Raw genomic sequence first — 57,671 nt, 5'->3', positions numbered from 1 at the left:
CCACAGCTGCTTCCAGTGGCTGATGCCGACCATCGACCAGTTCCGCGATGCCTGGCCGGAGGTGGAGCTGGACCTGGCCTCGGGCTTCTCCTTCGCCCCGCTACCGGCCCTGGCCCGTGGCGACCTCGACCTGGTGGTGACCAGCGACCCGCTGGAGCTGGCCGGGATCACCTATGTGCCGCTGTTCACCTACGAGGCCATGCTCGCCGTGGCCAACCAGCACCCTCTGGCTGCCAAGCCCTACATAGTCCCCGATGACCTGGCCAGCGAGACCCTGATCACCTACCCGGTGGAGCGCGACCGCCTGGACATCTTCACCCGCTTCCTCGAACCGGCCGACGTCGAGCCGGCCCAGGTGCGCACCTCGGAACTGACGGTGATGATGATGCAACTGGTGGCCAGCGGCCGCGGCGTCTGCGGCCTGCCCAACTGGGCGCTGCACGAATACAGCTCGCGCGGCTACGTGACGGCCAAGCGCCTGGGCGACAAGGGCCTGTTCGCCACCCTCTACGCCGGGATCCGCACCGACATGCTCGATTCGCCCTTTATGCGCGACTTCCTGCTCACTGCCAAGGACACCTCCTTCGCCAATCTGGAAGGGGTCAGCGTGGCACGCTGACGTACGCCGACTGTCGCGCAGCAAGCCCGACAGCCGCAAACCGGCCAGGTGCACCGCGCCGCCGCAGCAACGTGCGCGGCCTCCTCACTGCACCTGGCACACCCTTCGCCAGGCATCCGGCCCCTCGCCCGCTGGCCCGCGCGTACCGTCGCCCCCAGGGTTCCCTCCCCACGCGCATGATCTGGATCAATAGCGCCTGGCTATCCCTGAGCTTTAATCACAACAGTAGCGTAAACGTGGCCAGGATCTGGGAGCGCGGAGCGAGTTGCAGGTACTCAATGGCTTGGGCGAGCAAGGCCGGCCAGTCGACCCGCGTGGGCATCCCCGCTGGATCCGAGAATGCCAGGTCGGCCCCGCTGACCTGTCCGGCCAGTGAATGCTCTGGATTAACAGGGCAAGACCGCGCGCAACGTGCTGCGCAAAATGCAACTGATCGGCGTGAACGACAGTTCGCTGGCGCTGTTCGCCAATTCCCTGCTGCTCGACTGACCGCTTTGAGCAGCATCCGCGAGACTTATTGAAACCGAACCGGAGCACCACCATGAATACTCGTACCTACAAGACCCTGACCGCCATCGCCCTGACCAGCGCATTGCTGACCAGCCCGGCCTTTGCCAAGGACGCAAGCCACTCCGAGATGCTGGCACACAATGAGCAGGACATGCCCATGGGCCAGGGCATGGGTATGGGTATGGGCCAGGGCCAAGGAATGGGGCAAGGCATGGGCATGATGGACTGGTCGCAGATGCAGGAGATGATGCGGCAACTGCACAACACCAATGATCCCCAGCAGCGGCAGAAGATCCGCAGCGAACACCGCCAGGCCCTGCGCTCGCAGATGGGCATGATGAACCAGCGCATGCAGCAGAGCCAATGCCCGCTGGCCAAGGATGCGCCCATGCAGCAGCAGTGCCTGCGGGACATGCATCAGAATATGCAGAACATGATGCAGATGATGGAGCAGATGCTGGAAAGCCAGTCCGTGCCGAACGGCCAATAAGCCTGGTATTGCGCCCAAGGCCGCGATGCTCTCGCGGCCTTGGGCGTTACGCTTTTCGCAGCCTGGATAAGCGCAGCGCAATCCGGGATTGCCACCCTCCCGGATTGCGCCAGGGTTTATCCAGGCTCCGGGATTGCGGACAGGCGCAGGGCGGGTGCAACCTGCCGGGCCTCGCTCTGCTCTCTGCCTTGGCGGGTTTCACTCGGCCTACAGGCAGCAGGCAAGCGTTTTCTCACAAGCTCTCACTCCAGCGGCTGGCCGGCCTTGGCGATCGCGCGCCAGGTCGTGCCGGCATCCTTTGACAGATAGACGTCACGCTTGAAGGTCGCCATCGCCCATTCCGTTGGCTGCGCCGGGTTCTGTGCAAGATAGGCGACGGCATCCTCGTCCAGCTCGGGCACGCCGAGCGCGGTGACTTCGCGAGTCCGCAGATCCAGTCTGGATAGCTTGGCCGCGTCGCCGTAACTGCCGAACCATAGGCTGCTGCCGTCGAGGCTGAAAGTGGCGCTCACAACCTGTTCGCCTTCGATGACCACCCTGAAGCGTTGACCCGCATCGCGCGACAGGTACAGGCCGGCGCCGGTCGCCACCGCGACCACCCGGCTGTCGCTCGGATGCACCGCCAGTGCGGTCGGCGCATCGCCAATACCCTGGGCGGTTGCGCGCTGCCAATTGGTGCCATCGTTGCGGCTGTAATACAAGCCTGGGGTGCTCATCCGCGAATTCGGCCGAGTGTTGTAGACATAGAGGGTGGCGCTATCGAAACCGCTAGCCATCAGGTGAAAATCCGACTCGCCCTGTAGGCTCAGTGGCTGCCACGTGCGCCCTCCATCGCTGCTCTTGATCACGCCGAACGGATTGACCAGATCGCTGCCAGGTTCCGGGTGACCACTGCTGTAGATCGCCCGACGTGTCGCGGCAAACCCCATGTAGTCGTGCTGCGGCCCAGAAGCCTTGCTCCAGCCTTTCTCGCTGTAGAGGGCCAAGCCATGGTGGCTGGGGATCATCAGGCGCTGGCCGTCTTCACTGTAGGCCAGGCCGTGCACATGCGTCAGGCTGACTGCGGGGTCGCCGCAGGCGGCGAGGCTGGCGAGGGCGGCCAGCAGCCCGAGTCTGGCTGCGCCGCGTAGTAGGGGTGTCAGGGGCATCATCGATTCTCCAAGTGAGGGGGCCATCTGTGCCAAGGCCTCTTTCAAAAAAGAGGCGCCTGATCCAGGCGCCTAGGGCCAACCTCCAAACCAAAGGAGCAACGGGAGGATGGCAGGCACAGTTACCCATGGTTTGAGTCACATCACTGACTCGATAGACCGACCCGGCGAGAGGGTGTAGCTCACCGGATCGGCCATGCTTGGCGCTATTGCTGCAACGGCTTGATCGACAGCAGCGTCGCCTGCATGACTTCGCTCTTGAACTGGAATATCACCTGCTGGCCGACCTGCACTTGAGACAGTTGCCCGGGCGTCGCCTTGAAGCCCATGGTCATCGCCGGCCACTTAAGCGCAGGCACGGGGCCATGGGCGATGGTGATACTGCCTTTCTGGCTGTCGATGGCCTTGACGGTGCCGGAAGCCTGGGCGGTTGCCGCAGCCCCCGATTGCTCCATCTGCATCTCTTTCATGGGCATCTCGTCCATGGGCATGGCAGGCATTTCGGCGGCGAAGAGCGGTTGGCCGAGGACCAGCGTCAGTGCACCTAAGAGGCTGTAGTTCATGCGAGTTTTCCTTCTGCTGGGTTGGGTATGAATTCAGAGGTCTTGCGTCGACGCATCAATCTATAGGCCGCCGGCAACACGAACAGCGACAGCAGCGGCGCGCTGAGCATGCCGCCGACCATGGGCGCGGCGATGCGGCTCATCACCTCGCTGCCGGTACCGCCACCGAGGAGGATCGGCAGCAGGCCGGCGATGATCACCGCCACGGTCATGGCCTTGGGCCGCACACGTTGTACCGCGCCTTCGCGGATCGCCTCGACCAGCGCCTGCTCGCTGCTGTCGCCGGCTGCCTCGCGTTCGGCCCAGGCGTTCTTCAGGTAGAGCAGCATGATCACGCCGAATTCCGCCGCGACCCCGGCCAGGGCGATGAAGCCGACCCCGGTGGCCACCGACAGGTGATAACCGAGCAGGTAGAGAAACCAGACCCCGCCGGTCAGGGCGAACGGCAGCGTGGCCATGATCAGCAGCGCCTCGCTGAAGCGGGCGAAGCACAGGTAGAGCAGGACGAAGATGATCAGCAGGGTGGCCGGAACCACCAGTTTGAGCCGCGCGTTGGCCCGCTCGAGGAACTCGAACTGCCCCGAATAGCTCAGGCTGATGCCCGGTTGCAGAGTGACCTGCTCGTCGATGGCGGCGCGCAGATCGGCCACCACCGAGGCCAGGTCACGGCCCCGCACATCCACATAGACCCAACCCGAAGGCCGTGCATTCTCGCTCTTGAGCATCGGCGGGCCGTCGCTGACCCTGACCCGTGCCACCGTGCCCAAGGTGATCTGGCTGCCCTGGGGGGTGTAGATCGGCAACTGTTCTAGCCTGCCCAGCGAGTCGCGCCATTCGCGCGGGTAACGCACGCTGATGGGGAAACGCGCCAGCCCCTCGATGGTCTCGCCGACATTCTCACCGCCGATGGCGCTGGACACGATCGACTGCACATCGGCGATGTTCAGGCCGTAACGCGCCGCCGCCGCCCGGTCGATGTCGACATCGATATAGCGCCCGCCGGTCAGCCGCTCGGCCAGGGCCGAACTCACCCCGGGCACGCCTTTGGCGACCTTCTCGATGGCCAGGGTGGCCGCATCGATCTGCGCCAGGTCGGTGCCGGCGACCTTGACCCCGATCGGGCTCTTGATCCCGGTAGCGAGCATGTCGATGCGATTGCGGATCGGCGGAATCCAGATATTGGTCAGTCCGGGCACCTGCACCACCCGGTCCAGTTCCTCCACCAGCTTGTCCGCGGTCATGCCGGCGCGCCACTGCTCGCGCGGCTTGAACTGGATGGTGGTCTCGAACATCTCAAGCGGCGCCGGGTCGGTGGCGGTTTCGGCGCGGCCGGCCTTGCCGAATACATGGGCGACTTCCGGTACCGTCTTGATCAGCCGGTCGGTCTGTTGCAGCAACTGCGCGGCCTTCTGCGCCGACAATCCGGGCAGGGCCGAAGGCATGTAGAGCAGATCGCCCTCGTCCAGCGGCGGCAGGAACTCGCCGCCCAGCTGCGACAGCGGCCACAGGGTGCTGAGAAACACCAGCAGCGCGACCAGCAGGGTGGCCTTGGGCCGTCGCAGCACGGCGTCAAGCGCCGGCTGGTAGATACGGATCAGCCAGCGGTTCAGCGGGTTGCGCGCCTCATCGGGAATCCGCCCGCGAATCCAGTAGCCCATCAACACCGGCACCAGGGTCACCGACAGTCCCGCGGCGGCGGCCATGGCATAGGTCTTGGTGAAGGCCAGCGGGCCGAACAGCCGGCCCTCCTGGGCCTGCAGGGTGAACACCGGAATAAACGACAGGGTGATGATCAGCAGGCAGAAGAACAGTGCCGGGCCGACTTCCACCGCCGCATCGGTAATCACCCGCCAGTGCTGGGCGCCCTTGAGTTCCTCGCCGGGATGCGCCTCGCGCCAGGCCTCGATCTTCTTGTGCGCGTTTTCGATCATCACCACCGCGGCGTCGACCATGGCGCCGATGGCGATGGCGATGCCGCCGAGCGACATGATGTTGGCGTTGATGCCCTGCTGCTGCATGACGGTAAAGGCGATCAGCACCCCGACCGGCAAGGACACGATGGCCACCAGCGAGGAGCGCAGGTGCCAGAGGAAGGCCGCGCAGACCAGCGCCACCACGATGAACTCCTCCACCAGCTTCTCGCCGAGGTTGCGCACCGCGCGGTCGATCAACTTGCTGCGGTCGTAGGTGGTGACGATCTCCACCCCCTCGGGCAGGCTGCCCTTGAGTTCCTCGAGCTTGGCCTTGACCGCGTCTATGGTGCTGCGCGCGTTCTTGCCACTGCGCAGGATCACCACGCCGCCGACCACCTCGCCCTCGCCATCGAGTTCGGCGATGCCGCGGCGCATCTCCGGCCCCACCTGGATATGCGCCACCTCGCCGAGGGTCACCGGCACGCCGCCGGCATCCAGGCGCAGCGGGATGGCGCGAAAGTCGCTGAGGGTTTTCAGATAACCCGAGGCGCGCACCATGAACTCGGTCTCCGCCAGTTCCAGCACCGCGCCACCGGTTTCCTGGTTGGCCCGGCCGATGGCCGCCGTCACCTCGGCCTGGGTGATACCCAGGCTGGCCAGCTTGATCGGGTCGAGCTGCACCTGGTACTGCTTGACCATGCCGCCGATGGTCGCCACCTCGGCGACGTTGGCCAGGGTCTTCAGCTCGAACTTGAGGAACCAGTCCTGCAGCGCGCGCAGCTGCGCCAGGTCGTGAGTGCCCGTGCGGTCGACCAGGGCGTACTGGTAGATCCAGCCGACCCCGGTGGCGTCCGGCCCCAACGACGGTTTGGCGCTGGCCGGCAAGCGACTCTGGACCTGGCTGAGGTATTCCAGCACCCGCGAACGCGCCCAGTAGAGATCGGTGTCGTCCTCGAACAGCACATAAACGAAGCTGTCGCCGAAGAACGAGTAGCCGCGCACGGTCTTCGCCCCCGGCACCGAGAGCATGGTGGTGGCCAGCGGGTAGGTCACCTGGTTCTCGACGATCTGCGGCGCCTGGCCCGGATAGGGCGTGCGGATGATCACCTGCACGTCGGACAGGTCCGGCAGCGCATCGATGGGCGTGTTCTGCAGCGACCAGACGCCCCAGGCGGTGGCGAACAGGGTCGCCAGCACCACCAGGAAACGGTTGGCCACCGACCAGCGGATCAGCGCGGCGATCATGGCTGCGCCTCCTGATGGCCATCGTGGCTGCTATTTTCCTGGGGCACGGGCGCCAGGCGCTCGATGCGCTCTATCTGCATCCCGTCGTCGTCGGCGCGCACCCCGACCCGGACCCGGTCGCCGGGTTTCAAGCCTTCCAGTAGCGCCAGATCGGCGACCGGAAACAGCATGCTCATGCCCGGCATACCCAAGGTCTTGAACGGGCCATGGGTGAGCATCACCCCACCGTCTTCGATGGCATCGATCTGCCCTTCGGCTTCGTGCAGGGCAGGCTGCAGTTTGACCTCGGCCGCAGGCGCGCCCAGTTCCTGGGCCAGGATGCCGCGCAGGCTGGCCTCGGAATCGAGCAGGAACTGCCCGGAGGCGACCACCTGCTGGCCCTCCTCCAGCCCCTCGAGGATCTGGGTATTGCCCTCGGCCTCCTGGCCCAGGCGGACTTCCACCGGGCGGTAGCGCCCCTCGCCCTCGGCGAGCATCACCAGGGCGCGGCGACCGCTGCGAATCACCGCCTCGCTCGGCACCAACAGCGCATCGTGCTCGGCCGGGCGGGCCAGGCGTACCTGGGCGGTCAACCCCGGACGCAGGCGGCCATCGGGATTATCCAGCTCGACCCGTACGCGCAGGGTGCGGCTGTCCAGGTTGGCCTGGGGCAGGATGGCCTCGATGCTGCCGCCGAGCACTTCGCCGGGAAACGCCGGCAGGCGCGCCTCTACCAGCTGGCCTTTATGCAGGCCCAGGGCTTCGGCCTCGGGCACCGCCACGTCCAGCCAGACGCTGCGCAAGCCGTTGATGGTCGCCAGGGTGTCACCCGCCATCAGGTTCATGCCTTCGCGTACCTCGAGTTTCTGCAGCACGCCGGCGATCGGACTGGTCACCGTCCACAGCGCCTGTACCTTGCCGCTGCGCTCGAACCGGGCGATCAGCGCCGCCGGCATCCCGGCCAGGCGCAGGCGTTGGCGCGCCGCGGCCAGCAGGGCGGGATCGCCGGCATCGCGCAGGGCCAGATAGTCCTCCTGGGCACTGACCCATTCGGGCACCAGCAGGTCGGCCAGGGGCGCGCCGGCCTCGAGCAGGTCCTCGGGGGCACGGGCATAGACCCGCTCGACGAAACCGCCAGTACGCGCCTGGACCACGGCGATATCGCGGCTGTTGAAGGTCAGGTTGCCGACCACTTCCAGGCTGTTGGCCAGCGCCCCGCGGGTCACCGGGGCCAGGCGCATGCCGAGGTTCTGGGTGATGCTCGCATCGATGCTGATGGCGGCGCTGTCGCCGCCCTCGTCGGCATAGCGCGGCACCAGCTGCATGTCCATAAAGGGCGACTTGCCCGGCTGATCGAATTTTTGCTGCGGCACCATCGGGTCGTACCAATACAGCACCTTGCGCTCATCTGCGGCGCCGGTTTCCTCCGCGGCCATGGCCATCTCAGGTCCCAGGTTCACCGATTGCTGGGCGAACCAGTAGCCGCCCGCCGCGCCGATGCTCAGTACCAGCGTGGCCAACAGCGTCGTTTTAACTATTCGAGCACTCATTGGCTCACCTCTTCATAAGCGAAATGCAGACGGGCACTGGTCAGCGCGCGCTGTTGGGCGAAGTCGATGTGTTTCAGACGCGTCTCGATCAGCTCTCGCCGGGCGGCGATCACGCTGGCCAGCTCGCCGTTACCTGCGCGATAGCCGGCCAGGGTCAGCGCGACCTTTTCCTCGGCCAGCGGCACCAGGCTGTCCTGGCTGCGGCGCAGTGCGCGGTCGAGGCGCTGGTACTCGGCCAGGTCGTCGGCCAACTGCTGCGCATGCTCGCGCTCGGCCGCTTCGCGCTGGGCGTGCAACTGGCTGAGCGTGGCCTGCTTGGCGGCGATCCTAGGGTTCTGCCGGGAGCCCGGGAACAGCGGCAGATCGAAGCTGAACTGCACGCTCATCATGTCGCCGAACGCGTCATCACGCTTCTGGTAGGCCAGCTGCCAGCTCCAGTCGGATTGCTTGTCCGCTTCGGCCTGGCGCACCTCGGCTTGCGCTTCATCGGTCATGGGATCGAACAGCACCAGTTCGGGATGGCGTTGCAGACTGTGCCGATAATGCTCGGCATCCACCGGCCAGTTCGGCAGGCGACCGGTCAGGGGTTCATCGGCGCGCGGGCCGACCCAGCGGCGCAGGGCCGCGCGTTGTTGCGCCCGGCTTTGCTGCAGCTGGTCCTCCTGTTCGGCGAGCAGCGCCGCTTCCTGTTTGGGGCCAACGCTGTCGGCAGGCTGGCCGCGTCCACCGGCCAGGCGCGCACGCACCGCTTTGACCAACAGATCGTTTTCGGCATAGAGGGTCTGGAACAGCGCCAGCTTCTCCTCGACGGCGAGCGCCGAGATCCAGGCCAAGGCGGTTTGCCGGCGGACCTTGAGCCGTTCGACCCGCTGTTCCAGCGTCGCGCGCTCGACCCCGGCCTCGGCCACCTCCACCCGGGCCCGACGCTTGGCGCGATTGGGCACCTCTTGCATGACCCCGACCATCTGCATGGTCATGGGCTCGCGGTCGAGGCGACCGCGGTTGTCACCCTCGATCGGCACGTTCTGCAGCCCCAGCAACAGCTTGGGATCGGGCAGCGCGCCGGCGGGGATGGCCGAATTACGCGACGCCTCGACTTGCGCGGCTTGCGCGGCCAGCGAAGGCGCCTCGCGTTCGGCCTGGCGCAAGGCCTCGTCGAGGGTCAGGGCCGCGACCGGCATGCTGAACAAGACAGCGGCCAGCGCCCCGGCCGCCAAACGGCCGGGGAAGGAAAAAGAACGGAACATGCGGGTGATTCCTGTCGATATCGCGCGCTATGGGCGCGCAACGGCCATCGAGCCGCCTGGGCTACACGATGGGGTTCGAAACGGGACGGGAATCAGGCGCGGGGGGGACGCCAGGGGGCAAGCGTGGGTCGGGACAGGGGGTCAGCTTGGCTATACAACGGGACGTCGACAGCGGCCGGCAACAGTTTGAGCTTCAGCGGGTAACCGTCGACCAATGGCAGGCAGGCGCTGGAACACTTGGTCATATCCGGGCACAACTGATCGCCGCCCTGCATCGCCGCCTCGTCACAGCAGTCGCTCGCCTTCGGTACGTCCTCGCTCATCGGGCAGGGTTCGCCGACCAGCAGCGAACCCGCCAGGCTCTGCAAGGGCAGGACCAGGGCCAGGAGCAAGACCAGACTGAGGCGACGGAAGGCGTTCATGCCGGGCAGTCTAGCCGCGCACCTGCTCAGGAGCAATTGACAAGGGTCAATTACCTGGTCGAAGGCCGTAGCCGACCTATACTTTTTTCTCCAGCAACCCAGGGCGGGCGATCGAGTCGCCCCCATAACCGCAAGAGGAGCAGACCATGACCATCCGCATTGGCGACGAAGCCCCCGACTTCAGCGCCGACACCACCGAAGGCCCCCTGCACTTCCATGAATGGATAGGAGATGGCTGGGCCATCCTGTTTTCCCATCCCAAGGACTTCACCCCGGTGTGCACCACCGAACTGGGCTACATGGCCAGGCTCAAGCCCGAATTCGACAAGCGCAACACCAAGATCGTCGGCCTCAGCGTCGACCCGGTCAGCGACCACCGGGCCTGGGTCGGCGACATCGAGGAAACCCAGGGCCATGCGGTCAACTACCCGATGATCGGCGACCCCGACCTCAAGGTGGCCAAGCTCTACGACATGATCCACCCCAATGCCAGCGGCGGCCCGCGCACCGCGGTGGACAACGCCACGGTGCGCTCGGTGTTCATCGTCGGCCCGGACAAGAAGGTCAAGGCCATGCTGGTCTACCCCATGAGTGCCGGGCGCAACTTCGACGAGGTCCTGCGCTTGCTCGATGCACTGCAACTCAACGCCAAACATACGGTGGCCACGCCGGTGAACTGGAAACCCGGCGACGACGTGATCATCCCCACCTCGGTGTCCGACGAAGAGGCCAAACGCAAGTACCCGCAGGGCTTCAAGACCCTCAAGCCCTACCTGCGCGTGGTGGCGCAACCCAAGTAGCGGCAATGGGCGAGGTGGAAAATCGGCTGGGGTTTTCCACCAGCGACGGACGCAGCCGGACACCAGGCGCAGAAGCAGCAAAGCTTCGCGGCGCCATGACTGGGTACGCTCGCGCCCCTGCTCATTCGCATGATCTGGCTACTCGTGCGCAAGCATGCATTACGGCCACAAGTGCTGCGTCGGTGCAATTTCCCGGCGGTATGGGGTGACCAGAGCTGGGGTGGCTGGATGACGCCTGGTTCAGCCACCACCTGGATTGTTCGATGGCTGCAACGTCCGCTTCACGGCCGTCGCCAAGCGTTGTTACAACTGCTTGCTTGCTCGTCGTGACCAGCAGTCATAGCATGACCGGCAGTCACAGCCAGATAAGTTCCTGCCCATGCGCCTTCAAGACCGACTCTTCCTGCAGCGCGAAAGCGCCCTCCTCGATGCCGCGCGCCTGCTGTTTCGCCAGCAGCCCTGGGATCGGGTGACCATCGCCGAGGTGGCAACCGAGGCCGGTATCGGCAAGGGCACGGTGTACAAGCACTTTCCCAGCAAGGAGGCGCTCTTTGCCCGCCTGGTGCTGGACATGAGCCGGGCGAATCTCGACGAACTGCGTGCCTTGCATGCCGCGCAGCCGCCGCACCTGGCCATGCGCCAGGTAATCCGCCGCGCCTTCGAGCAGATGCTCGCCGACCCGATCCTCACGCAACTGTGCCAGCACTGCGACCGCCCGGCCTTTCAGGAGCGCCTGGAGGCTCCCTACCGCGAGGAGTTCCTGCAGCTGGAACGTGACTACGTTGCCTTCTTCGGCCAGCTGCTGCAGAGCACCTTCGGCGAGCCTGCCCTCTGTCACGCCGATTGCCAGTACCTGTTGTGGGGCGTGGAGGCCTGTATCAACGGGGTAATGGCACGCATCGCCTCCGGCGGCTTCGAGCACTGGGCCGAGCCCATCGCCCTGAGCGACTACTTCGACCGCGTCACCGATTTCATCATCGCCGGCCTGCGTGGCCAGGCCGCCAACCTTTGCGCCCCATCCGCCAGCCGCGAGTAACCGCTCATGTTCAGTCAAGTGTCCAAACGTCCATGGTTGATCGCCGTCGCCATCAGCGTCTTGCTGCTGCTGTGGCTGCTCAGCGGCTCGCTGTTCAAGGCACAGAAAACCGCCAGCGCCGATCAGCCCGTCGTGGAGCAGGGGCTGGCGAAAGTCGAGATCCAGTGGCTGGAGGCCCAGCCGATGCAGCGCCAGCACGTGGTCCAGGGCCAGGTCGAAGCCTGGCGCCGGGTCGAATTGCGCGCGCAGATCAGCGCCAGCGTGCTGCGCCTGGACCGGGACAAGGGCCAGCCGGTCGAACAGGGCGAGTTGCTCCTCAGCCTGTCGCCGGACGACCGCACCGCCCAGGTGGCGCGCAGCGAAGCCGAAGTGCGCCAGCGCGAGACCGACGTCAGTTCGGCCAAACGCCTGCGCGAGCGCAACCTGTTTTCCGCCAACGAGCTGCTGCGCCTGGACAGCGAGCTGGCCAAGGCCCGCGCCGAACTGGCCACGGCCCGCCTGCATCTGGGCAACACCCGCATCGAGGCGCCCTTCGCCGGGGTCTACGACGCGCGCCAGGTCGAGCTGGGCGACTTCGTCCAGCCCGGGCAGAGCCTGCTGACCCTGGTCGACATCCGCCAGCTCAAGGTCAGCGCGCAGATCGCCCAGCAGGAGGTGATCCAGCTGACCCTTGGCCAGCCGGTACGCGTGCAGCTGCTCGACGGCCGCGAGCTTGCCGGTGAGCTGCATTTCATCGCCGCCGCCGCCGACCCCGACTCGCGCAGCTTCCGCATCGAGGTGCGGGTCGACAACCCCGAGCGGCAGCGCCTGGCCGGGGCCAGCGCCACCCTGCACATCCAGACCGGCGAGGCCATGGCCCACCGCGTCTCCCCGGCCCTGCTCAGCCTGGATCAGGCCGGCCGGCATGGGGTGAAGTGGGTCAACGCGCAGCAACGGGTCGAGTTCACCCCGGTCACGCTGATCAGCGTCGACAATCAGGGCGCCTGGGTCAGCGGTCTGCCGCCGCGGGTCGCGCTGATCACCCTCGGCCAGGGTTTCGTCGAACCCGGCCAGCAGGTGCTCAGCCAACTCGCCAGCGAGGACAGCTGAAATGCACGCTCTGATCGCCGCGGCGCTGGACCGCAGCCGCACTAGCCTGCTGCTGCTGGCCTTTCTGCTGATCGGCGGCCTGGCCGCCTATGTGGCCATCCCCAAGGAAGCCAACCCGGACGTCAGCATCCCGATCATCTACGTCTCGGTCAGCCTGGAAGGGATCAGCCCGGAAGACGCCGAGCGCCTGCTGGTCAGGCCGCTCGAGCAGGAGTTGCGCAGCCTCGAAGCGGTCAAGGAAATGCGCTCGATGGCCAGCGAGGGGCATGCCTCGGTGACCCTGGAATTCGATGCCGGCTTCGACGCCAAGGCGGCGCTGATCGATGTGCGCGAGAAGGTCGACAGCGCGCGCAGCAAACTGCCGGAGGAAGCCGAGGAACCGACGGTCAACGAGGTCAACGTGGCGCTGTTCCCGGTGCTGTCGATCGGCCTGTCCGGGCCCATCGCCGAAGCGCAGCTGGTGTATGTCGCCCGCCAGTTGAAGGAGAACATCGAAGGCATCGCCGAGGTGCTCTCGGTGGAGATCGGCGGCGATCGCGAGGACCTGCTGGAAATCGTCGTCGACCCACAGGTGCTCGACGGCTACGGCATCGACTACAGCGAGCTGTTCAACCTGGTCAGCCGCAACAACCGCCTGGTCGCCGCCGGCAGCCTGGACACCGGCGCGGGACGCATGAGCCTGAAGGTCCCCGGGGTGATCGAGAACCTGGAAGACGTGCTGGCCATGCCGATCAAGGTGATCGGCGGCAGCGTGGTGACCTTCGGCGACGTCGCCAGCATCCAGCGCACCTTCAAGGACCCGACCGGTTTCGCCCGGATCAACGGCCAGCCCGCCATCGTCCTGGAGGTGGCCAAGCGCAGCGGCGCCAACATCATCGCCACCATCGAGCAGATCAAGGCGCTGATGGTCCAGGCCCAGCCGCTGCTGCCCGAAGGCCTGCAGGTCAACTACATCATGGATCAGTCGCAGGAAGTCGAGAGCCTGCTCGGCGACCTGCTCAACAACGTGATGACCGCCATCGTCCTGGTGCTGATCCTGGTGGTGGCGAGCATGGGCCTGCGCTCGGCGCTGCTGGTCGGCCTGACCATTCCCGGCGCCTTCCTGACCGGCATCCTGCTGATCTGGATGCTCGGCTTCACCCTCAACATAGTCGTGCTGTTCAGCCTGATCCTGGTCGCCGGGATGCTGGTGGATGGCGCCATCGTGGTCTCCGAGCTGGCCGACCGCAACCTGCACCAGGGCCAGAACCCGCGCCAGGCGTGGGCCAACGCGGCGACGCGAATGGCCTGGCCGGTGATCGCCTCCACCGCCACCACCCTGGCGGTGTTCCTACCGCTGCTGTTCTGGCCCGGGGTGGTCGGCCAGTTCATGAAATACCTGCCGGCCACGGTGATCGTCTGCCTGCTCGCCTCCCTGGCCATGGCCCTGGTGTTCCTGCCGGTACTGGGTGCGGTAACCGGCGGTCGCCCGCAGCCGCTGCCGGGCACGCCCAGCCGTGGCGCCCGGGCCTACCGTAAACTGCTCGACAGACTGCTGCGCCGGCCGGGCCTGGCCCTGCTCGGCATTCTCGCGCTGGTTGCCCTGATCTATGCCGGCTACGGCCGCTACAACCATGGCGTGGAGTTCTTCCCCGAGGTCGAGCCGGATAATGCGCAGATCTGGCTGCGCGCCCGCGGCGATCTGTCGGTGCAGGAAAAGGACGCCCTGCTGCAACAGGTCGAACGTCGCCTGCTCGGCATGAGCGAGGTCAAGGCGCTGTACGCCCGCTCCCTGGCACAGCCGGACGGCCAGCTCGGGGTCGACGTGATCGGCACCCTGCAGTTCCAGTTCGTCGACTGGCATGAGCGGCGCCCGGCCCGGCAGATTCTCGCCGACATGCGCGAGCGCAGCGCCGACATTCCCGGGGTGGTCCTCGAGTTCCGCGGACAGGAACAAGGCCCCAGCGGGGGCAAACCGGTCAAGCTGCAGATCGGCGCCCTGGATCCGGCCAAGGCCGATCGATTCGTCGAGCGGCTGCGCGCCAGCATGCTCAGCATCGGCGGCTTCCAGGACATCGAAGACGACCGTGCCCTGCCCGGCATCGAATGGCGGATCAAGGTCGACCGCGAGGCCGCCGCGCGCTTCGGCGCCGACGTGCTGAGCGTCGGCAACGCCGTGCAGATGGTCAGCAATGGCCTGAAACTGGCGACCTACCGGCCGGAGGACGCCACCGACGAGGTGGACATCCGCGTGCGCCTGCCCGCCGACTGGCGTTCGCTCGACCAACTCGGCCGCCTGACCCTGAACACGCCCAGTGGCCAGGTGCCGCTGGGCAACTTCGTCGCCCTCGAGCCGGCGCCCAAGGTCGGCACCCTGCGCCGGGTCGATGGCAACCGCACCATCACCCTGCAGGCCGATCTGGCCGAAGGCGCGCGCCTGGACGAACGCCTGCAAGCACTGCGCGAAGCCATGGGCGAGCCGCCGACGGACGTGCAGCTGACCTTCGCCGGCGAGGATGCCGACCAGCGCGAGGCCGCGGTCTTCCTGGCCACCGCCTTCGGCGTGGCGATCTTCCTCATGGCGCTGATCCTGGTAACCCAGTTCAACAGCCTGTACCAGGCGCTGCTGGTGCTGTCCGCCATCGTCCTGTCCACCGCCGGGGTGCTGATGGGCCTGCTGGTCAACGGCCAGTCGTTCGGCATCGTCATGGTCGGCATGGGCCTGATCGCCCTGGCCGGCATCGTGGTGAACAACAACATCATCCTCATCGACACCTACAACCAGCTGCGCCGCCAGGGCCTGGAGCCGCGCGCGGCGGCGCTGGAAACCGGCAGCCTGCGCCTGCGCCCGGTGCTGCTCACGGCGGTGACCACCATTCTCGGCCTGATGCCCATGGTGCTCGGGGTCAATGTCGACCTGCTGGCCCCGAGCCTGGGTCTGGGCGCGCCCTCGACCCAGTGGTGGACCCAGCTGTCCAGCGCGATCGCCGGCGGCCTGAGCTTCGCCACCGTGCTGACCCTGCTGCTGACCCCCTGCCTGCTGGTGCTCGGCGCGCGTTTCGAACGCCGCCCGCCGCCGCTGGAAACCTACGACGACGACCTGCTCGACTTGCCGGAACACCTGCTCGCGCCGCTGCAGGGCAAAGCCCGTGTGAGCAGCAGCTAGAGTAACTACAGATACCCAGGGCACACCCACGGACTGGGGCCTACACCATCTGCAACGACTGCTTGCAGGTCGGCCCCGGGTAAGCGGCATCGATCAGCGCCAGGTCTGCGCCACTCAGTTGCACGGACGCCGCGGCGGCGTTCAACCGCAGATGCTCGGCATCGACCGCTTTGGGGATGGCAATCACCCCCGGCTGGCGCAACAGCCAGGCCAGCGCGACCTGCGCCGGGGTGACGCCATGCGTCTCGGCCACCTGGCGCAACGCCGGATGGCGCAGCAGTTGCCCGGCCTGACCCAGCGGGCAGTAGGCCATCAGTGGCATGCCCTGGCCCTGCTGCCAGGGCAGCAGGTCGAACTCGATGCCGCGCGCCTCGGGGTTGTACAGCACCTGGTTGGTGGCGCAGCCTGCGACGCCCAGATCGTGCAATTCCTGCAAATCGTCCAGGTCGAAGTTGGACACACCCCAGCGGCCGATCTTGCCCTCCTCGCGCAGACGTTCGAAAGCCTCGACGGTTTCCGCCAGCGGGTACTGACCACGCCAGTGCAACAGATAGAGGTCGATCCGCTCGGTTCCCAGCCGCTTCAGGCTGCGCGCGCAGGCCGCTGCCAGACCTTGGCGGCTGGCGTTGTGCGGATAGACCTTGCTGATCAGGAAGACCTGCTCGCGCAAGCCCGCAAGCGCCTCACCCACCACCCGTTCGGCGCCGCCTTCGCCGTACATCTCGGCCGTGTCGATCAGGCGCAGGCCCAACTCGATGCCCTCGCGTAGCGCCGCCACTTCCGCGCGCCGCTGGCTGGCCACCTCGCCCATGCGCCAGGTGCCCTGTCCGATCACCGGCACCGTCACACCGGCCAGTTCAAGCGTTCCCATCATCTCGCTCCTCGTTCAATCCGTTCGCCAGGGATCATAGCGGCCGCACGCCCCTCCCGCAGCCGGCCCGCCCAAGCGCCGCAGCGCTGACCAGCCGGCGGCTTTCGATGGGCGGTTCGCGCACGGCGGCGGTCCAGGCAGCGGCATTGGCCTGCCAACCGAGGGCACGCTGCTCACGGTGATCGCGCTGCATAAGTCACTCGACGATAAAAAAATATTGTCGTAGCCGTGCCGGCTCCCTTGTGACACCGTCTCGCCCGGCATCGCTCTGCTCGCCAACTTCGCCGTGGCATGCAGGCCCTGCTGAAATCTTTGCGACCTGGTCAAGGCCACTAGCGTCTACTTCTTCAAGCAGCGACTAAGCTGTTGTGAAGTACTACCTGGGGTCAGACCAAGCAATTATGGGTGTATTACGCAAATCCGACGCGCCAGAACAGGTGCCTCCGAGCAACACAAAACCGGCGTTCCAGCTGAAACCGGTCAGGCACTCCAGCAAGCTGCGCATCGCCATCTGGCTGATTCTGGTACTGCTGGTGGTGGCAGCTGCGCTGCTGGTCGTTTTCGAGATGCGTACCGCGTATTTCCAGGCCTACTACCTCAGCCGCTACAGCAATAGCCTGAGCTACCGCGTGCAACCAGGCCCCAGCCCGGCGATCGTCTATCCGCAGGACGGCCCCTTCGACAAACGCCTGGGTTACAGCTACCTGCCGCTGATGCTGGAGCGCCTGCAACAGCGCGACTTCGAGATCACCCAACAGGCACAGTTCTCGCCGCCGTTGCTCGACTACACGCAACGTGGCTTTTTCACCCCCTATCCGGAAAAAATCCAGGCCGGCCTGAGCATCAGCGACTGTCGCGGTACGCCCTTCTACGAGTTCCGCCACCCGCAGCAATTCTATCCGAGCTTCAGCGCCATCCCGCCGCTGGTGGCGGGCAGCCTGCTGTTCATCGAGAACCGGCACCTGCTCGACCAGGAACACCCCCAGGCCAACCCGGCAGTGGACTGGCCGCGCTTCGCCATGGCGGCCATCTCGCAGGTCGGCAAGGCGCTGGATGTGCAGGATCAATCCGCAGGCGGCAGCACCCTGGCCACCCAGCTGGAAAAATATCGCCACTCGCCAGACGGCCTGACCCACTCGGCCAAGGAAAAACTGCGGCAGATGGTCTCGGCCAGCGTGCGTGCCTACCAAAATGGGCCGCAGACCCAGGCGACGCGGGAAAACATCGTGCGTGACTACCTCAACAGCGTGCCGCTCTCCGCCGCGCCCGGGCACGGCGAGGTGCATGGCCTGGCCGATGGCTTGCGCATCTGGTTCGGTGCCGACTTCGCCCAGGTCAATCGCCTGCTCGACCCCGAACGCTCGCCCGAGGCGAGCAATGCCGAACGCGGCCTGGCCCTGCGCCAGGTGATGGCGATGATGATTGCCCAGCGGCGACCCTCCTATTACCTGGCCCAGGGCCGCAGTGAGCTGGACCAGCTGATCGACAGCCATATCCGCGTGCTTGCAGGGGGCGGCCTGATCGACCCGGCATTACGCGATGCGGCCCTGGCCCGGCAGTTGCGCTACCGCAACTGGGTGCTGGAGCCAAACCTGCAAATGGTCGACGGCAACAAGGGCATCAGCGTGGCCCGCACGCGCCTCTCCAACCTGCTCAACATGCCGCTGTATGACCTCGACCGCCTGGACCTCTCTGCCAGCACCACCCTCAACAACGAACTGCAACAAGCGGTCAGCGTCTACCTGGAGCGACTCGCCGATCCCGCCTTTGCCGAGCAGATCGGCCTGTTCGGTGAGCGCCTGCTGTCGGCCGAAAAAACCGGCGAAGTGCGCTACAGCTTCACCCTGTTCGAACGCACCGCCAATGGCAGCCGGGTGCGCGTGCAGACCGACAACACCGATCAACCCTTCGACATCAACGAAGGCAGCAAACTGGAGCTCGGCTCCACCGCCAAACTGCGGGTGATGGCCACCTACCTGGAAATCATCGCCGAATTGCACCAGCGCCATAGCGGCCAGAGCCCCAGCGAACTGCGCGCGGTGGAAGTCGCCGACCAGGACTACCTGACCCGCTGGGCCCTCGACTACCTGCGGCAAAACCCCGGAGCCGAGCTGCCGGCCATGCTCGACGCCGCCCTGGAGCGCAAGTATTCCGCCAGTCCCTACGAGCGCTTCTTCACCGGCGGCGGCCTGCACACCTTCGGCAACTTCCGCCGCGAAGACAACGGTCGCAACCCGACCCTGCGCGATGCGCTACGCGAGTCGATCAACCTGCCTTTCATCCGTCTGATGCGCGACCTGGTGCGCTATAGCACCTACCAGGCGCCGGGCAACAGCGCCGAGCTGCTGAAGAACGACAAGAATCCGCGCCGCCAGGCCTACCTCAGCCGCTTCGCCGACAGCGAAGGCAAGACCTTCCTCCTGCGCTTCTGGCGCAAATACCAGGGCCAGCCGGCGCAGCAACGCCTCGAGACCTTCCTCAGCGGCCTGCGCCACACCTCGGTACGCCTGGCCGCTGTGCACCGTTATCTGATGCCGGAAGTCGACGAGACGACCTTCGCCGCCTTCCTGCGTGCCCATGTGCCCAACGAGAAACTCAGCGACAAGCGCATCCGCGAGCTGTACCTGAACTACGGCCCCGGCGCCTACAGCCTGCCTGACCAGGGCTATATCGCCCGCGTCCACCCGCTGGAACTGTGGCTGCTCGGCTACCTGCTGGAACAACCCGAGGCCAGCTTCAGCGACGCGGTGGTCGCCAGCCGCGACCAGCGCCAGGAAGTCTACGGCTGGTTGTTCCGCAGCCGCCACAAGAGCGCCCGCGACAGCCGTATCCGCATCATGCTGGAGGTCGAGGCCTTCCTCGATATCCACCACCGCTGGCAGAAACACGGCTACCCCTTCGAATACCTGGTGCCGTCGCTGGCCACCGCCATTGGCAGTTCCGGCGACCGTCCGGCGGCACTGGCGGAATTGATGGGTATTATCCAGAACGATGGTATCCGCCAACCCACGGTGCGCATCGACAGCCTGCATTTCGCCGCCGACACGCCCTACGACACCCAGGTCAAGCGCAACGCCCTGAACGGCAAACGGGTGATGCCCAGCGAAGTGGCCGCAGCCCTGCGCGGTGCACTCTCGCAAGTGGTCGAAGGCGGTACCGCACGGCGCCTGCAGGGCAGCTTCAGCCTGGCAGACGGCCGTCTGCTGACCCTCGGCGGCAAGACCGGCACCGGCGACAACCGGGTCGAAACCGTTGGCCGCGGCGGACGCGTACTCAGTTCACGGGCGATGAACCGCACCGCCACCTTCGTCTTCTTCATCGGCGCGCGCCATTACGGCACCCTCACCGCCTTTGTGCCCGGGCGCGCCGCGGAGAAATTCACCTTCACCTCGGCGCTGCCGGTGCAGGTGCTCAAAGGCATGGCGCCGATCCTCGCGCCCTACCTGGAGCCGGGCAGCTACAGCCAATGCGTCCCCCCACTGACACCGGTGCAGGCCAGCTGGAAGTAACTATCAGGCGTGGACTCGGGGCGAATGCGGCTTACCCGGTTCCTGGAGGGTGGATAAGCCCAAGTGCAATCCGGGACGCGCTGGTCAGGCCTTTTTCTGCAGGCGGATATACAGCGTCTCGACCTTCTCCCGCGCCCAGGGGGTTTTGCGCAGGAAAGTCAGGCTGGACTTGATGCTCGGGTCGCTCTTGAAGCAGCGGATATCGATACGCGCCGCCAGGCCATCCCAGCCCAATTTCGCCACCAGCTCGTTGAGGATGGCTTCCAGGGTGACACCATGCAGCGGGTCTTTCGGCGTTTGAGTCATGCGAAACCTGTGTCGACAGCGTGGCGAGGCGCACCGGCTGACAGACTTGTGGCACGCGTAGGGGGATATTCTGACCTGACTCAGCAGCCAGCTCCAGCGCAAAAGCGCCGCCCCTGGCTCAGCGGCCCGGGCCAGCCTCAACGAGCGTCGATGATGAACGGCAGTTCGCGGTTGTGCGCCGGGTCGAACTGGCGGCGCGCGGTATGGTTGAGGTGACGGCCGTAGACATGGAACGACAGGCTGGTGTGCGGCGTTTCATTGATCACGCTATGGATGCTGCCACTGGGCATCGCCAGCACCTGCCCGGGTGCAATGCACTGCTCGTCCAGGCGTTGCAGCTCGGCATAACCGGGGCGCGTGGCATCGTCCAGGCGTTGCCAGAAAATATTGCGCTCACAGCCCTCGACGCCCACCACCACCGCCCAGGTGTCGTGGTCATGGGGGGGCACGCCGCGTCCGGGCAGCCAGCTGTCGACCACCACGAACAGTGACTGATCGGCCTCGACGTGCAGCAGACTGGTGCCAAAGCCCAGCTGCGGATCGGCGCTGTACATGTCCGCCCGCAGCCAGCCGCGTTCGGCGACGACCCGCCTGGCCAGCGGTGCGACTTGTGCCAGCAGGCTGGCCTCATCGGCGGCGGTCGCGACGATGCGCCGCAAATCGCCGATAAAGCGCTCAAGGGTGTAACTATCGATGCTCATCCACAATCTCCAGCCCAGTCGCAACCTGGGCAGCCGTAATGAAAAAGGCCCGCCTCCGAGAAGGAGGCAGGCCCTTGTTTCACACCACGCGCAAGGCTCAGCTGGCCGCGGCGCGCGAGTCGTCAACGCTGGTGAATTGCAGGCTGGCTGCAGGTTCGCTCAGCAGGGCGCGATGCAGGGCCATGGCCATCAGCACCAGGATTACCGCAATCGGCAAGGCGGCGCAGATACTCGCGGTCTGTACGCTCTTGAGTCCGCCCGACCAGAGCAGGGCCGCGGCGATGGCACCGACCATCAGCCCCCAGGCCACGCGACTCCAGGTCGGCGGATGAATGTTGCCGCGGGCGGCCAGGGTACTCACCACCAGGGTCCCGGAGTCGGCCGAGGTGACGAAGTAGGTCACGATCAGCAGCGAAGCCAGCGCCCCGAGCAGCGTGCCAAAGCTGACACCGGCGCTCTGCTCGATCTTGTCGAACAGGGTGAACAGCGAGGCGGTGGCATCGGCCTTGGTCGCCAGCAGGATGGCGCCGCCGTCGAACTCGGCGGCGTCACCGCTCAGCGTCTGACTCGCCACCTGTTCCTGATGAGCCAGGCGATCGGCCTTCTCGTAAAACAGCGCGGCGCCGCCGAAGGTACCGATCCAGACGAAGCTGAACAGCACCGGAATGATCAGCGACCCCATTACCAGCTGGCGAATGGTGCGGCCACGGGAAATCCGCGCGATGAAGGTGCCGACGAAGGGCGCCCAGGTCAGCCACCAGGCCCAGTAGAAGGCAGTCCACCAGTTCTGCCAGCCGGCATCTTTCTGGGTGTCGCTCCACAGGCTCATGCCGATCACGCTCTGGGCGTAACCGGAGGTGCCTTCGAGAATGGTGTTGAGGATGTAGCGGGTCGGCCCGAACGCCATCACCGCGGCCAGGATGACCAGCGACAACAGCATGTTCCACAGTGACAGCAGTTTGATGCCGCGGTCGACGCCGGACACCACCGACATGATCGCAATCAGGGAAATCGCCAGGATCAGGCCCATCTTCAGGCCGATGCCCAGCTCGAAGCCGCTCAGGGTCTTGATCCCGGTCGCCAGCTGCTCGACGCCGAGGCCGAAGGAGGTGGCGATACCGAACGCGGTGACGACCACGATCAGGATGTCGAACATGCTACCCAGCCAGCCGTTCATCCGCGCCTCGCCGAACAGCGGGGTCAGGGTCGAGCGGATCGACAGCGGCTTGCCCTTGCGGAAGGAGAAGTAGGCCAGGCACAGCGCCGGCAGCAGGTAAAGCGCCCAGGCATGCATGCCCCAATGGAAGAAGGTCACGCGCATCGCCGACTCGGCCGACTCGGCACTCAGGGTGGTGACGCTGAAGGGGTTGCCGGCGTAATGCCACATGGGTTCGGCCACCGACCAGAACAGCAGGCCAATGCCCATGCCGGCACTGAACAACATGGACAACCAGGAAATCGTACTGAACTCGGGCTTTTCGCCGTCCTTGCCGAGGGTGACATTGCCGTAACGGCTGGTCATCAGATACAACAGGTAAACCAGCACGGCCGAGGCCATGGCCAGATAGAACCACTTGAAGTTCTGCAGGATAGTCGTGGAAAGCTCGCCGAACAGTGCCCCGGCTTGCTCACCCATGACGGCGCAAAAGCCGACGAAGGCCGCAATTATCAGGATCGAGATCAAGGTTATCCCGGCATCGACGCCGCGAAAAACCCCGCTGGAATTACTCATAGCATGTGCTCCATTATTATTGTCTGTACGCCTCTGTGCACGCTGGACCCAGGGCGAGCTGATGAATCTGTGCGGTTACCTCCAGGCTGTTTTATCAGCCCCCAACAACTCGATAAAAAACCAACTTCTGACACATGGTTCTCATACCAACAATCAATGAGCTTCAATCATTAATCGACTCACAACAGCGTTTGTCTTCTCCTGCCTAAACAGCACTCGAGCTTGCACACGGAACCCACCCCGAGCGGGGCAACATCACTATCCATAAGTTTGCCAAGTGCATCCGCACGCCACGCCAAAACTTGGCGAACGGATGATTATTTGGCGGCTGACTATAGGGTCACGGGGCAACCCAAAAGTATTCTATCCACGTCCTCCGCCGATCCATTCGCGCCAAACTCGGCACAAGTAGTTCGGCCAACGACAGAGGCAGGCGATGTGCCTGCCTCGTCGGCGAGGCCGTAGGTCAGCCGCGCGGCTCCTGGCTCAGCGCCTTGAGAAAGCCGATCATCAGGAACAGCATCAGCACCATGAACGGCAGGCCCATGGCCACGGCCCCGGCCTGAATGCCTTTGAGCGCCGTATCGCCGCCAATCACGAACAAGGTGATGGTCACCAGGGCAATCATCACCAGCCAGAGCACGCGCTGCACCGGCGAGGTACCCGGGTCGCCGCCCGCCGCCAGATTGTCGACCACCAGGGCACCGGAGTCCATGGAGGTGACCATGAAGATGACCAGCAGGACCACCACCAGCACCGAGGTGACGGCCGCCAGAGGCAGCATTTCGAGGAACTGGAAGATCGCCATGTTGACGTCCGTCAGACCGGCCGCCAGCGCCCCACTGCCGTCAATGACCTGGGCTATCGCGCCGCCACCGAAGGCGCTGAACCAGAAGATCGCCACGATGGTCGGCACCACCATTACCACGCCGACCATCTGCCGCAGCGTGCGGCCCCGGGAGACGCGGGCGACGAACACCCCGACCAGCGGACCCCAGGTGCACCACCAGGCCCAATAGAACACGGTCCAGCCCTGGAACCAGTCCTGATCCGGACGATCGACCCAGTTGGCCAACGGCAGGAAGAACTCGGCAAAGTCGACAGTCGTGTCCAGCACGCCCGAGAAGAAGCTCAGCACGCCAATGCCCGCGACCACCAGCAGGAACAGGCCCAGCGCCAGCAGCATGTTGATGTTACTCAGCAGTTTGACCCCGGCATCCATGCCGCGCCACAGCGAGAATCCGGCCACGCCAGTCACCACCAGGATGAACAGCAGCTGCAGGCCGAAGGAGTTGGGAATACCCAGCACATGCGAGATCCCGGCGGTCGCCTGCATGGCGCCGAGGCCCAGGGAGGTGGCCAGACCGAACACCGTCAGCACTACGGTAAAGGTATCCACCAGTTGCCCGGGCAGGCCCTTGTGCGCCTTGCCGATCAGCGGCTGAAGGCCGGAGCTGAGAGAAAACGGCAGGCCCTTGTTATAGGCAAAGAAACCCACCACCAGTGCGCTGGTCAGGTAGATCGCCCAGGGATGAAAACCCCAGTGGAAAATGGTCGAGCCCATGGCCGCGTGCAATGCTTCCGGGGTCTGTTTGGGGACGTTGAGCGGGGTCTTCCACCACTCGGTGTATTGCGCCACTGGCTCCGCCACGCCCCAATACAACAGGCCGACGCCCATCCCGGCGGCGAACAGCATGGAAAACCAGGACAGGGTGCTGAATTCAGGCTGAGCGTGCTTACCGCCCAGGCGGATCTTGCCGAATGGCGATAGCGCCAGGCCGGCGCAGAATAGAACAGCCAGATTGCCCATGATCATGATGAACCAGTCGCAGTTCTTCAGGATCCAGCCCTTGACCCCTTCCAGGGCCAGACCGAAGGCCGCGGGGTCATTCAGGGCCAGCAGAACCAAGGCCAGAACAATAGAGAATGAGGCGGGGAAAATAACCCTGTGGAAGTTCAAACCCAGTATTTGGATATTGAAATTCCGGGGTACTGAAGCATCGGCGGCAATGTCTTTCACGCAAGGATCCTCACTGTATTATTTTTGTAGTCATGCCAATACCGAACAGCGTTTTAATGGCGTTGAGCACCACTAAAAACAGACCCGTCGAATTGAACAGATGAGTGATGGTCGGGTAGCTAAGCTACTCGCCACAAATCATTTTATCTGCGCCATTAATGACTTTTGATCATCCATGCGCGCAACTAACAACAGCATTAACAACAAGCGCTGGTGCAGTTCAGACCTGCCGCCATTAACGCCTCGTTCCAGCTGTTGTTTATCGACTCATGGGCCCTCTCAGAGCGAGTACCTGGTACGAGCCTTTCATAACCAGTCGTCCTGCCAAGGGTAGTGCGACAGCGCCTGGCAGCCTTCGCGGGTGATCAGCACCTGCTGCTCGAGCTTGATGCCTTCCTTGCCGCCACGCTCGCCGATATAACTCTCGACGCAGAGCACCATGTTTTCCTCAAACACCCCGTCGTAACCGCTGCTGTCCCAGTCCGCGCCCTTGTGCGCCAGGGCCGGGTACTCGTCGGCCAGGCCGACGCCGTGTACCACGCAGCAATAGCGGTTGTGCAGATAGGGTTGGGGGATATCCCAGGCGCGCTGGACGAACTCGCGATGACTAAGCCCCGGGCGCAGCAGGTCCATGTTGTGCTGGATCTGCTCATGGGCCAGGCGATACAGCTTGCGCTGCTCGGCCGTCGGCGGCACATGGCCGACCGTCCAGGCCCGGGAAATATCCGCGCAGTAGCCGTAGGGGCCGATCAGGTCGGTGTCGAAGCAGACGATCTCGCCCTGCTGCATGATCCGCTCGCTGGACTCCTGCATCCACGGGTTGGTGCGCGGCCCGGAGGCCAGCAGGCGGGTCTCGATCCATTCGCCACCGTGGCGGATGTTCTCGTAGTGCAGCCAGGCCCACAGCTGGTTTTCGCTCATGCCCGGGCGCAGCTCGTCGTGCATGCGCTGGATGCCTTTCTCGCACACGGCGATGGTCCAGCGCATCAACTCCAGTTCGGCGGCGGATTTAATCTTGCGTGCCTGCTCCATCAGGCTGTGGCCCTCGACCAGGGTCAGGCCGCGCTGTTGCAGCAGCTCCAGCCCCTCGAAATCCGCCTTGTCCACCGCCAGCCGAGCCTTGGTGCCGGCATGCTGGCGCAGCACCGCGAGGATGTCATCGGCCCAGACCACGGCCTTCTCGGAAATCCGCGAACCGGCGCCGAAATAGCTCCAGTTGATCGCCGGGCGGATTTCGTCGAGCAATTCGTTGCCCTCGTGCAGGTGTTCGCAGTTGTGGAACTCGAACAGCACCACCGGCCCGCTGGCGAACACCAGGGCGTAGCGGGCGAAGTTGTGCAGGGTCCACACCTGCATGTTCGAGGTGTCGGTGGCGTAGCGGATGTTCACCGGGTCGTAGAGCAGGATCGCCGCGCAATCGGCGGCCAGCAGTTGCTGGCGCACCCGCTGCAGGCGGTAGCCGCGCGCGGCCTGGTGGTTCTCGACGCTGACCGGGTTGCGCAGCGGCTGGCCGGCGGCCTCGTCGGCCAGGTATTTGTTCTTGTTGTCGAACATCAAGGGGTTCCTCTGGAAAAACACCGGCCGGCGGCCGGCATGCGTTCAGATTCTCGGTGGCACGGGCAGCGTGGATTCGGCGGCCGAAACCGGAGCGGATTGCCCGGCGCCGCCCTCGGCCGGCTCCACCGCCGCCGCCAGGGTCGAGCTGGCCAGGCCGATGGGCGTGGCCTGGTGATGCAGCGGCGCATCGGCCTGCAGGTGCTCGCCGGTGACCCGGCCCTGGCCCACCGCCACGGCTAAGAGCCCGGCGCTGGCAGCGAAGAAGTAATACAGGCTGGGCGCACCGAACCACTCCATCAGCGCGCCGGCCAGCAACGGGCCGATACAGGCGCCGATGCCATAGGTCACCAGCAACAGGCCGGCCAGCGACACGCGCAGTTCGGCTTCGATATTGTCGTTGGCCAGGGCCACGCCCAGCGGATACAGGCAGAACTGGAGAAACCCGATGCAGGCACCGACCAGCAGCAGGACGCCAAAGGACGGTTGCTGATAGAACCCCAGCGGCAGGCAGGCGAGGATCAACAGCACCGCCACGGCGCGGATCAGGCTGGCCCGCGGCAAGCGATCGGACAGCCAGCCCAGGGGCAGTTGCGCGACCAACCCAGCGCCGATGACCAGCGCCATGAACTGGCCGACCTGGGCCGTATCCAGCCCCTGCCGACTGGCATAGATGGCCGCCAGGCCATAGAAGCCGCCATTGATCACCCCTGACATCAGGATGGTGATCAACGATTGCGGCACACGCTGGACAAACAGTCTGATATCGACCGGCACCGGCTGCAGCGCGGCCGGGTGCATGCTGCGGGTCAGGGCCACCGGCACCAGGCACAGGGCGAAGGCCATGGCCACGCCGAGCAACGCGCGGATTCCCAGGTCGCCATTCAGGCTCAGGGCCAGCTGACCGAGCACCATGCCGACGTACACCGCGACCATGTAGATGCCCAGCACCTTGCCGCGCTGGTCGCTCTGGGCGCGGTCGTTGAGCCAGCTTTCCAGCACCATCAGCTGGCACATCATCGCCAGACCGACCAAGGCGCGCAGCACCAACCAGAACGGCAAGGCACTGCTGAACTCGTGGGCCAGTACGGCGGCGGAAATCACCCCGGCGCAGGCGACGTAGGTGCGGATATGCCCGACCCGCTCGATCAGCACGCGCCCGACCCTGCCGCCGGCCACCATGCCCAGGGCGTTGGCGGCCATCAGCGCGCCGCCCCAGAACTCGGCCACGCCGTCGGCACTCAGGCGCAGCGCCAGGTAGGTCATCAGCAGGGTCGAGCCCAGCTGCATCAACAGGCTGGCCAGGTACAGGGCGCCAAAGGTCCGGGTCAGGCCGAACATGGGTGCGCCTCCCGGGGCCACCGGCCCATGGCGCGCACCAGCCCTACTGCGAAATGCCTACCCATACCGCGCTCCCCTTGGCTCAGGCCAGGCCGTGACGTTGTTTCCAATCACCCGGATGGACCACGTAGCCGAACAGCGCATGACCGCCATAGACCAGCTCGGTGCCTTCCGGTATCCACAGCAGCTGGCCCGGCTTGACCCGGTACAGCTCACCGTTGGCCTGCAGTTCGAAGCAGCCTTCGATGACGAAGACCACCTCGTCATACAGCAGGGTCCAGTTGACCTCGGCGCCCTCCCAGCGGGCGAAGCCGATACCGATATTCGGCGACACTTCATTGCTGATGGCGCGGGCGACAAAAGCGGCGCCGGGTGGCCCGCCGCGCGGAATGAACTCCAGGTCATGGTGATCGACCAGCAGCACCGGGCCTTTTCCGGAAACGACCCGAGTCATAGCTCGCTCCGACTGTTCCACGCCGCCAGGCGAATGCGCGAACGCACGCCGAGGCCAAGGAAAGGTTCCGGCGGGTTCAGCGACGGCATGCCGGTGACCGCCTGGATATCGCGTAACTGCGCCGAATCGGCGCCCACCGCCAGATCGGCCAGCAGGGTGCCGGAGATGGTGCCCCAGGCCGCGCCGACGCCGTTGTCGCAGGCCGAGGCATAGACGCCCTGCTCCAGCTCGCCGAAGAAGTTGGTGAAGTTGCGCGAGATGGCGTAGACGCCGCCCCAGGTGTGGCTGAAGGGTACGTTGACCAGCTGCGGGAAGCGCGCCAGGAAGGCCTTGCGGTGATCCTCGCGCACGCTGGCGCGCATCGCATCGCTGGTGCTCTGGCCGTACTTGGGCACGTGCTTGTAGGTGTTGCGGATCATCAGGCGGCGATCCTGGGTCATGCGCACCGTGGTGCCGGCGTGGTCGGCCGGGGTCAGGCCCCAATCCAGTTCGCCGCCATAGACCTGCAGCTCACTGTCGGTCAGCGGCCGGGTCCAGCTGGCGAAGGTCATCACCGGCAACAGGCGGTTGCGCAGGAAACCGAATTCCTGGGTGAAGATGCTGGTGCCGAGCAGCAGCTGCGGAGTACGGATGCGGCCGTTATTGCCGTGCAGAATCCAGCCGCCCTGACCATCGCGCTCCAGGCGCTGGATCGGCGATTCCTCGAGCAGTTCCACGTTGCCCGGCAACGAACCACCCAGGCCAGTGACCAACGCCGCCGGCTGCATCAGGTAGCAGCCCGGGGTGTAGATCGCCCGACTGTAGTGCCGGCTGCCGACGACCTTGGCCAACTCCTCGCGCTCGACCCAGTGGAAGGGCTCGCCGAGCTGGCTGAGCAGGTGCTCGAAATGCTCCAGATAGGCCAGGCCGCGCGGGCCCACGGCGCCCTGGTACTTGCCGGCGTGCGACCACTGGCAATCGATGCCGTGGCGCTGGATCAGCCCCTGCAACTGGGCGATGGCGGCGCGATTGAGGCCGAGCAGGCGCTGCTTGTGCGCCGGGTCCGGGTGCTCGAGGGCGAACTTGTGCGGCAGGTCGATGACGAAACCGGAGTTGCGCCCCGACGCGCCGTAGCCGACGCGCTGGGCGTCGACCAGCAGGATGCGCGCCTGCGGATGGTGCTCGGCCAGCCGGCGGGCGGCGGCCAGGCCGGCAAAGCCGGCACCGATGACCGTGAAATCGGCGCGCTGCTCGCCCTGCAAACGCGTCGCGGGCTTGGCCGCCGGCAGTGCGGCGTACCAGCCGCAGCTGGCGTCGTCGTAGGGCAGGTTGATCTTCTTGCTCATGTTGGTGCCCTCAGGCCACGGCCCGTTGCGCGTTCTGACAGGATTGCAGCCAGCTGTTGCGCTGCACTTGTGCTTGGCGACCGAGCAGGACGAAGCCGTGCAGCGCCCCCTCGGCATCGTAGAAACCGGCGCTCAGGCCATCGTCGGTAGCCGTGCAGCGCCACTCGCCGGTCACCCCGACGGCGGGCGGCAACAGGCACAGCGGTGCGGCCGGGGTCTTCACCGTCACCGGCATCAGCGGGTAGCTGACCGTCGTCGGCTGGCCGAGCAGGGTCTTGCTCAGGGCCTGGATGCCCTGGTTGATCGGCGCCAGATACGGCAGCAACTGGCCGTCGATCTCGATGCAGTCACCCAAGGCGAAGATCCCCGGCTGCGAGGTCTGCAACCGGGCGTCCACCTGGATGCCGCGACCCACCGCGACCCCGGCCGTTTCGGCCAGCGCCAGATTGGGCCGCAGGCCCACCGCGGAGAGCACCAGGTCGGCCTCCAGGCACTGACCGTCGGCGAGGCTCAGGCGATAGCTCTGCTCCACCGATTCGATACGCTGCAGGGTGTTCTGCAGGTGCCAGCTGACCCCCAACTCGCCCAGGGCGTCTTGCAAGTGTTGCCCGGCTTCGACCGGTAGCAGGCGTTCCATCGGCCACTGGCCGAGGCCAATGACGCTGACCGCAAAGCCGCTGCTGGCCAGGTCGTTGGCGAACTCGCAGCCGATCAGGCCGTCACCGAGGATGGCCACCCGACGCACGCCGACCAGACGCTCACGAAAGCCCTGGTAATCGTGCAGGTTGTTGACGCTGAGCAGCGCCGCCGTGTCGCCTTCGATTGGCAGGCGGATCGGCGCGGCACCGCTGGCCAGCACCAACTGGCCGTATTCCATCTCGCCGATGTTGGTGTGCAGGCGCCGCGCCACGGCGTCGATGCGCTCGACCGTGCAATAGGGGTAAACACGGATCTTCAGGCGCTTCTCGATGGCCAGGGCCGACTCGCCCGACAGCGCCGCGGCGCTCCTGCCCTGGGCCAGGCCGATCGACAGCGCCGGCTTGGAATACAGGTGCCCAGACTCCTGGGTCAGCACGCGGATCTCGACCTGCGGGTCGGCCCGGCGCAAGGCCTGGGCCAAGCCATAGCCGGCGTAACCGCTGCCGATGATGACGATTGGCTGGCGCACCAGCGCGACCGGCTGCGCCTGGGCAGGCGCAGCCATGGCTGCCGGCGGTACTGGCAGCGGCGCGCTGACAGCGGCCGCAGCCACCACCGGACTGATATCGAGCATCTCGAAATCGTCCTTGCCGACCCCACACTCGGGGCATTTCCAGTCCTGCGGCACATCGTCCCAACGGGTGCCGGCGACGATGCCGTCGTCCGGCCAGCCGAGGGCCTCGTCGTAGATCAAACCGCAGACCACACAGAGCCAGGTCTTGAACATGTCGCTTACTCCCCCGCCACGCGGATCGCTACGTTCTTGGTGCGCACGTAGCTGTACAAGGCTTCCTGACCCTTCTCGCGGCCGAAACCGGACAGGCCGACGCCGCCGAATGGGGTCTCGATGCCGCCGGCATACCACTCATTGACGAACACCTGGCCGGCCTTGAGGCGACGGGCGCAGCGCATGGCGCGGCTGATGTCCTGGGTGAACACGCCGGCGACCAGGCCGAACTCGGTGCCGTTGGCGATGGCCAGGGCCTGTTCCTCGGTATCGAAGGGGATGATCGCCAGCACCGGGCCGAAGACTTCTTCCTGGGCGATGCACATCTCGGGGCTGACGTCGCGGAACACGGTCGGGCGCATGAAGTGCCCGGCGCGGTCGGTGAAGCGCTCACCACCGGTAGCCACGACCGCACCCTCATCGCTGGCACGCCGACACAGGGCTTCGATGCTGGCCAGTTGTCCGGCACTGACCACCGGGGTCAGGTCCGGGTTGTCCTGGCCGAGGCCGACGCTGAGGCCTTCGGCCAGGGCGACGACGGACTCGACGATTTCTTCATAGATCTCGCGCTGCACCAGCAGGCGCGACATGGCCGAACAGACCTGACCGGCGTTGAAGAAGATGCCGCCCTTGACGCTGGCCAGCAGCTGCTCGCGATCGGCATCGGCGAAGGCGATCGCCGCCGACTTGCCGCCCAGCTCCATGACGCTGGGGATGGCGTGTTCGGCGGCGTCACGCAGGATGGTCTGGCCGGTCGGCACCGAACCGGTGAAGACGATCTGATCGACCTTGGCGCTGCTCACCAGGTGCGTACCGACCTCACGGCCACGGCCGCAGATCAGGTTGACCGCACCATTCGGCAGGCCGGCCTTGGCGATGGCACGAACCAGCACGCACATGCCCAGCGGCGACAGCTCCGGCGACTTGATCACCACTGCGTTGCCGGCCGCCAGGGCCGGCGCCAGCGAGCGGGCGCAGATCGATACCGGGAAGTTCCAGGGCACGATTTGCGCCGAAACGCCCATCGGGTCATACAGGGTGAAATCCATGTAACCGTTGCCCAGCGGGATCGAGGTGCCCTCGATCTTGTCGGCCATGCCGGCGTAGTACTCGAAGTAGCGCGCCGCCTCGGTGAACTCGTCGCGGGCATCGTTGAGGCTCTTGCCGTTTTCCTGGCACAGCACCCAGGCACCTTCGTCGGCGACCGCGCGAATCTCCTCGGCGATACGCAGCAACCAGGTGACCCGCTGCGCCGGACGCACGCTGCTCAGCGCGCCGCTGTCGGCGCAGCGCCGCGCCGCCTGCACGGCGCGCTCGGCGTCCTCGACCGAAGCCTGGGCGATGCTCGCCACGGGCTCTGCGCTGCCGGGGTTATTCACCGTCAGGCGCGACTCGCTGTCGAGCCACTCGCCGTCGATGTAGTTCAGCCAATGTTCGGCAATCGGATACATGGCGGCCTCCTCAGGCGGACGGTACGGTGGCCAGCAGCTTGCGCGCGGCCCACTGGTGGAAGAAGTGGGTGGGGATGTCCATTTCCGGAGAGAAGGCACCGCCCTTATAGCCAGGGGAATGTCGGCCCTTCTGCATGCCTTCGACCGAAGCGATGTCCTCGGCGAACACCACCTTCCAGGACTCCAGAATGGCGTTGCGGCAGGCGGCGTACTCGTCGCCCAGGGCCTCGTCGCCGACGTAGAACAGGCGCAGGTGCTCGATGGTGCGGCCCGGGGCGACCGGCTCCAGCTGCATGGCGAAGGCGTGGTCGGCCTGGATGCCGAGCAGCACGTTGGGGAAGAAGGCCACGTACTCGGCGTTGCGCAGACGGTCCTGCGGCCAGCTGGGGAACTGCGGCAGATGGGTGCCGGCGACGTCGGACAGGTTGTAGGCATAGCTGCCCTGACCGGCGAACTGCTCGTCGAACAGGATGTTGTAGTGGTCTTCCAGGCGCGAGTAGCTGTTCAGGCTCGGGTGTACCCACGGCAGGTGGTAGGCCTCGCAGTAGTTCTCCACCGCCAGCTTCCAGTTGCAGTTGATGTCCAGGGTGGTGGCGTCCATGTGCGGACGGCGGCGCAGCAGGCCCATGCCGTCTTCGCCGAGGAACTGGCTCCAGCGCGCGGTCAGCGGCGCGAGCATTTCTTCCAGCGGCTGGGCATCGCCGGACAGGTTGACGAACACCATGTCCATCCAGATGGCGCTGCGCAGAGCCTTCAGGCCATGCTTTTCGCAGGCAAAGCGCTCGTCCTTGTGCTGATCGATACCGCCGATGTGCGGGGTACCACGCAGGCCACCGTTGAGGTCGTAGGTCCAGGAGTGGTAGGGGCAGCGGATCACGCCCTGCACGGTGCCCTCCTCCTCTACCAGCTTCATGCCGCGGTGGCTGCAGACGTTGTGGAACACCTGCACCAGGCCCTCGCGGTTGCGCATCAGCAACAGCGGCAGGCCCATGAAGTCGACCGGCTTGACCGAGCCGTTCTGCACCAGATCGCTGGCGAAACCGACACAGGCCCAGGTCTTGCCCATGACCTGATCGCGCTCCAGCTCGAAATGACGTTGCTCGATATAGAACTCGTTGCTCAGGCCGGTGGCCTGGTGAATCGGGTTGAGTACGCTTTCCAGATGATGCACAGGAATTTGTTGAGAAGTGGTCGAAGTCATTGTTGTTCTCCCCTGCTGGGCACGGTGGGTGATGATCGGCAGGCTCGCTGGCCAGGCTCCGTTGGCAGCGAGTTTCGAGAATATGGGGATTGTTCGACAAACGATTTTTACAGCTGGATTTATGACTTTTCATCATCAATGCAGAAGCACATCTGCCGAGCCCTGCTTGAGTACCGTCAGGCCCAGCGCGGCGCATTGTTATGCATAAAGATCATCAATCCATGAGAAAGAATGGCTTGTTCCAGGGACCGGGAAAGGCCACTTTAGCCACCGTCAAACCAGTCACCGGCACTACACAGCAGGCCAGCATCCGGCGACGCATGGCAGATAGCACCCGGGCCTCCCGGCCCTGATGCAGGTCGAACGTAATTAATTAAGCGGATTAATTGGCCGCTGTTGGTGATGCCGACAGGCTGGAAAGCTTCCAACACCCATCGATCAGCGAATTCATCCTGCACATGAGTCCTGTCACGACGCGTCGCTTGCGTCAGGCAGCTCCGCTGGTTTTCCCACGCCATCTCCGGGATACCAGTCGCTAACGCAGGAACACTCCCAGGACGACCCAGGCATTGCGCCTCGGGTCGTGCTGGGCGGGGCCAACTCACCTTGCGCTACCCGCGCCAAAGGCCTGCTGAGGAATAGCCGCGCATAGCCCAAAGGCTAGCGCCGCGACTGCTCCATGCAACGCTGCCGCAGGCCACAAGCCTGCGGCAGCGTTCGTTTCGGCCTGGTAGTTATGCGCCGCCAGCGAGCGTGGCGTCGTCCAACGCAGGCGGCAACTGCTCGAGCAACCAGGCGCGAAAGCATTTAACGCTCTGGCGCATCACCCCTCGACCGAGCGGTTCCAGCAGGCAGAACTGCGCATCCGACTGCAACACGGTGTCGATCGGCCGCACCAGGGCGCCGGTCTGCAGGTGGTTGTCGACCAGGTTCGACCAGGCCAGCGCGATGCCCTGGCCACTGAGCGCCGACTGGATCAGCATCGAGTAGCTGTTGATGTTGATCCGCCGTCTGGGCTCGACACTTTTCAAGCCCAGGCGCTGGAACCACTCGGACCAGCCGATCCAGTCGCGCTGCGGATCTTCCAGCCACAGCCAGGTGCAGTCGGCCAGCTGATCCGGGGTGCTCAGCGCCGGATTCTTGGCCAGATAGCCCGGGCTGCACACCGGGAACACTTCCTCGGGAAACAGCGGGGTCACCTGCATGTCTTTCGGCGGGGTGCGGCAGTAGTACAGAGCCAGGTCGCAATCCAGGCGGGAGAAGTCCTTGACCTGGTCGTAGGCAATGATGCGCAGGTCGACCTCTTCATGATCGCGCTGAAACTCGGCCACCTTGGGCAGTAGCCACAGCGAGGCCATCGCCGTACTGGTGACCACGGTCACCTGTTGGGCGCCCTGCCAGTGGCGAATCTCACCGGTGGCGTGGGCCAGCTGCAGCAACGCGGTGCGCACCGTTTCATAGTACTGGCTACCGGTCGGGCTCAAGTTGATCGCCCGCGTGGTGCGTTCGAACAGGGTTTTGCCCAGGTAGTCCTCGAGCAGGCGCACCTGGCGGCTGATCGCGCCCTGGGTGACGTTCAGTTCGTGCGCCGCCAGGGTAAAACTCAGGTGGCGCGCGGCCGCTTCGAAAGCCACCAGGCTGTTGAGTGGGGGCAGTGGATGGATTTTCATGCAGGCAAGATCACGCAGTTTTTTAGTTATGTCCCCGCAGTTTAGAACCATGCTTGCGCTAAACACAGCGTGCGAACACGCAATCGTGCCGGACGGGCGTCATCAGTGGCGCAGGCCCCTCTAGCGCTGGCCACCGTAGAGCGGACCGGGCGCATGCACCGCAGGACAACATCACCGCTGCATGGCGCCGCCAGGCGTGGGCGAAGAACAGCCATGCTGCGGGTCGCACTGCGGCCATCAGCCCCTCAACAAAGAAACGGCCCATCTCCAAAGAGCTGGGCCGCTGCAACACCCGCGAAGCGCCTGCAGCTACGGCAAATCCTGCAGGCAGGATCAGGTGCTAAGGCATGTTGCCGATGATCTTGCGCATCTCCTGCTCCGAGAAGCCGCGCAGTGTCTGCGTGCGCGTATTGCCGAGCGAGCCGACTTTCAGCAGCAGGGAGGTTGCGGTCTCCTCGTCGCCCTCGACGATCAGCACCAGATCGTAACTGCCCACGGTCCAGTAGACGGCCTTGACCGCTACGCCTACCTTTTCAGCCAATGCCTTGAATGCCTGGAAGCGATCCGGTGAGTCCTTGACCGCCCGGATGCCCTGATCGGTGAAGTTAACCAGCGAGATGAAGGTTGCCATGATTACACCCCTTGTCAGGGTTGCTGAGTGGCGGTCACCGAGCCGGCTGCGATTACCTGGAAGAGGGCCGCCATTCTTCCAAATCCGCGAGTCCGACCATCGCTTACTTGCGCCTGCTCCGATGCAGCTCAGGACGGGCCCAGGTTGCAGCCCCGCTCCACCGGTGTCTCCTTGTCAGGCATAGCAGGCTCCAGCAGCACACGCATGACCACTGATCCGCACAGGCAAAAAAAAACCGGCCCAACACAACGAGGTGTGGGCCGGTAAAGCACTATCGGGTCGTCGTGGGGCCCGAGCCGGGCATCAGCAGTGAAATCCTGACTCGGGTGCCCCGCCAGCAGACGACCGGCTGCAGGCGGGGATGACACTCATTACATCAAGCCATCTCGCGCTCGACATCGTCGAACTGGGCTTGCACTGCGGCGTCCGGTTCTTTGGTCATCAGGCTGACAACGATGATGGCCAGGGTCGCCAGGATGAAGCCGGGAATGATCTCGTACAGATCGAAGATCCCGCCGGACAGCTGCTTCCAGATCAGCACGGTCAGGCCACCGAGAATGATGCCCGCCAGGGCGCCATTGCGGTTCATCCGCTTCCAGTACAGCGACAGCAGGATGGCCGGGCCGAAGGCGGCGCCGAAGCCAGCCCAGGCGTAGGACACCAGACCCAGCACGGTATTGTCCGGGTTCAGGGCCAGCACCAGGGCAATGATGGCAATCAGGACCACGGCGCCACGGCCGATCCATACCAGCTCGAAATCGCTGGCATGCTTCTTGAGGATCGCCTTGTAGAAGTCTTCCGCCAGGGCCGAGGAGCTGACCAGCAGTTGCGAGTCGGCGGTGGACATGATCGCTGCCAGCACGGCGGCCATCAGGATGCCGGCCACTACCGGGTGGAACAGGCTGTTGACCAGCACCATGAATACGGTTTCGGCGTCGCCCAGGTCGGTTTCCAGGTAACCCAGGGCGACCCAGCCGATGGACAGGGCGGCGACCAGAGTCAGGGCAGTCCAGCTCACCGCAATGCGACGGGCAGTCGGAATGTCCTTGTTATCGGAAATCGCCTTGAAGCGGGCGAGGATATGCGGCTGACCAAAGTAGCCCAGACCCCAACCGACCAGCGAGAGAATCGCGATAATGCCCAGCGGTTGGCCTTTGGCATCGTTGAAGAAGGTCAGCAGCTCGGGATTTTTCGCGGCAATCGCCAGGTGGGCAGCGTCGATACCGCCCACTGCGTTAAGGGCGAATATCGGCACCAATACCAGTGCGGCAGCCATCAGCAGGCCTTGCACCACGTCGGTCCAGGCCACGGCGAGGAAGCCGCCGAACAGGGTGTAGGAAACCACCGCCAGGGTGCCGACGATCACGGCGATCTGGTAGTCGAAGCCGAATACGGTTTCGAACAGCTTGCCGGAAGCCACCAGGCCAGAGCTGGTGTAGAACAGGAAGAACGTCAGGATGATCAGCGCCGACACCACACGCAGGGCGCGGGATTTGTCGTGGAAGCGATTCTCGAAGTAGGACGGCATGGTCACCGAGTCATTAGCCGTGTGCGAATAAACGCGCAGGCGCTGGGCGACGAACAGCCAGTTCAGCCAGGTGCCAGCCAACAAGCCACCAGCGATCCAGGTGGCTTCGAAACCAGCCGCCAGGGCATAGCCCGGCAGACCAAGCATCAGCCAGCCACTCATATCGGAAGCGCCAGCCGACAGCGCCGCCGTGGTCGGGCCGATGGAACGGCCGCCGAGGATGTAATCGGACAGGTTACTGGTCCGCTTGTAAGCCACCAGGCCCAACCACAACATCATCACCAGGTAGACCACGAAGGTCACCCCTACAACAAAAACGTTCTGCTCGTTCATCTTGTTGTTCTCTTGTTGGCACGGCTCAAGCCGTGGTTCTAGTTTTTAAGCGACTGCCGTATGCGGTCACTGCCTTGAAACCACCGACCAGGTGCACGCCTGAAATCCGGTCGGGGGCGGGACAGGCCTTGTGAGCCTGTCCCTGAAATGCCTCAGTCTTCGTCGCCCAGCGACAGCAGCGAAGCGTTGCCGCCTACCGCGGTGGTGTTGACCGACGTGGTGCGCTCGTTGACGAAGCGCAACAGGTAGCTCGGACCACCGGCTTTTGGCCCGGTGCCCGACAGACCGCAGCCGCCGAACGGCTGCACGCCGACCACGGCGCCAATCTGGTTGCGATTGACGTAGAGGTTGCCGACCCGCGCCAGCGCCTCGATGCGATCTGCGGTTTCCTCGTTGCGGGTATGCACGCCGAGGGTCAGGCCATAACCTGTGCCATTGATCGCGGCGACCACCTTTTCAAGATCGGCCGCCTGGAAACGCACGATGTGCAGGATGGGGCCGAAGTTCTCTTTCTTCAGCTCGGCGATGCCGCCGATCTCGAACGCCACCGGGGCGACGAAATGACCGTGCAAGCTGGCCGGCAGCGGGGTTTCGGCAATCAGCTTGCCCTCGCCCTTGAGCTGGGCGATATGCGCGTCCAGGCCGGCCTTGGCTTCGGCGTCGATCACCGGGCCCACATCGCTTTCGCGCAGGTGAGTCGGGCCGACTTTCAGCTCGGCCATGGCGCCCTTGAGCAGATCCAGCACGCGCTCGGCGATATCCGCCTGCACATAGAGCACCCGCAGGGCCGAGCAACGCTGGCCGGCACTGGTGAAGGCCGACTGCACGGCGTCCTTGACCACCTGCTCGGGCAGCGCGGTGGAGTCGACGATCATTGCGTTCTGGCCGCCGGTCTCGGCGATCAGTGCAGCGATCGGGCCGGCCTTCTCGGCCAGCTGACGGTTGATGATGCGCGCGGTGTCGGTGGAACCGGTGAAGCACACCCCGGCGACGCGAGCATCGCGGCAGAATACGCCGCCGAGGGTGGCGCCATCGCCCGGCAGGAAGGCGATTACATCGGTCGGCAGACCGGCCTCGAACATCAGCTCCAGGGCACGCGCGGCGATCAGGCTGGTCTGCTCGGCCGGCTTGGCCAGCACACAGTTACCGGCGACCAGGGCGGCGGCGATCTGGCCCAGGTAGATGGCCAGCGGGAAGTTCCACGGGCTGACGCAGACGAAGATGCCACGGCCTTCGTGGAACAACTCGTTGCGCTCGCCGGTCGGGCCTTTCAGCTCTTCGCGACCCAGACGCAGACGCGCCTGCTGGGCATAGTAACGGCAGAAATCCACCGCCTCGCGCACTTCGTCGATACCGTCCTGCATGGACTTGCCGGCTTCCACGGTGCACAGCGCCATCAACTCGGCACGGTTGCTCTCGAGCAGATCGGCCAGACGCTCGAAGATGCTCGCGCGGCTGTCGATGGCGGTGGCGTTCCAGCGCGGCCAGGCAGCGCTCAACCCATCCAGCGCCTGAGCCGCCTGGGCGGCGCTGGCGAACTGGGCGGTGCCGACGACCTTGCTCAACTCATAGGGGCAGTGCACGTCCTGCGCGGCGCCAGGCAGCGACTGCCCGTTGATTACCGGTGCGGCGTGCCATTGACGGTTGAGGTGCGGCTTATAGGCGAGCTCAAGCTCAGCGAGAGAGTGCTGGATGTTCATGTTGATGCCTTGGGAGTTTTTCCGCGCGGCACCGAACAGAGCGGGCGGAAGGGGGATTTTGTCATTAGCGATGCTTTTGAACTTGCGCAGTTGCGTCACCGGATGATCGAGAAGTGACTCGATCGGCGTGCTCGGGTCAACCAACTGGTGGACGAACGAGGAGTTCGCGCCGTTTTCCAGCAAGCGGCGCACCAGATAGGGCAGCAGGTCCTTGTGCGCACCGACCGGCGCATAAATGCGCACGGTCTTGCCATGCTTTTCCAGCACGGTGTCGTACAGCGCATCGCCCATGCCATGCAGGCGCTGGAACTCGAACTCGCGCGGCTGCGGGTGCTCGGCGGCCATCGACAGGATGCAGCTGACGGTATGCGCGTTATGGCTGGCGAACTGCGGGTAGATCACATCGCGCGTGAACTCCGACAGCAGGAAGCGCGCACAGGCCAGGTAGGAGGTGTCGGTGCCTTCCTTGCGGGTGAACACCGGGTAGCCGTCCAGGCCCTGGACCTGACACTGCTTGATCTCGGTGTCCCAGTAGGCGCCCTTGACCAGACGCAGCGGCATCTTGGCACCGAGTTCCTTGCCCAACAGGGCCAGCCACACCAGCACCGGCAGGCAGCGCTTGGAGTAGGCCTGCACCACCAGGCCGAATTCGCCCCAGCCGGCAATCGCCGGGTCGCGCATCAGCTTTTCATAGAGTTCCAGCGACAGCTCCAAGCGGTCGGCTTCCTCGGCGTCCACCGAGATACCGACACCCAGCTTGCGCGCACGCACGGCTAACTCCAGCACATTGGCGAACAGCTCGGTGAGCACGCGCTCGCGTTGCGCCACTTCGTAACGCGGATGCAGGGCGGACAGCTTGATCGAGATCGACGGCTTCGGCCCCTTGCCCACCTGCGGCTCTGCGCCAACGGTGTCAATCGCCTTGCGGTAGTCGGCCATGTACTTCTCGGCGTCGTCGGCAGTCAGTGCCGCCTCGCCGAGCATGTCGAAGGAGTAGCTGTAGCCTTTTTCGCGTTCTGCACGACCGTTCTTCAACGCCTCGGCGATGTTGCGACCAAGCACGAACTGCTTGCCCATCAGCTTCATCGCCTGGTTCATCGCCGCGCGGATTACCGGCTCGCCGGAGCGCTTGACCAGACGTCCGATGACGTTCTTCGGCCGGCCATCGGCGGCGGACGGATCAACCACCTTGCCGGTCATGACCAGGCCCCAGGCGGCGAAGTTGACCAGCACATTGTCGCTCTGGCCGAGGTGACGTTCCCACTCGGCGGCGCTCAACTTGTCGCGGATCAGCGCATCGGCGGTGGCAGCGTCCGGGACGCGCAGCAGCGCCTCGGCCAGGCACATGAGCATCAGCCCCTCCTGGGTGTCGAGGCTGTACTGACGAAGCAGTGCGTCGAGGGTATCGACGGCATTGTCCCGGCTACGCACATCCTGAATCAGGCTGCGGGCACCCTGGCGGATAGCCTCGATGCCATTGTCACCGGGATCGGCGAGCTGCAAGAGCTCAGTGAGATAGGCTGCCTCGTCAACGCTGTAGTTGGCGCTGATGACAGGGAAAAAATCGGCGGCCTTGGCGGCCGAGATCCGGTTAAGGAACTCGTCCTGCAAGACGTGACTGGCTTTAAACATCACGCCCATCCTCTTCTGGAGACTGTTGTTGTAGGAATTACTGCTATTGGGTTTAGCGCAAATACAGTGGTCTGACCATTGCGTTCTGCCAAGCACCCAGGGCAAACAGTGGATAATGGAATTTAGTTGCATAGCCATGACAGCTTCTTGCAGAAAGCTCTGGAGTTTTTGCAGAAACCTACGGGCCGGGGAACTAACGGCGAACGGAGGCTCGGGGAACTGGCGGAAACCAGGCGAGGCTCAGCCGGGGAACAATTGCCCCAACCACAGGGCCGCGCCTGCCCGCAGCACACGACGGGATAGGCTTGGCTTGCTAGCGACAGAGCGGCCGCTGCCCAGCGCGGCAACCATGCCCATTGCCGGTTAGGCCACCGAGGAATTGCCAGAGCAGGCCCCCCTGCCCCGCTGCCTCACGACTGGCTGGCACCCCGGAGCCGATGGTATGCAGCGGCCGCTATGCTCTACGGCATGGAGCCATCAATGATCTGACTACGGCGCTCGGGTTGTGCGCTATCCGCGCGGAGGGAGGACTGCCATGAAGGCTGGAGCCGTGCTGTGCCTGCTGAGCGCCGGACTGCTTGGCCTACTGATTACCGTCAGCCATGCCGACTGGACAGGGCCTCAGGAGGGGCCGGTAGCGCTGCCGGACAAGCGGGTGGTGTTCCTCGCCTCGGACTTTCGCAACGGCGGGGTGGTCGCTGTGTATCGCAGCGTCGAGCGGGCGGCCCGGCTGATCGGCTGGCGGGTGCAGGCGCTGGATGGGCATGGTGATCCCGCCGAGTGGCGGCGTATGGCCGAGCAGGCGCTGCAGCAGGCACCGGACGGCGTGGTGCTGGGCGGCTTCGGCGTAGAAGCGCTGGGGGAACTACCCGTGCAGTTCAAGCAACGCGAGATTACCCTGGTCGGTTGGCACGCAGGGGATGCACCGGGGCCGAGCGAGTGGCTGTTCAGCAACGTCACCACCGACCCGCAGGTGGTAGCGGACCTGGCCGCGGACCTGATCATCGGCGAGGGCGCAGTCGGCGTCGTGATCTTCACCGACAGCCAGTTTGCCATTGCCAGGGCCAAGACCAAGCGCATGGCCCAGCGCATCCGCGAGTGCCTGGACTGTCGCCTGCTGAGTATCGAGGACCTGCCGATTGCCCGGGTTTCGGAGCAGATCGCCGACCGAGTCACGCAACTGCAGCAGCGCTTTGGTTCGGCCTGGACCCACAGCCTGGCGATCAACGATGTCTATTTCGACCATATCCATGTGCCCCTGGCGCGACTCGGGCGCCAGGATATCCGCCATGTGTCGGCCGGCGACGGTTCGGCCAGAGCGCTGGCGCGGATCCATTCCGGATTGTCCCAGCAGATCGCCACCGTTGCCGAACCTCTCGGCGCCCACGGCTGGCAAGTGGTCGACGAGTTGAACCGTGCCTTCTCCGGCGAGCCACCCAGCGGCTATGTTGCCCGGCCGCTGCTGGTCACCACCGAGGTATTGCGCGAGAGCGAGACCGTCAGCATCAAACTGGATACCAGCTATGAGGCCATCTATCTACAACTGTGGCGGCCGGACTGACGCGCTCAGGCGATACCGCCGCTAGCGCCGGAACAGGTTGACCAGCAGCGTCAGGACGATGCTGATCAGCAGCATCGACGTCAGCGGAATGAATACCCGGCCGCGTGGCGATTCGATGCGGATGTCGCCCGGCAACCGGCCGAACCAGTGCAGCAGCCAGGGCGCGAAATGCAGCACGGCGCCGAGCAGCAACAGTGCCGCACCAATCATCATCAACCAACGCGCCATGCTGCTTTGTCGCCTCCATCAATCCAATTCTGACTTCAGAGGTTGTGAACATATCGAGCGCCGTCGCGAGGCCGTCTCCAGGTGTTCGCCGCGCAACGTCAGCAACGGGCGCAGGGCGACGGTCGCAGTAGGCGGGAGTTTTTTCACCGCCTCTCTCAGCCGAACTTCTCGTCATACACCGCCGGGGTCATGCCGGCGCTGGCCAGGCATTCACGCAGGTGCTTGATGTCCTGCTTGCTGCACACATTGCCGTGGTGCGGGTGGTGCAGAAAGAACTCGTGCTGGTTCAACAGCACACGAAAGCGTGCACCGAGAATGGGCTCGATGGTTGCCCCGAGGTGATGCAGCAAAGACTCGACCTCGCGCCAGTGGACGTTGCCGGGCAACGGCCCCTGGAAAATCGAGTGCAGGAGAACCTGGTATTTGTTGCTCATGACTCGACCTCAAATCGGCTGCTCGGCTATTGCTAGGATAGCCGAGTGCGCGCTTGCGCCTCATGACCCAAGGGCCATTGGTCGCTGCAGGGAGCAAACCGCCGCGCCGGACACCCGCTTGGGACCGCCCCAGCGAGGATCTGCTTCAGGCACGCCAGCCACCGACGCTGGCGTGCTCGTCGAGAACCGCGCTCATACCGCCGTGCCCAACGCGCCGCTGCCGACCCACACGGTGCAGGCGGTGTCATGCATCGCCTTATGCACCACCTGCAGTAGCGGCGCGCTCGCAAGCGGGTAAATCGGCGGCCACCCTCGCCCACTGCGACGATGCCTATCGGCAACGGGCGCCAAGCGCCGAATACCTGGCCGAACCGGAGGCGGAACACGAGACAACGTCCAGGGTTTGCTGGCAGTAGCCACGGCTGTCAATCAGCGTTCGTTCCCCCGGCAATTGCAAAGACCCGCCCGACTGGGCAGCGTCGAACAGCCGGATCGGCTGGAGGTTTGGGGTCTGTGCGCTCAAATCGCTCGTTTCACTCGCTGGGACCGGCGAAGCCGGCCCCTTAGCTTAATCGTTATTCACATGACTGAAGAATTCATCGAACTCCCCACAGACTCACGACAATGGCTTCTACGGGCCTTTTATTCAGCAATGCTGTTTGTAGTCGCAATAAAGGCTGCCAACACTACAATTGCAATCACAGCAATTGTAGTTTTAAACGCCATCATGCTGGCAAACCCTGTTACAGCATTAATAAACACACAAAGTAAAACGCTAAAATACGTATACAGAAAACCATATTCATTTCGACGGCAATCGGAAATTGATCTCTCAAAATACTCCAGAATCTACACGCAAGTCGAAAGTTACGCCGGTAGATCTTTGCACTTAAGCGGTCCCAAAGGCGAACATTTAATACTCGCGAAATTCAACCAAAGTCCAACATCACCCAATCAGCACATTAAAGAAGTAACTACACTTAGAAAAGCCATCGCAAACGCGCTTAAAATTCACGATGGCGGCGATGTATAATCTAACTAGTGGTTCAAATCGTGCGCTATGCTCACTGGAACGGGCTAAAGCCCGCCACTTAACCAAACGTTAGCTTTAAAAAACTCAGGTATAGGAAAACTATTATGAATAAAATAAAAATTGTAGTTTTAGGTTTACTTGCTACTTCATGCTGGGGAGCAGTTGCTTCAGAAAAAACGCCTGAAGTGTCTCATGGAATAGAATATCCTACCGGTTGGCAGAACTGGTCAACAATCGCAGTGTCACATAGAACTGATAACAACACATTAAGGGTTATACTCGGAAATGAAATTGCAGTAAAAGCAGCGCGCTCTGGAAAAGTTGACCCGTGGCCCGAGGGTTCAATCCTCGGGAAAGTTGTTTGGAAAGATACTGAATTAGAAAACTGGAAAGCAGCAACTGCGCCTGGAAATTTTGTTCATGCTGAATTCATGTTCAAAGACTCAACCAAGTATTCCAAAACTTATGGTTGGGGGTGGGCGCGTTGGGTTGGCCTTGAACAACAGCCATTTAACAACGGAGCTCAAGTATGCACTTCATGCCACACTCCAGTAAAAGATCGTGATTGGGTGTTTACTGATCCAGCACCGTTTCCAGAATTAAACTAATGCTAATAAGTGGCTGCTACGGACCCAAAACAGTTGGCACTTTTTGCGCATTTCGCTGCGCGGCGCAAAAACCGCCAACTATTTCGGGTCGCAGAGCCATGCGTTAGGCGAAGAACACGGAGAGAGAATGGAAAATTATTGGAAAGATATTGAGGAATAAGGGGACTCATTTATTTTTCATTTTTTCATGGCCTGCCCGCCCACTGTTGGCCGGTACCAGCCCCCTGCGTGGCACGTCACCTCAGCCCTTAGGTTACCGTCCATAACTGATCAATCCGCGTCGTGTAGCTCGGGCTCATCATCTCCCGCCGCATGCCCCAGTCCGGTTTCGCCGGCACCCCTGCCGGCCGCAGGGTCCCCCTCCCCCAGCGCGCATTGATCGCATCCATCACCCCCATCACCCGCTCGGCAGCCGCTGGCGGTGTCGCGACGAACAGGTCGTCGGTGAACTCGCCACGCTGGCGCAGATCGAGCAACAGGATCTCGGCCTTGCTGAAGGCAAAGCCGGCCCGGTAGATCAGTTCCAGCCCCTCGGCGGCAGCCTTGGTTATCAGCCGGGTATCGTCGGTCGGATAGGGCAACTCACAGATAATGCCCTTGGCGAACTTCGGCTCGTCCGGGTTGAACATGCCGGTGCGAATACTGACCCGCACCTTCTTGCACAGGGAGTGCTGCGCACGCAGCTTTTCACAGGCCCGCGCGGCGTAGGTGGCCACCGCTTCGCGGATCGGCGGCAGTTCATGCAGGCGCTTGCCAAACATCCGACTGCAGCAGATCTCTTGCCGCGGCGGTACTTGTTCCTCAAGCGCCAGGCAGGATGTACCGCGCAGCTCACGGGCCGTCTTCTCGACCACCACCGAGAACTTGCTGCGCAGTGTCCAGGCGTCGGCCTGGGCAAGCTCCCAGGCCGTACGAATGTTCATGTCGGCCAGGTGGGCGGTCATCTGCCGGCCGATACCCCAGACCTCGCTGACATCCATCACCTGCAGCAGCTTGTCGCGCTTTGCGGGCTGGCGGATGTCCACGACCCCACCGGTCTGCCGCTGCCATAGCTTCGCCGCACGATTGGCCAGTTTGGCCAGGGTCTTGGTCTGGGCAATGCCTACCCCCACCGGGATGCCAGTGCCGCGCAGCACCCGTGCACGCATCTCGCGCCCCAGTGCCTCCAGGTTGCCGGGCATACCGGTCAGGTCGGCGAACGCCTCATCGATGCTGTACACCTCCAGCACCGGGGCCATCCCCTCGAGGATGGCCATCACCCGCTGACTCATATCGCCGTAAAGCGCGTAGTTGCTGGAGAACGCCAAAATGCCGTGCTGCCGCAACTTTTGTCTGATCTGAAAATATGGCTCGCCCATCTTGATGCCCAGCACCTTGGCCTCGGCCGAGCGGGCGATCACGCAGCCGTCGTTGTTCGACAGCACGACGATCGGCGTACGCAGCAGGTCCGGGCGGAACACCCGCTCGCAACTGGCGTAGAACGAGTTGCAGTCGATCAGGGCAATTGCCGGTTCAGAGGCTGGGGGCATGGCAGTGCACGCTGTGGGTGACCACGCCCCAGATCAGCAACTCGTCGCCTTCGAGTACATAGCGCGGCGCGTAGGCCTTGTTCTCGGCCCGCAGAACGATCTGTTCGCCTTCCTTGGCCAGGCGCTTGACCAAGGCATCGCCGTTGAGCGCGGCGATGACGATCAAGCCAGGCCGCCCCTGCATCGCTCGATTGACGATCGCCAGGTCGCCATCGAACAGCCCCGCGTCGATCATGCTGTCGCCACTGATGCGCACCAGGTACATGTGCGGTGCGCGCAGGTCGAGCAACTCGTCGAGGGATATCTCGGCTTCGATGTGATCCTGCGCCGGCGAGGGAAACCCGGCCGGGACGCGGAAGGAATAGAACGGCAGGCTCACGGAGCTGCTGCTCAGTGGCCCGAGAATCGTGCAGGACATGATGCACCTGTAATAATACTGTATCCATATACAGTACAGAACAAACCAGCCAGCCTACAATCAGAATGAGCAAGGCGATGACGAGCGGACGACCATGTGTGGACGATTTGCCCAGTATCAGGGGATGGCGGATTACCTGCGCGAGCTGAACAGCGAGCAGGAGGTGATCGGCGGCTACGACAACCTGCCGATCGAGCGCTACAACGTGGCGCCACAGACCACCGTACAGTTGCTGCACGCGGAGGGCGGCGGCCTGACGATCGCCGCAGTGAGATGGGGCTGGGCCCCGCACTGGGCGAAGAAGGTCAAGAAGCCGCCGCCGTTCAACGCCCGTGTCGAGACGGTGGCGAGCGGCAAGTTCTTCAGGCAGATATGGCCGCACCGCGCGCTGGTCGCCGCTGACGGCTGGTTTGAGTGGGTGATGGACGAGACCGATCCGCAGCACAAGCAGCCCTACTTCATCCGCCTGCGCGGCGGCGGGCCGATGTTCTTCGCCGCCATCGGCCAGCTCCCCCACGCCGGCAGCGAAGTCAGCGAGGACGACGGGTTCGTGATCATCACCGCCGCCGCCCAGGGCGACATACGGGATATCCACGATCGCCGCCCCGTGGTGCTACCAGCGGACTTGGCCCGCGAGTGGATAGACCCGCATACAACTGCGCAGCGGGCCGAACAGATCGTGCGGGAGCTGGGCCTGCAGTCCGAGGCGTTCGAATGGTATCGGGTCGGCAAGGCGGTGGGTAACGTGAAAAACACCGGGCCAGCGCTAATCGCTCCCCTTGATTCAGGAGAGCCACCCGACCGGCTCTGACCGGCGGGAAGCGGCTGTGGATTCAACCCAAAGCTAACGTTGGCCACTGGCGGCGATCGACCCATTGCAATCATCAGCAACCGTGCCAACGAATGGTTCAATTGAGCCCACACCAGACATTGGGTTGCTGATTTCAAAGCTTCCGGCAACTGTGTGATCTTGAAGCCAGCGAACTGGCCCGGTGTCGATCACCATGCTGATGGCGCTGATCGGTGACCTGCTGCCGCCCGGTGTGCTCAACGTGGTTCTGGGCCTTGGCCGCGAAGCCGGTGAAGGCAAGCGCATCACCAAGATCGCCTTCACCGGGCCCGCACATCCTCAAGTGCGCCCCAAGACCATCATTCCGTCTACCGTGGAGCTGGGCGGCAAGTCGTCGAGCATCATCTTCGAGGACCTCACGAACGCCGGGCCGTTCAGAGCCTTCGAAGACCTGGTACCGGCCTTCATTTCCGGGCTTATGTCCAAATAAACTCCACTTTATTCACGCCCACTCAATCCACCTGAATAGTTTGGAGATAATAAACCAGCTCAAGAATCCTTCCCCGAACAGCCGCTTCCCCACCATACGGGCCATACTTATCGCCTATTTCCTCTTGATAACGCCCCCCCCAGATAGGCATTTCTCTCACACCATGACCTGACACCTGAGTTCTACCATCGATGATTTGAAAAACACGATGAAACGGATACTGGCCTGCTTTGGTTTCGTACTGGCCTGTATTGTTCTTAGCTAGCACAGTCAAATCGGCAGGTTTGATTTTCAGGAATTGGGCCATCGGACCATTCCCTTTTGCGTCTTGACCATGACATGTTGAACAATGTAAGCGGAATTCCTCGAATCCGATTTTTACCTCTTCTGCACTGGCGATACCGCTGCCAAACACTGCTATAAAAAATACTGGATACTGGATAAAACTCAGTAACTTTTTAACACCAATTGCTTTCATGTTGACAGTCTCCGTACATACTTGAAAATGAGAACTGTGACTTCACTTTCCTACAGTCCGAAGCGCATTGAATAACAACACCTATAAAGTAGTTCGTCATGGATTTTAGTCAAGTAACCTGCGGTACCCAACAACCCGCAAACGATCCACGAACCACGTCTTTCAATAAACGGGATTGATGCTTACTGTGGGCATCGCTGGTGTGCAATAGCGCTTCGACGTTACGGGCCTGCGGCAACTATTCGAGGACAGGACGCAGCCAGGCTGGGGTTTCTAGCCGTTGGCTTTGCCGGTTTCAACGAGACTGTAGAGCTGAGCGCTGGCGGTTGCGCTTTTTGGCGTGTCGCTGAACGGCCAGTTCTTGCGGTTATGCAGCAGAGGTGGTGGTGGTCGCACGCCTGGCTGCCAAGCATTGCCGGCTTTGCAAAATTTCAGAGGCTTTCCAGAAACTTCAGCAGAGCGTCAGTCGGACGACAGCGCATGAGCTTAGAGTAGCGCCGGGCAAATAGGGCTTCGACGTAAGGCACAGCGGTGGCTCGGAGCCGCACCTCCAGCACCGGGGGATGTGCTGAGGAACGATCACGTAAGGAGCGGTGGGGGTTCGTTAGCTGCCGGTCACGATCGACCGACACCGACCCAAAGCCGCCTGTCACGAAAGGCAGACACCGGCCAGGAATGGACAGTCATCAGTTTTCTTGATCCCAATGCCGATCGCGGTGCACCAGTTGATACGGCGAAGTTCACTCGCAAGCCTCGCGATGTAAAAATCTACAAAAATCCGATCACTGGCGCAGATATCGAAACCAAATGCTGCAACCATCGCCAACTTAAAGAATGGAAAACTGAGTTCGGCGCCGACGTTATCGACGTCCTGGCACATTCAGCAAGACCTGTTTTTATTTAAAATCAGGGCTCTGCGGGGAATTTTTTCTTGGGGTTTAGAATGTTTGATCATGGCAGATCGCATACCATGAAATCTCTTGGCGCTGAATATAATTACTTTATGCAGACAGCCCACCAGGACAAGGCTCAATATGACGCAGCGATTAAGCGCCAAGCAATTCTAGATGACCCTGCTAACAACTTCGGCACTGAGACAGTAGCGGGCACCACCAACTTGCCACGGCCAAGGGTGCATGAATGGCGTCACTGAATTAACAGGAACTGTCCCATTAGAGGCATTAAAGCCCTCTGACATATATTCAATCCTATACAAAACCCAGAGCCCGCAAGTCCTTCTATTCTTTAGCGGACATTTGCTTATATTTTCCAAGAACAGCTGCGGACAAACTCCACCCGAGAAGCTGATGAACACCAAAGTCATATCGATTAAAACTCATGCTCATGCCTGCTGACGCACTGCCTGGATCAAAGGCCAGGTATGCCATTAGTGCCGGCAGCGACTTATGCGGGAATTAATAAAGACCTTCCCAGGCGATAAATGTGCATGCGCGGCAGCCTCAACGCTGCCAGGCAATCAGTGAATTTTCCGCCGGCAGAAAGGCGTCTGGGCGCCAGGCGCGCACCCGGGGGGTGTAATGATCCGCAGGCCGCGTTGCCGCGACCGTGATGGAAAAGATATACCCCTGAATGGCACCGGTAATGGGCTCGACTGAGTTCATCGGCAGGCATTCTTCCGGGTGCTCATCGCACAAGGCGCAATAGAGTTCCACCCTTACCCATTCCGCGGCGATCTCCCCCAGATAGACCGGCACGCTGATGTGCAGTCGGTCGCCGTCGTGTTTCGTATCGACTGTGCCGAAATGTATTTTGTCCCATCCAGTGGCAACCGCCTTCTGCCACGCATGAAGTGCGCGGGCGAGCTCGGCCTTATCCTTGCTGCGGAGTCGGAAAGCCTGAATCGCCGGTTGGTAATAACGATCCTGGTATTCGAGGAACATGCGATTGCTACTGAATTGCGGCCCCAGCTGCGACATGCTGGCGCGCATGCGTTGCACCCAACCACGTGGAATTCCCTGCGTGTCGCGCGTGTAGAAGGTGGGTACTACTTCTGCTTCGAGCAGGCTGTACAAGCGCTCGGCGTCGGCCATATCGTCGCTGGGAGCGTCGTCGCCGATCGCCCATCCGCAGGCAGGCTGGTACGCCTCCGCCCACCAGCCGTCCAATTCGGACAGGTTCAGTCCACCGTTGACCAGTACTTTCATACCACTGGTACCGCAGGCTTCCCATGGTCGCCGCGGTGTATTGATCCAGACATCGACGCCTTGCACCAGATGTTGGGCCAGTTCGATGTCGTAATCCTCCAGGAACACGACATGCCTTCGTAGATTCGGCCGATGAACAAACTCCATCCATGCCTGGATCAGCTGCTTGCCCTGCTCGTCATTGGGGTGGGCTTTACCGGCGATGATCAACTGTACCGGATGATGCTCATCGGTTAGCAGACGCGTCAGGCGTTCCGGGTCATGCAGCAGCAGATTCGGTCGCTTATAGTCGGTAAATCGCCGCGCGAAACCAAGCGTGAGGCAATTGGGATCAAGCACCTGCGCGGCTTCTTCAACCTGTTGCGCCGACTCGCCACGCTGTCCAAGGTGCCATGCCAAGCGGCTACGCGTGTAATGCACCAGGTCGCGGCGTTGCTCGGCGGCCATGGTCCACAAGGCCATATCGTCACTGTTGGAGACCGTCCCCGGGAGAGACTCCACCGTGCCGAGCCAACGCGCCTTGCCACAGGTGCTGGTCCACAGGTGATCGGACCAGACCGAGTCCCAGGAAGGCACATGGACGCCGTTGGTAACATGTCCCACGGGTATCTCTTCCAGCGGCCAACGTGGATAGAGATCACTGAACAGTCGACGGCTGACCTCGCCATGCAAACGACTCACTGCATTGCACTGAGCGCACCCCCGCAATGCCAGGAAAGCCATGTTGAACGGCTCATCGTCGTTCGCCGGATCACGCCGGCCTAGCGCAAGAAGTTCGCGCAATGAGATGTGACAGTCGTCGAGATAGTCGCGCGCATACTTGCCAATCAGCGAGGGTGAAAATGAGTCGAAACCTGCAGCCACTGGCGTATGCGTTGTGAATACATTACCTGCACGAGTTGCCCACCACGCCTCCCAGAACGATGTTCCCATCTTGTGCATGAAGCGCCGGGCGCGCTCCAGCACAAGCAGTGCGGCATGACCTTCGTTGAGGTGGCACACGTCAACGTCGAGACCAAGTGCGTCGAGTACTGCCCAGCCGCCAATGCCGAGCACCACTTCTTGGAGCAAACGCATTTCCGAACCGCCACCGTACAACTTAGCGGTGATACCGCGGTCGCCAGCACCATTGCGCAGATCGTTACTGTCCAGCAGGTACAGGCGCGTACGTCCGACGATGGCTTGCCATACACGCACATACAAAGTGCGACCGGGAAGCTCCAGCACGATTTTCAGCCATGCGCCTTCGTTGCCGATAGTAGGCTGAATCGGCAGGCTGGTCGGGTCGTTGTAGGGATAGGCCTCGTGCTGCCTGCCTCCCACGTCGATGTTTTGCCGAAAATAACCTTCCTGATAGAGCAAACCCACGCCAAGTATCGGAACGCCCATGTCGCTCGCCGTCTTGAGGTAATCCCCGGCCAGCACACCGAGTCCGCCGGCGTAGAGCGGAAAGGCCTCGCTCAGACCAAACTCCATGCTGAAGTAGGCGATCCGCGCCGAATCGCTAGCCGTATGCTGCTGTGCATACCAGCATGTGTCTTCAAGATATCGTCGATGCTCTTGGATGGCGTGCGCGAGCTTCTGCGAGAAAGTGGCATCTCGGCAGAGTTCGTCAAGACACTGCTGCGAAGCGTTCTGCAGAATCATCCATGGATTATGGGTGCGCTCCCATAGTTCCGGGTCAATCGCTTTCCACAGGCCGTCGAGTGCATGATTCCAGGTCCAGCGCAGGTTAAGCGCGAGCTCGGTTAATGCGGAGAGTTGCTCCGGCAACTCGCGTGGCAAGAACGCATACACGTCGACACCTCGATGCATCCGGTAGTTTTGCGGACCCTGATCATTCGTGCCATGAGGCACATGATGACCATAGCGATCCACGATCGACCTTCCCTCTTTGCTATGGGGAGCCACAGTGCGCGTAGCTCGTGCGGCTGCCATTAGTATGGTCCGGCTGGCACAGTTTTACGGTCGTCGACGCAATGGATATGTGAAAGAGATGCTCACCACTGGCGGACGCAGCGCGCGAGTGAAACTGATCGAACTGCTGCCGCACCGATGGACGCCCGTGTCGGGACGGTGGCGAGCGGCACGCTCTTCAAGAAGATATGGCAACACCGCGCGCTGCTCGCAGCTGACGGCTGGTATGAGTGGGTGAAGGACGAGACCGGCTCGCAGCACAAGCAGCCCTACTTCATCCGCCTACGCCGGCAGCGAGGTCCGCGAGTGGATAGACCCGGATACAACTTCCTAGCGGCCCGAACAGATCGTGCGGGCGATCGCCCGCCGCCAAGCTAGCCAACGGCCCAGCGCAACGCGGCGCGCACCGCCGCCTGGTCATCGACCTCATCGACCCGCCGTGCGCGCTCTTCAAAGGCCTGCCAGGACGCCGCATCCCAGATGCGCGTACTCAGGCGCGCCTTGAGCAACTGGCGCACGCGCGGCAGGTCGCCCCGCTGCAGGGCGGCCATGACCATCAGCTGGTCGTAGAGGTCTTGCTGCAGGTGGCTGGCGCCGAGCTCGCCGTGGCGCTGGCGCACCGCCAGCATCAGTTCCAGGGCTTCGCCGGGCTTGTCCTGGTAGAAGGCGACCCCGGCCCGGGCGAGCTGGTGCGCCAACGCCGCCTGGGTCGAATTGGCCCCGGCCTTGCCCAGGTAATCGAGGGTTGCCTGGACGGCCGACAACCGCCCGCTGCGCATCAGGGCCATGACGTGATGCAGGGCGGTAAACCATACCGTGCTCTGCGTGGCGGTGTGCAAGGAGGCCTGTGCCAGCCGCTCCCAGCGGGCCGGCCCGACATCGATGCCCTGGACCTCCAGGCGTGCCAGCAGCGAGACGCCGTTCTGGATGTCCAGGTAGAAGGTGGAGGACTGCGGATAGACCTTGCGGTCGAACAGCTCGAGCACCTCGCCGAACTGGCCCTGGGACAGCCTGAACAGGCTCAGGTGCCACCACAGGTGGCCGCGAAACAGGTTGTAGTTATCCAGAAAACCCGTCGCCTCATCGAGCAGCTCGATGCCCTCCTCGATACGCCCCTGCATCTCCAGCACGTGGCTCAAGCCATGCAGCGCCCACAGGTCCTGCGGCTGCAGGGCCAGCGCCGCGCGCGCGTAACGCTCGGCCAGCGCATAGTGGCCGACCTCTTCCATCGCGAAAGCATGGGCCGAGAGGAAGTGCCCATAACCAGGCGTCTGCGGCGACCAGTGACCAGCGACGCCGACACAGACCTCGACCTGGTGGCGCTTGTCGCCGGTCCAGAACAGCGTGCCGGTGTGCTGACGCAGCGCCAGCAGATCCAGTGGCCAGTCGACCAGCACCTGCTCCCAGGCCGCCGCGCGCGCCGACAGGTCCTGGGCCAGCCAGGCGCGCAGGGCTTCCTGGTGCAGGCGCTCGCGGGGATTGGCGGTCAGAGCCTCGGCCTTGAGCAGGTACTCGCGGGCCTTGGGATGAGCATCCTGGGTGCCCTCGCTCATCAGCGAGTAGCCCATCAGCACATGGCCCATGACGAACTCCGGAAACTCCTGGAGCAGGGCGACAAGGCGATCGGACACCCCCAGGCGGTAGTAGTAGAGGTCGTCGATCAGGGTCTCGAATCGCTCGGCGGCCGCGGCACTGGCGCCGCTCAGGGGTAAGCCCCGAACATCGGTGGTGTCAGCGTGCGGCATAAGCGGTGACCTCTGTCTGGTAGGGCGAAGCGGCGGGGTGCGCGGGTGGCTCTTGCGCTGCGCAAAGCAGCCACGAGGCGTGGAGCCTAGGCGTCGTCCGCCGGGGCCACTGGATAACTATAGGCAAAAGCTGTCGGGGTGCTGAGCGTAGATGCCGCCTGCCAAACTGAGGTATTGAGGCTGATCCAGAGACGACCGGTCGGCAGCAGGATGCTGCCGTGAGCCATTTCATGATGCCTGACAGGCCGGGCTCGGCCAGGAGCGGCCCCTCTGCTCTGTCAATAAACCCGTCTCCGATCCACCAGCGCAAAGGCTAAGCCGCAAGGGCGGCCCTCCCGCGCCAGGTTGGAATCCGCGAGTGGACGTAAACGAATTATTCAACTGGCCAACCAGCTGACTGGCTCAAGCGCGCCGCCCTCCTCGACCTGATCGCCAGCTTCACCCCGGCCATGCGTGAAACCGACAACACCGCCCTGCAGCGCTGCGCGCTGTGCGTCGACACCCGCGCCGGGGCGCTAAGCGAGACCGGCGACCTGATCATGCCGATCCGCGAAGGGGCGATCGGCGACCTGCTCGACCTCGGGCAGACCGAGCGCCGCCTGATAGACCTTGGAGTTCATCCATTGGTCGTACTGCGCCATCAGGCGGACATGTTGGCCTCGACCCACGGTGAATCTCCCATTCGGTTATTGGATGCGGCATCGCCTGGGCCGGTTTCTGCCATGCGTGACCGCTGGTTCTGGGTCGATTGCGATCAATCGCGAGAGGACGTTAGCCAGCCCATGAAAGCCGCAAAGCCGTTGTCACCCAGAGCAGCCCAGGCTGTCTGAAAGTGAGCGGGGTCATTTCAGTCCGTAACCGGCCAGTTCCTCGGTGGTGAGCACGCGCATGTGCTGGGGGTCGATGTGCTGCATGTCTTCGGCCAGGCGGGCGGAAACGTGCATGGCGCGGAAAAAGGCGGCCGGACTGTAGCGCTCGCCGTGGTAGGCGGCTTGGCCGCGGGCCGAGTCGCCGCTGGAGAAGTAGGGGCGGTGCAAGCCGACATAGCCGCGTACGGTCTTGCGCTGGCCGGCGGCCAGCAGGTAGATGCAGCTGCCCTGGCAGACGCCGGCGGCGGGAACCAGGACGTCGAAGCCGGTCTCGCGCAGCAGGCGGCCCATGCGCATGGCTTCCAGTGCGCTGCCGCCGATGGTGTCCAGCAGAGCGGTCTTGCGGGCGAATTTGCCGGGGTGGGCGCGCAGGCCCTTGAGCAGGGTCTCGTAGTCGCCGGGGGCAATGTCCTCGGATACCCTGGCGACCAGCAGCGGACCGAGGCGCTTGTGTTGCGTGGCTTCGACCTCGACTTTGGCCTGGGTCGCCGCCGAGCACAGCGCCGCGGCGCTGAGCACTGCGATCTGGAGAAGGGACATGCGCATGGGGCGGCTGGGGCCTGGATGACGAGGGTACGCAGAAGATACCCGCAGCCGCGGTTCTGCGCACCAGGGACCGGCTCAGTCGCGTGTGGGGATGGCCAGACCGCGGATCACCGCCGGGCGCGAGAGGAAGGCGTCCAACGCGCGGAGGACCTGGGGGAAACGCTCGATCTGCACCAGTTCGCCGGCGTCGTAGAAGCCGATCAGGCCGCGCACCCAGGGGAAGACGGCGATGTCGGCGATGCTGTAGGCCTCGCCCATGATCCACCGGCGGCCGTCGAGGCGCTGTTCGAGCACGCCGAGCAGGCGGGCGGCTTCAGCGATGTAGCGGTCGCGCGGGCGCTTGTCCTCGAAGTCGCGGCCGGCGAACTTGTGGAAGAAGCCGACCTGACCGAACATCGGTCCGACCCCGCCCACCTGCCACATCAGCCACTGGATCGTTTCATAGCGGCCGGCGGCGTCCTGGGCGATCAGCTGGCCGGTCTTGTCGGCCAGGTAGAGCAGAATCGCGCCCGACTCGAACAGCGCCAGCGGCTGACCGTCCGGGCCATTGGGGTCGAGGATGGCGGGAATCTTGTTGTTCGGGTTGAGCGAGAGAAACTCCGCCGACAGCTGCTCGTTGCGCTCGAAGCTGACCAGGTGCGGCTCGTAGGCCAGGCCGGTCTCTTCCAGCATGATCGACACCTTGACCCCGTTGGGCGTGGGCAGCGAGTAGAGCTGCAGGCGCTCGGGCTGGGTGGCGGGCCATTTACGGGTGCTGGCGTAGGCGGAGAGATCTGGCATAGGGTTTCCAATCATCAGGCAGTAATCAAGGACCGGCTTTGGCACCTGCATGGCGCTGCCCGGTATGGGGCCGGCCTGCGGGCGCCGACAGCCGGTGTGCCGCTCTGGATGGCGAGGGCGGGGCGCTGTATCGGACGCTGGCGCGGGGCCTGGCCGGGAGCAATAAGAACACTTTCGCTCCCCTCGCGGAAATCGACAGTTGCACTAGTGAGCATCAATCCGGCTGATGGGGCCTACGCCCAGGCTCCCGGCACCTGAGATGTATTGATGAAACAAACCGGGCGCTTCACGTCGGCTTTTCCTTGCGTGCCCTACCCTGCCTTTGCAGCCGGTCACAGACCAGGTTCTGGGCCCCTGGCAAAATAGCCCACTGCCTGCTGGCTGCAACTAACGCCAAGCCTGACCGGCACGACGCCTCGGACCCGTTAGTGAACCCGAGGCGATTTGGAGTGTCTCTCATCGTGGGATGACACAACGGGCCATACGCCCCTCCCGGGAGAAAGATTTCTCCCCAGCAAGCCGCGATCTGCGTAGCAGTCGTGACAAGAGCCGTCGCTACGGCTTGGTGGCAAGGCCTTACAGGCTATTGCCGCAGCGCTTACCGCCCGGCCATTGGAGCCTTTATCTTTCCCTTTTTTATGTGAAGTCATCATGCCCCTATCACGCCATCTTTTTGCTTTTGTCTCTCGTCTTGCCTGCCTTCATGTCAGCGCGCAACGCCGAGCCCTTGGCGCCGGCCTGCTCGGCGCCCTGCTCGTCGTCTGCGGCCCCGTTCATGCCCAGGAGGCCGCTGGCAATCAGCGCTGGGTCAGCGACAGTCTGAACACCTATGTACGCAGCGGCCCGACTGACGGCTATCGCATAGTCGGCACCCTGCAATCCGGGCAGAAGGTCGAGCTGATCAGCACCCAGGGCGACTACAGCCAGATCCGCAGCGAG

General features: G+C 63.7%; 46 protein-coding genes and 2 pseudogenes (2 of these 48 cut by a window edge). 16 read left to right on the top strand and 32 right to left on the bottom strand.

Annotated elements, in window-relative coordinates; genetic code table 11:
• Both metR and LJY18_RS21625 read left to right on the top strand, forming a co-directional pair.
• Positions 1–619: the 3' portion of a transcriptional regulator MetR gene (gene metR, locus LJY18_RS21630; protein WP_238044363.1), read on the top strand. 299 nt of this gene lie to the left of the window's left edge; only the last 619 of its 918 coding nucleotides appear in the window; its start codon lies off the left edge, out of view; it ends in the stop codon at positions 617–619.
• Between the two features lie 541 nt (positions 620–1,160).
• Positions 1,161–1,619 carry a hypothetical protein gene (locus tag LJY18_RS21625; protein ID WP_238044362.1) on the top strand — a complete coding sequence of 153 codons (459 nt, stop codon included), beginning with the start codon at positions 1,161–1,163 and terminating at the stop codon, positions 1,617–1,619.
• Between the two features lie 242 nt (positions 1,620–1,861).
• Here LJY18_RS21625 and LJY18_RS21620 read toward each other — a convergent pair whose 3' ends face one another.
• The 6 genes from LJY18_RS21620 to LJY18_RS21595 all read right to left on the bottom strand — a co-directional run bounded on the left by LJY18_RS21620 (position 1,862) and on the right by LJY18_RS21595 (position 9,686).
• Positions 1,862–2,767, bottom strand: coding sequence for a F510_1955 family glycosylhydrolase (locus LJY18_RS21620; protein ID WP_238044361.1), 906 nt, complete (start codon positions 2,765–2,767; stop codon positions 1,862–1,864).
• A gap of 206 nt (positions 2,768–2,973) precedes the next feature.
• A complete protein-coding gene (locus LJY18_RS21615; protein ID WP_238044360.1) occupies positions 2,974–3,330 on the bottom strand; it encodes a copper-binding protein in 357 nt (118 codons plus the stop codon).
• Entirely contained in the window at positions 3,327–6,488 is a 3,162-nt protein-coding gene (locus LJY18_RS21610) for an efflux RND transporter permease subunit (RefSeq protein WP_238044359.1), read from the bottom strand. The genes LJY18_RS21615 and LJY18_RS21610 overlap by 4 nt, the downstream gene beginning before the upstream one ends.
• Entirely contained in the window at positions 6,485–8,017 is a 1,533-nt protein-coding gene (locus LJY18_RS21605) for an efflux RND transporter periplasmic adaptor subunit (protein WP_238044357.1), read from the bottom strand. The genes LJY18_RS21610 and LJY18_RS21605 overlap by 4 nt, the downstream gene beginning before the upstream one ends.
• Positions 8,014–9,264, bottom strand: a complete 1,251-nt coding sequence (locus tag LJY18_RS21600) for a TolC family protein (protein ID WP_238044355.1) — start codon at positions 9,262–9,264, stop codon at positions 8,014–8,016. Before LJY18_RS21600 ends, LJY18_RS21605 begins: the two co-directional genes overlap by 4 nt.
• Positions 9,265–9,356: 92 nt before the next feature.
• On the bottom strand, positions 9,357–9,686 hold the full coding sequence (locus LJY18_RS21595; protein WP_238044353.1) for a hypothetical protein: 330 nt from the start codon (positions 9,684–9,686) through the stop codon (positions 9,357–9,359).
• Positions 9,687–9,832: 146 nt separating this feature from the next.
• Here LJY18_RS21595 and LJY18_RS21590 point away from each other — a divergent pair, with 146 nt between their 5' ends.
• The 4 genes from LJY18_RS21590 (at position 9,833) to LJY18_RS21575 (ending at position 15,756) form a co-directional block, all read left to right on the top strand.
• Positions 9,833–10,486 carry a peroxiredoxin gene (locus LJY18_RS21590; RefSeq protein WP_238044351.1) on the top strand — a complete coding sequence of 218 codons (654 nt, stop codon included), beginning with the start codon at positions 9,833–9,835 and terminating at the stop codon, positions 10,484–10,486.
• A gap of 379 nt (positions 10,487–10,865) precedes the next feature.
• On the top strand, positions 10,866–11,522 hold the full coding sequence (locus LJY18_RS21585) for a TetR/AcrR family transcriptional regulator (protein WP_238044349.1): 657 nt from the start codon (positions 10,866–10,868) through the stop codon (positions 11,520–11,522).
• Between the two features lie 18 nt (positions 11,523–11,540).
• Positions 11,541–12,611 carry an efflux RND transporter periplasmic adaptor subunit gene (locus tag LJY18_RS21580; protein ID WP_238044347.1) on the top strand — a complete coding sequence of 357 codons (1,071 nt, stop codon included), beginning with the start codon at positions 11,541–11,543 and terminating at the stop codon, positions 12,609–12,611.
• Position 12,612: 1 nt separating this feature from the next.
• Positions 12,613–15,756 (top strand): efflux RND transporter permease subunit, encoded by a 3,144-nt coding sequence (locus LJY18_RS21575; protein ID WP_238044344.1) that lies wholly within the window; start codon positions 12,613–12,615, stop codon positions 15,754–15,756.
• A gap of 40 nt (positions 15,757–15,796) precedes the next feature.
• On the opposite strand, the gene LJY18_RS21570 is transcribed toward LJY18_RS21575, so the two are convergent.
• Positions 15,797–16,627 (bottom strand): aldo/keto reductase, encoded by an 831-nt coding sequence (locus tag LJY18_RS21570; RefSeq protein WP_238044398.1) that lies wholly within the window; start codon positions 16,625–16,627, stop codon positions 15,797–15,799.
• 401 nt (positions 16,628–17,028) lie between these two features.
• Here LJY18_RS21570 and LJY18_RS21565 point away from each other — a divergent pair, with 401 nt between their 5' ends.
• Positions 17,029–20,136 (top strand): transglycosylase domain-containing protein, encoded by a 3,108-nt coding sequence (locus LJY18_RS21565; protein ID WP_238044342.1) that lies wholly within the window; start codon positions 17,029–17,031, stop codon positions 20,134–20,136.
• Between the two features lie 84 nt (positions 20,137–20,220).
• Here LJY18_RS21565 and LJY18_RS21560 read toward each other — a convergent pair whose 3' ends face one another.
• The 16 genes and pseudogenes from LJY18_RS21560 to putA all read right to left on the bottom strand — a co-directional run bounded on the left by LJY18_RS21560 (position 20,221) and on the right by putA (position 41,141).
• Positions 20,221–20,442 carry a VF530 family DNA-binding protein gene (locus tag LJY18_RS21560; RefSeq protein WP_238044340.1) on the bottom strand — a complete coding sequence of 74 codons (222 nt, stop codon included), beginning with the start codon at positions 20,440–20,442 and terminating at the stop codon, positions 20,221–20,223.
• A gap of 137 nt (positions 20,443–20,579) precedes the next feature.
• On the bottom strand, positions 20,580–21,143 hold the full coding sequence (locus LJY18_RS21555) for a hypothetical protein (RefSeq protein ID WP_238044337.1): 564 nt from the start codon (positions 21,141–21,143) through the stop codon (positions 20,580–20,582).
• Positions 21,144–21,240: 97 nt separating this feature from the next.
• Positions 21,241–22,875, bottom strand: a complete 1,635-nt coding sequence (locus LJY18_RS21550) for a BCCT family transporter (RefSeq protein WP_238044335.1) — start codon at positions 22,873–22,875, stop codon at positions 21,241–21,243.
• Positions 22,876–23,341: 466 nt separating this feature from the next.
• On the bottom strand, positions 23,342–24,895 hold the full coding sequence (locus tag LJY18_RS21545; protein ID WP_238044332.1) for a BCCT family transporter: 1,554 nt from the start codon (positions 24,893–24,895) through the stop codon (positions 23,342–23,344).
• 306 nt (positions 24,896–25,201) lie between these two features.
• Positions 25,202–26,449, bottom strand: coding sequence for a M24 family metallopeptidase (locus LJY18_RS21540; RefSeq protein ID WP_238044330.1), 1,248 nt, complete (start codon positions 26,447–26,449; stop codon positions 25,202–25,204).
• A 45-nt stretch (positions 26,450–26,494) separates the two neighbouring features.
• Entirely contained in the window at positions 26,495–27,790 is a 1,296-nt protein-coding gene (locus tag LJY18_RS21535; RefSeq protein WP_238044328.1) for an MFS transporter, read from the bottom strand.
• An 82-nt stretch (positions 27,791–27,872) separates the two neighbouring features.
• Positions 27,873–28,244 carry an ethanolamine utilization protein EutQ gene (locus LJY18_RS21530; protein WP_238044326.1) on the bottom strand — a complete coding sequence of 124 codons (372 nt, stop codon included), beginning with the start codon at positions 28,242–28,244 and terminating at the stop codon, positions 27,873–27,875.
• Positions 28,241–29,569, bottom strand: coding sequence for an NAD(P)/FAD-dependent oxidoreductase (locus tag LJY18_RS21525; RefSeq protein WP_238044324.1), 1,329 nt, complete (start codon positions 29,567–29,569; stop codon positions 28,241–28,243). The genes LJY18_RS21530 and LJY18_RS21525 overlap by 4 nt, the downstream gene beginning before the upstream one ends.
• Positions 29,570–29,579: 10 nt before the next feature.
• Positions 29,580–30,773, bottom strand: coding sequence for an FAD-dependent oxidoreductase (locus LJY18_RS21520; protein WP_238044396.1), 1,194 nt, complete (start codon positions 30,771–30,773; stop codon positions 29,580–29,582).
• Between the two features lie 57 nt (positions 30,774–30,830).
• Positions 30,831–30,995, bottom strand: a pseudogene (locus LJY18_RS21515) (rubredoxin); the annotation flags it as partial.
• A 5-nt stretch (positions 30,996–31,000) separates the two neighbouring features.
• A complete protein-coding gene (locus LJY18_RS21510; protein ID WP_238044322.1) occupies positions 31,001–32,446 on the bottom strand; it encodes an aldehyde dehydrogenase family protein in 1,446 nt (481 codons plus the stop codon).
• 10 nt (positions 32,447–32,456) lie between these two features.
• Positions 32,457–33,647, bottom strand: a complete 1,191-nt coding sequence (locus LJY18_RS21505) for an aromatic ring-hydroxylating oxygenase subunit alpha (RefSeq protein WP_238044320.1) — start codon at positions 33,645–33,647, stop codon at positions 32,457–32,459.
• 734 nt (positions 33,648–34,381) lie between these two features.
• A complete protein-coding gene (locus tag LJY18_RS21500) occupies positions 34,382–35,317 on the bottom strand; it encodes a LysR substrate-binding domain-containing protein (protein ID WP_238044318.1) in 936 nt (311 codons plus the stop codon).
• 340 nt (positions 35,318–35,657) lie between these two features.
• Positions 35,658–35,948 (bottom strand): GYD domain-containing protein, encoded by a 291-nt coding sequence (locus LJY18_RS21495; protein WP_238044316.1) that lies wholly within the window; start codon positions 35,946–35,948, stop codon positions 35,658–35,660.
• A 376-nt stretch (positions 35,949–36,324) separates the two neighbouring features.
• Positions 36,325–37,809 (bottom strand): sodium/proline symporter PutP, encoded by a 1,485-nt coding sequence (gene putP, locus LJY18_RS21490; RefSeq protein WP_238044314.1) that lies wholly within the window; start codon positions 37,807–37,809, stop codon positions 36,325–36,327.
• Between the two features lie 152 nt (positions 37,810–37,961).
• Positions 37,962–41,141 (bottom strand): bifunctional proline dehydrogenase/L-glutamate gamma-semialdehyde dehydrogenase PutA, encoded by a 3,180-nt coding sequence (gene putA, locus LJY18_RS21485; RefSeq protein WP_238044312.1) that lies wholly within the window; start codon positions 41,139–41,141, stop codon positions 37,962–37,964.
• Between the two features lie 535 nt (positions 41,142–41,676).
• On the opposite strand from putA, the gene LJY18_RS21480 reads away from it, so the two are divergent.
• On the top strand, positions 41,677–42,702 hold the full coding sequence (locus LJY18_RS21480) for a substrate-binding domain-containing protein (RefSeq protein WP_238044309.1): 1,026 nt from the start codon (positions 41,677–41,679) through the stop codon (positions 42,700–42,702).
• A gap of 21 nt (positions 42,703–42,723) precedes the next feature.
• On the opposite strand, the gene LJY18_RS21475 is transcribed toward LJY18_RS21480, so the two are convergent.
• Positions 42,724–42,930 carry a DUF2905 domain-containing protein gene (locus tag LJY18_RS21475; RefSeq protein WP_238044307.1) on the bottom strand — a complete coding sequence of 69 codons (207 nt, stop codon included), beginning with the start codon at positions 42,928–42,930 and terminating at the stop codon, positions 42,724–42,726.
• A gap of 155 nt (positions 42,931–43,085) precedes the next feature.
• Positions 43,086–43,364, bottom strand: coding sequence for a hypothetical protein (locus LJY18_RS21470; RefSeq protein ID WP_238044305.1), 279 nt, complete (start codon positions 43,362–43,364; stop codon positions 43,086–43,088).
• Between the two features lie 583 nt (positions 43,365–43,947).
• Here LJY18_RS21470 and LJY18_RS21465 point away from each other — a divergent pair.
• Positions 43,948–44,397 (top strand): hypothetical protein, encoded by a 450-nt coding sequence (locus LJY18_RS21465; RefSeq protein WP_238044303.1) that lies wholly within the window; start codon positions 43,948–43,950, stop codon positions 44,395–44,397.
• Between the two features lie 104 nt (positions 44,398–44,501).
• On the top strand, positions 44,502–45,005 hold the full coding sequence (locus LJY18_RS21460) for a cytochrome P460 family protein (protein WP_238044301.1): 504 nt from the start codon (positions 44,502–44,504) through the stop codon (positions 45,003–45,005).
• Between the two features lie 248 nt (positions 45,006–45,253).
• Here LJY18_RS21460 and LJY18_RS21455 read toward each other — a convergent pair whose 3' ends face one another.
• Positions 45,254–46,534: a Y-family DNA polymerase gene (locus LJY18_RS21455; RefSeq protein ID WP_238044299.1), complete on the bottom strand. Its 1,281-nt coding sequence runs from the start codon at positions 46,532–46,534 to the stop codon at positions 45,254–45,256.
• Complete coding sequence (locus LJY18_RS21450; RefSeq protein ID WP_238044297.1) at positions 46,518–46,952, bottom strand: LexA family protein; 435 nt, start codon at positions 46,950–46,952, stop codon at positions 46,518–46,520. Before LJY18_RS21450 ends, LJY18_RS21455 begins: the two co-directional genes overlap by 17 nt.
• Before the next feature lie 94 nt (positions 46,953–47,046).
• Between LJY18_RS21450 and LJY18_RS21445 the strand changes: the two genes are divergently transcribed.
• Positions 47,047–47,763 carry an SOS response-associated peptidase family protein gene (locus LJY18_RS21445; RefSeq protein ID WP_238044294.1) on the top strand — a complete coding sequence of 239 codons (717 nt, stop codon included), beginning with the start codon at positions 47,047–47,049 and terminating at the stop codon, positions 47,761–47,763.
• A 138-nt stretch (positions 47,764–47,901) separates the two neighbouring features.
• Positions 47,902–48,214, top strand: a pseudogene (locus tag LJY18_RS21440) (aldehyde dehydrogenase family protein); the annotation flags it as partial.
• 40 nt (positions 48,215–48,254) lie between these two features.
• Here LJY18_RS21440 and LJY18_RS21435 read toward each other — a convergent pair.
• Complete coding sequence (locus tag LJY18_RS21435) at positions 48,255–48,710, bottom strand: c-type cytochrome (protein WP_238044293.1); 456 nt, start codon at positions 48,708–48,710, stop codon at positions 48,255–48,257.
• Between the two features lie 565 nt (positions 48,711–49,275).
• On the opposite strand from LJY18_RS21435, the gene LJY18_RS22820 reads away from it, so the two are divergent.
• Positions 49,276–49,614, top strand: coding sequence for a hypothetical protein (locus LJY18_RS22820; RefSeq protein ID WP_442964516.1), 339 nt, complete (start codon positions 49,276–49,278; stop codon positions 49,612–49,614).
• Between the two features lie 556 nt (positions 49,615–50,170).
• Here the strand turns inward: LJY18_RS22820 and glgP are convergent.
• The gene (glgP, locus tag LJY18_RS21425; RefSeq protein ID WP_238044291.1) at positions 50,171–52,753 is read right to left on the bottom strand and encodes an alpha-glucan family phosphorylase; all 2,583 of its coding nucleotides are present in this window, start codon (positions 52,751–52,753) and stop codon (positions 50,171–50,173) included.
• A 105-nt stretch (positions 52,754–52,858) separates the two neighbouring features.
• On the opposite strand from glgP, the gene LJY18_RS21420 reads away from it, so the two are divergent.
• Complete coding sequence (locus LJY18_RS21420) at positions 52,859–53,170, top strand: SOS response-associated peptidase family protein (protein ID WP_330872788.1); 312 nt, start codon at positions 52,859–52,861, stop codon at positions 53,168–53,170.
• Here LJY18_RS21420 and LJY18_RS21415 read toward each other — a convergent pair.
• Positions 53,167–54,537 (bottom strand): tetratricopeptide repeat protein, encoded by a 1,371-nt coding sequence (locus LJY18_RS21415; RefSeq protein ID WP_238044289.1) that lies wholly within the window; start codon positions 54,535–54,537, stop codon positions 53,167–53,169. The genes LJY18_RS21420 and LJY18_RS21415 overlap by 4 nt on opposite strands.
• 449 nt (positions 54,538–54,986) lie before the next feature.
• On the opposite strand from LJY18_RS21415, the gene LJY18_RS22815 reads away from it, so the two are divergent.
• Positions 54,987–55,367, top strand: a complete 381-nt coding sequence (locus tag LJY18_RS22815; RefSeq protein WP_442964515.1) for a hypothetical protein — start codon at positions 54,987–54,989, stop codon at positions 55,365–55,367.
• A 12-nt stretch (positions 55,368–55,379) separates the two neighbouring features.
• Here the strand turns inward: LJY18_RS22815 and LJY18_RS21405 are convergent, their stop codons facing one another.
• Together LJY18_RS21405 and LJY18_RS21400 are read right to left on the bottom strand one after the other, a co-directional pair.
• Positions 55,380–55,952, bottom strand: a complete 573-nt coding sequence (locus LJY18_RS21405) for a hypothetical protein (protein ID WP_442964514.1) — start codon at positions 55,950–55,952, stop codon at positions 55,380–55,382.
• A 75-nt stretch (positions 55,953–56,027) separates the two neighbouring features.
• Positions 56,028–56,732: a glutathione S-transferase N-terminal domain-containing protein gene (locus LJY18_RS21400; RefSeq protein WP_238044288.1), complete on the bottom strand. Its 705-nt coding sequence runs from the start codon at positions 56,730–56,732 to the stop codon at positions 56,028–56,030.
• Between the two features lie 651 nt (positions 56,733–57,383).
• Here LJY18_RS21400 and LJY18_RS21395 point away from each other — a divergent pair.
• Positions 57,384–57,671, top strand: the 5' end (the start) of a protein-coding gene (locus LJY18_RS21395) for a TIGR04211 family SH3 domain-containing protein (RefSeq protein ID WP_238044286.1). It continues 399 nt past the right edge of the window; 288 of the gene's 687 nt are visible here — the first part of the coding sequence; its start codon is at positions 57,384–57,386; its stop codon lies beyond the right edge, outside the window.

It is taken from the genome of Pseudomonas sp. MMS21 TM103 (assembly GCF_022132145.1).
Classification (GTDB): domain Bacteria; phylum Pseudomonadota; class Gammaproteobacteria; order Pseudomonadales; family Pseudomonadaceae; genus Aquipseudomonas.
This window is presented reverse-complemented; position numbering and strand designations above follow the sequence as displayed.

Bases quoted from the DNA above. Each gene is read 5' to 3' on its own strand.
- LJY18_RS21605 (WP_238044357.1), bottom strand. From the start codon at position 8,017: ATGAGTGCTCGAATAGTTAAAACGACGCTGTTGGCCACGCTGGTACTG.
- LJY18_RS21625 (WP_238044362.1), top strand. From the start codon at position 1,161: ATGAATACTCGTACCTACAAGACCCTGACCGCCATCGCCCTGACCAGC.
- LJY18_RS21405 (WP_442964514.1), bottom strand. From the start codon at position 55,952: ATGCGCATGTCCCTTCTCCAGATCGCAGTGCTCAGCGCCGCGGCGCTG.
- LJY18_RS21530 (WP_238044326.1), bottom strand. From the start codon at position 28,244: ATGACTCGGGTCGTTTCCGGAAAAGGCCCGGTGCTGCTGGTCGATCAC.
- LJY18_RS21535 (WP_238044328.1), bottom strand. From the start codon at position 27,790: ATGTTCGGCCTGACCCGGACCTTTGGCGCCCTGTACCTGGCCAGCCTG.
- LJY18_RS21620 (WP_238044361.1), bottom strand. From the start codon at position 2,767: ATGCCCCTGACACCCCTACTACGCGGCGCAGCCAGACTCGGGCTGCTG.
- LJY18_RS21475 (WP_238044307.1), bottom strand. From the start codon at position 42,930: ATGGCGCGTTGGTTGATGATGATTGGTGCGGCACTGTTGCTGCTCGGC.
- LJY18_RS21400 (WP_238044288.1), bottom strand. From the start codon at position 56,732: ATGCCAGATCTCTCCGCCTACGCCAGCACCCGTAAATGGCCCGCCACC.
- LJY18_RS21525 (WP_238044324.1), bottom strand. From the start codon at position 29,569: ATGAGCAAGAAGATCAACCTGCCCTACGACGACGCCAGCTGCGGCTGG.
- LJY18_RS21505 (WP_238044320.1), bottom strand. From the start codon at position 33,647: ATGACTTCGACCACTTCTCAACAAATTCCTGTGCATCATCTGGAAAGC.
- LJY18_RS21455 (WP_238044299.1), bottom strand. From the start codon at position 46,534: ATGCCCCCAGCCTCTGAACCGGCAATTGCCCTGATCGACTGCAACTCG.
- LJY18_RS21495 (WP_238044316.1), bottom strand. From the start codon at position 35,948: ATGGCAACCTTCATCTCGCTGGTTAACTTCACCGATCAGGGCATCCGG.
- LJY18_RS21435 (WP_238044293.1), bottom strand. From the start codon at position 48,710: ATGAAAGCAATTGGTGTTAAAAAGTTACTGAGTTTTATCCAGTATCCA.
- LJY18_RS21500 (WP_238044318.1), bottom strand. From the start codon at position 35,317: ATGAAAATCCATCCACTGCCCCCACTCAACAGCCTGGTGGCTTTCGAA.
- LJY18_RS21520 (WP_238044396.1), bottom strand. From the start codon at position 30,773: ATGGCTGCGCCTGCCCAGGCGCAGCCGGTCGCGCTGGTGCGCCAGCCA.
- LJY18_RS21560 (WP_238044340.1), bottom strand. From the start codon at position 20,442: ATGACTCAAACGCCGAAAGACCCGCTGCATGGTGTCACCCTGGAAGCC.
- LJY18_RS21590 (WP_238044351.1), top strand. From the start codon at position 9,833: ATGACCATCCGCATTGGCGACGAAGCCCCCGACTTCAGCGCCGACACC.
- LJY18_RS21565 (WP_238044342.1), top strand. From the start codon at position 17,029: ATGGGTGTATTACGCAAATCCGACGCGCCAGAACAGGTGCCTCCGAGC.
- putA (WP_238044312.1), bottom strand. From the start codon at position 41,141: ATGTTTAAAGCCAGTCACGTCTTGCAGGACGAGTTCCTTAACCGGATC.
- LJY18_RS21470 (WP_238044305.1), bottom strand. From the start codon at position 43,364: ATGAGCAACAAATACCAGGTTCTCCTGCACTCGATTTTCCAGGGGCCG.
- LJY18_RS21610 (WP_238044359.1), bottom strand. From the start codon at position 6,488: ATGATCGCCGCGCTGATCCGCTGGTCGGTGGCCAACCGTTTCCTGGTG.
- LJY18_RS21465 (WP_238044303.1), top strand. From the start codon at position 43,948: ATGACTGAAGAATTCATCGAACTCCCCACAGACTCACGACAATGGCTT.
- LJY18_RS21615 (WP_238044360.1), bottom strand. From the start codon at position 3,330: ATGAACTACAGCCTCTTAGGTGCACTGACGCTGGTCCTCGGCCAACCG.
- LJY18_RS21415 (WP_238044289.1), bottom strand. From the start codon at position 54,537: ATGCCGCACGCTGACACCACCGATGTTCGGGGCTTACCCCTGAGCGGC.
- putP (WP_238044314.1), bottom strand. From the start codon at position 37,809: ATGAACGAGCAGAACGTTTTTGTTGTAGGGGTGACCTTCGTGGTCTAC.
- LJY18_RS22815 (WP_442964515.1), top strand. From the start codon at position 54,987: ATGCGTGAAACCGACAACACCGCCCTGCAGCGCTGCGCGCTGTGCGTC.
- LJY18_RS21550 (WP_238044335.1), bottom strand. From the start codon at position 22,875: ATGAGTAATTCCAGCGGGGTTTTTCGCGGCGTCGATGCCGGGATAACC.
- LJY18_RS21540 (WP_238044330.1), bottom strand. From the start codon at position 26,449: ATGTTCGACAACAAGAACAAATACCTGGCCGACGAGGCCGCCGGCCAG.
- LJY18_RS21570 (WP_238044398.1), bottom strand. From the start codon at position 16,627: ATGGGAACGCTTGAACTGGCCGGTGTGACGGTGCCGGTGATCGGACAG.
- LJY18_RS21600 (WP_238044355.1), bottom strand. From the start codon at position 9,264: ATGTTCCGTTCTTTTTCCTTCCCCGGCCGTTTGGCGGCCGGGGCGCTG.
- LJY18_RS21460 (WP_238044301.1), top strand. From the start codon at position 44,502: ATGAATAAAATAAAAATTGTAGTTTTAGGTTTACTTGCTACTTCATGC.
- LJY18_RS21510 (WP_238044322.1), bottom strand. From the start codon at position 32,446: ATGTATCCGATTGCCGAACATTGGCTGAACTACATCGACGGCGAGTGG.
- LJY18_RS21480 (WP_238044309.1), top strand. From the start codon at position 41,677: ATGAAGGCTGGAGCCGTGCTGTGCCTGCTGAGCGCCGGACTGCTTGGC.
- LJY18_RS21595 (WP_238044353.1), bottom strand. From the start codon at position 9,686: ATGAACGCCTTCCGTCGCCTCAGTCTGGTCTTGCTCCTGGCCCTGGTC.
- LJY18_RS21585 (WP_238044349.1), top strand. From the start codon at position 10,866: ATGCGCCTTCAAGACCGACTCTTCCTGCAGCGCGAAAGCGCCCTCCTC.
- LJY18_RS21555 (WP_238044337.1), bottom strand. From the start codon at position 21,143: ATGAGCATCGATAGTTACACCCTTGAGCGCTTTATCGGCGATTTGCGG.
- LJY18_RS21575 (WP_238044344.1), top strand. From the start codon at position 12,613: ATGCACGCTCTGATCGCCGCGGCGCTGGACCGCAGCCGCACTAGCCTG.
- LJY18_RS21445 (WP_238044294.1), top strand. From the start codon at position 47,047: ATGTGTGGACGATTTGCCCAGTATCAGGGGATGGCGGATTACCTGCGC.
- LJY18_RS21450 (WP_238044297.1), bottom strand. From the start codon at position 46,952: ATGTCCTGCACGATTCTCGGGCCACTGAGCAGCAGCTCCGTGAGCCTG.